The 49,213-nt window shown below is 47.3% G+C and carries 49 protein-coding genes and 1 pseudogene; 35 read left to right on the forward strand and 15 right to left on the reverse strand.

Features of this window, described 5'->3' with window-relative positions; genetic code table 11:
- Positions 1–165: 165 nt before the first annotated feature.
- The gene (locus AC5V8P_RS01885; protein WP_064796410.1) at positions 166–1,035 is read right to left on the reverse strand and encodes a YitT family protein; all 870 of its coding nucleotides are present in this window, start codon (positions 1,033–1,035) and stop codon (positions 166–168) included.
- A gap of 214 nt (positions 1,036–1,249) precedes the next feature.
- Between AC5V8P_RS01885 and AC5V8P_RS01890 the strand changes: the two genes are divergently transcribed.
- The 27 genes from AC5V8P_RS01890 (at position 1,250) to AC5V8P_RS02020 (ending at position 27,573) form a co-directional block, all read left to right on the forward strand.
- Positions 1,250–1,579, forward strand: coding sequence for a nucleotide pyrophosphohydrolase (locus AC5V8P_RS01890; RefSeq protein WP_064796411.1), 330 nt, complete (start codon positions 1,250–1,252; stop codon positions 1,577–1,579).
- Positions 1,580–1,629: 50 nt separating this feature from the next.
- Positions 1,630–2,148, forward strand: a complete 519-nt coding sequence (locus tag AC5V8P_RS01895) for a tetratricopeptide repeat protein (protein WP_064796412.1) — start codon at positions 1,630–1,632, stop codon at positions 2,146–2,148.
- A 31-nt stretch (positions 2,149–2,179) separates the two neighbouring features.
- Positions 2,180–2,983, forward strand: a complete 804-nt coding sequence (gene dapB / locus AC5V8P_RS01900; RefSeq protein ID WP_064796413.1) for a 4-hydroxy-tetrahydrodipicolinate reductase — start codon at positions 2,180–2,182, stop codon at positions 2,981–2,983.
- Positions 2,984–3,039: 56 nt separating this feature from the next.
- Positions 3,040–3,477, forward strand: a complete 438-nt coding sequence (gene mgsA, locus AC5V8P_RS01905) for a methylglyoxal synthase (protein ID WP_064796414.1) — start codon at positions 3,040–3,042, stop codon at positions 3,475–3,477.
- Positions 3,474–4,166 carry a bacillithiol biosynthesis deacetylase BshB1 gene (gene bshB1, locus AC5V8P_RS01910; RefSeq protein ID WP_064796415.1) on the forward strand — a complete coding sequence of 231 codons (693 nt, stop codon included), beginning with the start codon at positions 3,474–3,476 and terminating at the stop codon, positions 4,164–4,166. The genes mgsA and bshB1 overlap by 4 nt, the downstream gene beginning before the upstream one ends.
- An 84-nt stretch (positions 4,167–4,250) precedes the next feature.
- On the forward strand, positions 4,251–5,414 hold the full coding sequence (bshA, locus tag AC5V8P_RS01915; protein WP_064796416.1) for an N-acetyl-alpha-D-glucosaminyl L-malate synthase BshA: 1,164 nt from the start codon (positions 4,251–4,253) through the stop codon (positions 5,412–5,414).
- Between the two features lie 54 nt (positions 5,415–5,468).
- On the forward strand, positions 5,469–6,791 hold the full coding sequence (locus tag AC5V8P_RS01920) for a CCA tRNA nucleotidyltransferase (protein ID WP_064796417.1): 1,323 nt from the start codon (positions 5,469–5,471) through the stop codon (positions 6,789–6,791).
- Positions 6,784–7,758 carry a biotin--[acetyl-CoA-carboxylase] ligase gene (locus AC5V8P_RS01925; RefSeq protein ID WP_064796418.1) on the forward strand — a complete coding sequence of 325 codons (975 nt, stop codon included), beginning with the start codon at positions 6,784–6,786 and terminating at the stop codon, positions 7,756–7,758. Before AC5V8P_RS01920 ends, AC5V8P_RS01925 begins: the two co-directional genes overlap by 8 nt.
- A 346-nt stretch (positions 7,759–8,104) precedes the next feature.
- Positions 8,105–9,013, forward strand: coding sequence for a 3-methyl-2-oxobutanoate hydroxymethyltransferase (gene panB, locus AC5V8P_RS01930; RefSeq protein ID WP_064796419.1), 909 nt, complete (start codon positions 8,105–8,107; stop codon positions 9,011–9,013).
- A complete protein-coding gene (gene panC, locus AC5V8P_RS01935) occupies positions 9,010–9,948 on the forward strand; it encodes a pantoate--beta-alanine ligase (protein ID WP_064796420.1) in 939 nt (312 codons plus the stop codon). Before panB ends, panC begins: the two co-directional genes overlap by 4 nt.
- On the forward strand, positions 9,941–10,324 hold the full coding sequence (gene panD, locus AC5V8P_RS01940; protein WP_013371641.1) for an aspartate 1-decarboxylase: 384 nt from the start codon (positions 9,941–9,943) through the stop codon (positions 10,322–10,324). Before panC ends, panD begins: the two co-directional genes overlap by 8 nt.
- 82 nt (positions 10,325–10,406) lie before the next feature.
- Positions 10,407–11,039, forward strand: coding sequence for a tetratricopeptide repeat protein (locus AC5V8P_RS01945; protein ID WP_064796421.1), 633 nt, complete (start codon positions 10,407–10,409; stop codon positions 11,037–11,039).
- Positions 11,040–11,196: 157 nt separating this feature from the next.
- Positions 11,197–14,079 carry an ATP-dependent DNA helicase DinG gene (dinG, locus tag AC5V8P_RS01950; RefSeq protein WP_064796422.1) on the forward strand — a complete coding sequence of 961 codons (2,883 nt, stop codon included), beginning with the start codon at positions 11,197–11,199 and terminating at the stop codon, positions 14,077–14,079.
- 27 nt (positions 14,080–14,106) lie between these two features.
- A complete protein-coding gene (locus AC5V8P_RS01955) occupies positions 14,107–14,760 on the forward strand; it encodes a redox-sensing transcriptional repressor Rex (protein WP_063213455.1) in 654 nt (217 codons plus the stop codon).
- Entirely contained in the window at positions 14,747–16,048 is a 1,302-nt protein-coding gene (locus tag AC5V8P_RS01960; RefSeq protein WP_063213454.1) for an amidohydrolase, read from the forward strand. Before AC5V8P_RS01955 ends, AC5V8P_RS01960 begins: the two co-directional genes overlap by 14 nt.
- A gap of 37 nt (positions 16,049–16,085) precedes the next feature.
- Complete coding sequence (locus AC5V8P_RS01965) at positions 16,086–16,610, forward strand: cell wall elongation regulator TseB-like domain-containing protein (protein WP_064796423.1); 525 nt, start codon at positions 16,086–16,088, stop codon at positions 16,608–16,610.
- A gap of 455 nt (positions 16,611–17,065) precedes the next feature.
- Positions 17,066–17,599 (forward strand): hypothetical protein, encoded by a 534-nt coding sequence (locus AC5V8P_RS01970; RefSeq protein WP_063213452.1) that lies wholly within the window; start codon positions 17,066–17,068, stop codon positions 17,597–17,599.
- Positions 17,592–19,094, forward strand: a complete 1,503-nt coding sequence (locus tag AC5V8P_RS01975; protein ID WP_063213451.1) for an AAA family ATPase — start codon at positions 17,592–17,594, stop codon at positions 19,092–19,094. Before AC5V8P_RS01970 ends, AC5V8P_RS01975 begins: the two co-directional genes overlap by 8 nt.
- A 136-nt stretch (positions 19,095–19,230) precedes the next feature.
- Positions 19,231–20,103: a 3-hydroxyacyl-CoA dehydrogenase family protein gene (locus AC5V8P_RS01980; RefSeq protein WP_063213450.1), complete on the forward strand. Its 873-nt coding sequence runs from the start codon at positions 19,231–19,233 to the stop codon at positions 20,101–20,103.
- Positions 20,100–21,296 (forward strand): acetate/propionate family kinase, encoded by a 1,197-nt coding sequence (locus AC5V8P_RS01985; RefSeq protein WP_063213449.1) that lies wholly within the window; start codon positions 20,100–20,102, stop codon positions 21,294–21,296. Before AC5V8P_RS01980 ends, AC5V8P_RS01985 begins: the two co-directional genes overlap by 4 nt.
- A gap of 133 nt (positions 21,297–21,429) precedes the next feature.
- Complete coding sequence (gene asnS, locus AC5V8P_RS01990; RefSeq protein ID WP_064796425.1) at positions 21,430–22,725, forward strand: asparagine--tRNA ligase; 1,296 nt, start codon at positions 21,430–21,432, stop codon at positions 22,723–22,725.
- A gap of 3 nt (positions 22,726–22,728) precedes the next feature.
- On the forward strand, positions 22,729–23,457 hold the full coding sequence (locus AC5V8P_RS01995; protein ID WP_063213447.1) for a DnaD domain-containing protein: 729 nt from the start codon (positions 22,729–22,731) through the stop codon (positions 23,455–23,457).
- A 250-nt stretch (positions 23,458–23,707) separates the two neighbouring features.
- Entirely contained in the window at positions 23,708–24,196 is a 489-nt protein-coding gene (locus tag AC5V8P_RS02000) for an RNA polymerase sigma factor (RefSeq protein ID WP_064796426.1), read from the forward strand.
- On the forward strand, positions 24,193–24,660 hold the full coding sequence (locus tag AC5V8P_RS02005; protein ID WP_064796427.1) for a hypothetical protein: 468 nt from the start codon (positions 24,193–24,195) through the stop codon (positions 24,658–24,660). The genes AC5V8P_RS02000 and AC5V8P_RS02005 overlap by 4 nt, the downstream gene beginning before the upstream one ends.
- 87 nt (positions 24,661–24,747) lie before the next feature.
- Entirely contained in the window at positions 24,748–26,013 is a 1,266-nt protein-coding gene (locus AC5V8P_RS02010) for a hypothetical protein (RefSeq protein ID WP_064796428.1), read from the forward strand.
- 1 nt (position 26,014) lies between these two features.
- Positions 26,015–26,797: a hypothetical protein gene (locus tag AC5V8P_RS02015; RefSeq protein WP_064796429.1), complete on the forward strand. Its 783-nt coding sequence runs from the start codon at positions 26,015–26,017 to the stop codon at positions 26,795–26,797.
- A 164-nt stretch (positions 26,798–26,961) separates the two neighbouring features.
- Positions 26,962–27,573: a flavin reductase family protein gene (locus AC5V8P_RS02020; protein ID WP_064796430.1), complete on the forward strand. Its 612-nt coding sequence runs from the start codon at positions 26,962–26,964 to the stop codon at positions 27,571–27,573.
- A gap of 102 nt (positions 27,574–27,675) precedes the next feature.
- Here the strand turns inward: AC5V8P_RS02020 and AC5V8P_RS02025 are convergent, their stop codons facing one another.
- From AC5V8P_RS02025 to AC5V8P_RS02060, 8 genes are all read right to left on the reverse strand, one after another.
- Positions 27,676–28,026 carry a DUF4440 domain-containing protein gene (locus tag AC5V8P_RS02025; RefSeq protein ID WP_081276773.1) on the reverse strand — a complete coding sequence of 117 codons (351 nt, stop codon included), beginning with the start codon at positions 28,024–28,026 and terminating at the stop codon, positions 27,676–27,678.
- Positions 28,027–28,180: 154 nt separating this feature from the next.
- Positions 28,181–28,837: a methylthioribulose 1-phosphate dehydratase gene (locus tag AC5V8P_RS02030; protein WP_064796431.1), complete on the reverse strand. Its 657-nt coding sequence runs from the start codon at positions 28,835–28,837 to the stop codon at positions 28,181–28,183.
- Positions 28,837–29,514 (reverse strand): 2-hydroxy-3-keto-5-methylthiopentenyl-1-phosphate phosphatase, encoded by a 678-nt coding sequence (locus AC5V8P_RS02035; protein WP_064796432.1) that lies wholly within the window; start codon positions 29,512–29,514, stop codon positions 28,837–28,839. Before AC5V8P_RS02035 ends, AC5V8P_RS02030 begins: the two co-directional genes overlap by 1 nt.
- Positions 29,511–30,722, reverse strand: coding sequence for a 2,3-diketo-5-methylthiopentyl-1-phosphate enolase (locus tag AC5V8P_RS02040; RefSeq protein ID WP_064796433.1), 1,212 nt, complete (start codon positions 30,720–30,722; stop codon positions 29,511–29,513). Before AC5V8P_RS02040 ends, AC5V8P_RS02035 begins: the two co-directional genes overlap by 4 nt.
- Positions 30,719–31,585, reverse strand: coding sequence for a pyrroline-5-carboxylate reductase (proC, locus tag AC5V8P_RS02045; protein ID WP_064796434.1), 867 nt, complete (start codon positions 31,583–31,585; stop codon positions 30,719–30,721). The genes AC5V8P_RS02040 and proC overlap by 4 nt, the downstream gene beginning before the upstream one ends.
- A 39-nt stretch (positions 31,586–31,624) precedes the next feature.
- Entirely contained in the window at positions 31,625–32,917 is a 1,293-nt protein-coding gene (locus AC5V8P_RS02050) for a glutamate-5-semialdehyde dehydrogenase (RefSeq protein ID WP_064796435.1), read from the reverse strand.
- A 12-nt stretch (positions 32,918–32,929) separates the two neighbouring features.
- A complete protein-coding gene (proB, locus tag AC5V8P_RS02055) occupies positions 32,930–34,036 on the reverse strand; it encodes a glutamate 5-kinase (protein WP_064796436.1) in 1,107 nt (368 codons plus the stop codon).
- 340 nt (positions 34,037–34,376) lie between these two features.
- Positions 34,377–35,558 carry a pyridoxal phosphate-dependent aminotransferase gene (locus AC5V8P_RS02060; protein ID WP_064796437.1) on the reverse strand — a complete coding sequence of 394 codons (1,182 nt, stop codon included), beginning with the start codon at positions 35,556–35,558 and terminating at the stop codon, positions 34,377–34,379.
- A 176-nt stretch (positions 35,559–35,734) separates the two neighbouring features.
- Here AC5V8P_RS02060 and AC5V8P_RS02065 point away from each other — a divergent pair, with 176 nt between their 5' ends.
- The 5 genes from AC5V8P_RS02065 (at position 35,735) to AC5V8P_RS02085 (ending at position 39,603) form a co-directional block, all read left to right on the forward strand.
- A complete protein-coding gene (locus AC5V8P_RS02065) occupies positions 35,735–36,553 on the forward strand; it encodes a carbon-nitrogen family hydrolase (RefSeq protein WP_064796438.1) in 819 nt (272 codons plus the stop codon).
- 22 nt (positions 36,554–36,575) lie between these two features.
- Positions 36,576–37,856: a helix-turn-helix domain-containing protein gene (locus AC5V8P_RS02070; protein WP_064796439.1), complete on the forward strand. Its 1,281-nt coding sequence runs from the start codon at positions 36,576–36,578 to the stop codon at positions 37,854–37,856.
- A gap of 235 nt (positions 37,857–38,091) precedes the next feature.
- Entirely contained in the window at positions 38,092–38,511 is a 420-nt protein-coding gene (locus tag AC5V8P_RS02075) for a hypothetical protein (RefSeq protein WP_063213432.1), read from the forward strand.
- A 73-nt stretch (positions 38,512–38,584) separates the two neighbouring features.
- Positions 38,585–39,385: a DUF3592 domain-containing protein gene (locus AC5V8P_RS02080; protein WP_064796440.1), complete on the forward strand. Its 801-nt coding sequence runs from the start codon at positions 38,585–38,587 to the stop codon at positions 39,383–39,385.
- Positions 39,386–39,462: 77 nt separating this feature from the next.
- Positions 39,463–39,603 carry a hypothetical protein gene (locus AC5V8P_RS02085; protein ID WP_196771839.1) on the forward strand — a complete coding sequence of 47 codons (141 nt, stop codon included), beginning with the start codon at positions 39,463–39,465 and terminating at the stop codon, positions 39,601–39,603.
- 336 nt (positions 39,604–39,939) lie between these two features.
- Here AC5V8P_RS02085 and AC5V8P_RS02090 read toward each other — a convergent pair whose 3' ends face one another.
- A complete protein-coding gene (locus AC5V8P_RS02090) occupies positions 39,940–40,857 on the reverse strand; it encodes a LysR family transcriptional regulator (RefSeq protein ID WP_064796441.1) in 918 nt (305 codons plus the stop codon).
- 119 nt (positions 40,858–40,976) lie between these two features.
- On the opposite strand from AC5V8P_RS02090, the gene AC5V8P_RS02095 reads away from it, so the two are divergent.
- The 3 genes from AC5V8P_RS02095 to hydG all read left to right on the forward strand — a co-directional run bounded on the left by AC5V8P_RS02095 (position 40,977) and on the right by hydG (position 43,963).
- Complete coding sequence (locus AC5V8P_RS02095) at positions 40,977–41,195, forward strand: stalk domain-containing protein (RefSeq protein WP_231116809.1); 219 nt, start codon at positions 40,977–40,979, stop codon at positions 41,193–41,195.
- Positions 41,196–41,449: 254 nt separating this feature from the next.
- The gene (hydE, locus tag AC5V8P_RS02100; protein WP_269203222.1) at positions 41,450–42,502 is read left to right on the forward strand and encodes a [FeFe] hydrogenase H-cluster radical SAM maturase HydE; all 1,053 of its coding nucleotides are present in this window, start codon (positions 41,450–41,452) and stop codon (positions 42,500–42,502) included.
- 48 nt (positions 42,503–42,550) lie between these two features.
- A complete protein-coding gene (gene hydG / locus AC5V8P_RS02105) occupies positions 42,551–43,963 on the forward strand; it encodes a [FeFe] hydrogenase H-cluster radical SAM maturase HydG (RefSeq protein WP_064796443.1) in 1,413 nt (470 codons plus the stop codon).
- A 140-nt stretch (positions 43,964–44,103) separates the two neighbouring features.
- On the opposite strand, the gene hydF is transcribed toward hydG, so the two are convergent.
- The 5 genes and pseudogenes from hydF to AC5V8P_RS02130 all read right to left on the reverse strand — a co-directional run.
- Entirely contained in the window at positions 44,104–45,357 is a 1,254-nt protein-coding gene (gene hydF, locus AC5V8P_RS02110; RefSeq protein WP_064796444.1) for a [FeFe] hydrogenase H-cluster maturation GTPase HydF, read from the reverse strand.
- Positions 45,344–46,792 (reverse strand): aspartate ammonia-lyase, encoded by a 1,449-nt coding sequence (locus AC5V8P_RS02115; protein WP_081276775.1) that lies wholly within the window; start codon positions 46,790–46,792, stop codon positions 45,344–45,346. Before AC5V8P_RS02115 ends, hydF begins: the two co-directional genes overlap by 14 nt.
- Before the next feature lies 1 nt (position 46,793).
- On the reverse strand, positions 46,794–47,384 hold the full coding sequence (locus tag AC5V8P_RS02120; protein WP_064796445.1) for a 4Fe-4S dicluster domain-containing protein: 591 nt from the start codon (positions 47,382–47,384) through the stop codon (positions 46,794–46,796).
- 71 nt (positions 47,385–47,455) lie between these two features.
- Positions 47,456–48,925 (reverse strand): [FeFe] hydrogenase, group A, encoded by a 1,470-nt coding sequence (locus AC5V8P_RS02125; protein ID WP_081276783.1) that lies wholly within the window; start codon positions 48,923–48,925, stop codon positions 47,456–47,458.
- 68 nt (positions 48,926–48,993) lie between these two features.
- A pseudogene (locus tag AC5V8P_RS02130) lies at positions 48,994–49,213 on the reverse strand (4Fe-4S dicluster domain-containing protein); the annotation flags it as partial.

A 49,213-nucleotide genomic window follows, 5' to 3' on the forward strand; every position in this document is an offset into this window, starting at 1 on the left:
CGCCGGGCTGAAGTGGCCATCGGTATGATTGTACTGCTGGCGCTGGCCTATGCAGGTTATCGTAAATATCGGGCTGGTTTTACTGGGTAACGATGAAAGTTTGAACATTCGCAATTTTGTTGTGAGCCATCCACTATTTGTTAGCCCATTGCCCGGATTACCGGGCTATTCCTCTTTAAACCCTTCCCCATGTACATCATGCACATCCTGAATGATGATAAACGCCCGTGGATCAACCGCTTTAACAATTTGGTGCAGTCGCCGTATTTCCTGACGGGACACGACACAATAGGCAACATGCTTGGCCTGTTTGGAAAATGCACCTACAGCCGGAATAATCGTCACTCCGCGATCCATGTCCCTGGTAATAATATCTGCAATATCCATCGTGTGATCGCTGATAATCATAAAAGCTCTGGCGGAATAAGCCCCCTCTTGTATAAAATCAATAATCTTGGATGCGATGAACACAGCGACTAATGTATATAGAATTTTTTCTTTGGGTATGTAAAGTAGTGAAGCGCCGATAATGACAATATCAATGACCAGCATAATCCTCCCCATGCTCCACCCAAACTTCCGATTTAAAATACGAGCGATAATATCCGAGCCACCGGTAGTGCCGCCAAAGCGGAACACAATGCCTAGCCCGGCCCCAAGCGTAACTCCCGCATATAATGAAGAAAGTATAAAATCGTGTTCAGTCTGAAACGTCCCCATCCATCCGAGATGAATCATTTTTTCAAATAACCACAAAAAGAATGTGAGTGACCCAATACCGACCCCCGTATATATAATCGACTTGCCCCCAAGCATTTTCCATCCAATTAAAAATAATGGAATGTTCAGAAACAAGGTGGAGAGAGAAGGTGAAATCGAAAAAGCATAATTAAGCAGCAGGGTAATCCCTGTAATACCGCCTTCCATCAATTTACTGGGTATAATAAAATAAAGAAGACCGAATGCATAGATGGCTGTGCCAAATACGATCGGCAAAATCAATTTAAGCTGTTCCATGGACTTGGATATTTTCATATAATCCCTCACAGTAGCAGTTTAAGGATGAGCGATTCCATGCAATTTTTCGTAAATCGCAGATCCCTATGTTTAGTATACCTTTTTGCGGCAGCTTTAAAAGACAGATGACTGCAAGTTGATATCGTTAGTCCACAATTAAAAAAAATTTGTTTTAAAATGTGCTTTACGATAACATATGAATAAACCTGCACATGGGGGGATTGCGTGTTTCATGGAAAAATCGTTAGATGAAATTCAACGTGAGGTAGACCAGTATATCTCTCAATTTAAGGAAGGGTATTTCAGTCCTTTGGCTATGTTGGCCCGGATGTCCGAGGAAGTCGGTGAATTGGCGAGGGAGGTCAATCACTCCTTTGGTGAGAAGCCGAAAAAAGCGGATGAAGCCGACAATTCCATTGAGCTGGAGCTGGGGGACATTTTGTTCATCACAGTTTGCTTTGCGAACTCACTAGGTATAAATTTGACCGAGGCACATGATAAGGTTATGCATAAATTTAACACGCGTGACGCGAATCGCTGGACTAAAAAGGACACCGATTAGGCGTTTTGTACATATGCTGTACCAAACCGGTTACCCGGAGGTGCAGTGTCATGAAGGCGGAGGAATACGTTCAGAAAGCTTATCAGTGCATTTTGCAGAACGATTTTGAGCAGGCGGTGGAATGGTTTGAAAAAGCGATTTCAGCTCAGCCTGATCATGCGGAACATTATTTCCGATGCTCGGTTACCTATGCTCGTAGTGGACGCTTGGAGCAGGCTTTGGCATATGCAGAGCATGCGGTTCGCCTCGCTCCACAGCAGGAAGAATATGTTCTCCATCTGCATGCGCAGGAAGCCAGGCAGTATACAGAAAAGGCCAGAAAAATGCTGGAGGTCGACAGACCTACGCCGCAGATGCATCAAGATGCGATATTGCTGCTGGAACGGGCAATTTCCCTTGATCCGTTATGTGGTGACGCATTTTTGCTGCTCGCATTGATTTATGACGAATTGAATGAACATAAGCTGGCTGTGCAGGCTGCTCGTGAGGCTGCAGCGCTGTATCCTCACAATGTGCAGCTTGCCAACCTTATGAAGAAGTTATGCCAGCAGATGAATGAACAAATCTAGCACAAATGGATGCAGAAGGAGTTGTAGGGATATGTCAGAACCAATAAAAGTGGCTGTCGTTGGAGCAGCAGGGCGCATGGGCCGTGAGGTTGTCAAATTGGTTCTTCAGGATGAGGAACTACAGCTTGTAGCCGCAGTGAACAGAACACACGCCGGCAGTGATGCCGGCCTTCTCGTCGGACTACCAGAAGCTGGTATCGCTATTATGGAAGATGTAGAGCAGGCTTTACTGGAGAGCCGAGCCGATGTCATGGTTGACTTTACGGGGCCGCGTTTTGCATACGCACATACAGCGCTTGCTATTAAGTATGGAGTTCGTCCGGTTATCGGTACGACAGGGTTTACTCCCGAACAAATTGATGAACTGGACAAGCAGTGTCGTGAACAACAAATTGGGGGGCTGATTGCGCCTAACTTTTCGATCGGAGTTATTTTGATGATGCGGTTTGCGGCTCAGGCAGCAAAATATTTCCCACATCTGGAAATCATCGAATATCATGGCGACCAAAAATTGGACGCGCCCTCAGGCACAGCCATTAAGACTGCAGAACTGATCGCCGAGCAGCGTCAGGAGCTACGTCAAGGCAATCCGGAAGAGGAAGAAATGCTAGAAGGTTCACGTGGTGGTTACTATCAAGGATTCCGTATTCACAGTGTCCGTCTTCCTGGTGTGTTCGCACAGCAAGAAGTTATATTTGGAGGGTTTGGACAATCTCTGAAAATTCGTCAGGACTCCTATGAACGAGCTGGATATATGCCTGGTGTTAAAATCGGTATTCAGAAGGTGATGGAGCAACCGGGGCTTGTATATGGTTTTGAGCATTATATCGATTAAGAATATACGAATGAATTGATAAATGGCATTATAGAATGAGGCAGGAGGAATTTCGAATGTTAAAGATTGCATTTATAGCGCATGACCGCAAAAAGGATGAAATGGTTAATTTTATAACGGCGTATGAGCAAGTATTTACAGATCACCAATTGTATTCAACAGGTACAACAGGTCAGCGCATAATGGAGCAAACCAAGCTTCAAATTCACCGTTTCATGTCCGGTCCGCTCGGTGGAGATCAGCAAATCGGGGCTATGGTTGCGCAAAATGATATGGACTTGATTATATTTTTACGTGATCCTCTCATGGCGCAGCCGCATGAGCCGGACATTAGCGCCTTGCTACGTCTGTGTGATGTGCAGGGGATTCCTTTAGCAACCAACGTTGCAACTGCTGAAATACTGGTGAAAGCGCTGGATCGTGGCGACTTTGCTTGGCGTGAGCTGGTGCATAAATATAAACCGGGTCTTGACCAGCAGGGTGATGTGAAATGACGCTGGACATCCTGATTTTCGGAGCCCATGCCGACGATGCAGAAATCGGAATGGGTGGCACCATTGCCAAGCATACAGCCGCAGGTCTAAAGGTAGGGGTGTGCGATTTGACGCGGGCTGAAATGTCATCCAATGGTGATGTGGATACTCGTATGGCAGAAGCTGAACAGGCCTCGAAAGTGCTCGGGCTTGCTGTGCGGACGAATTTGGGCCTGCCTGATCGTGGGTTATATGTAACACCTGAACATGTAGCAGCAGTTACAGCAGAAATCAGGCGCCATGCTCCAAAAGTTGTATTTGCTCCTTATTGGGAGGATCGGCATCCAGATCATGTCATGTGCAGCAAGTTAGTAGAAGAAGCTGTATTTAACGCCAAGTTGAGACGTTTTATGCCGGAGAGTCCCGCGGTACAGGTCGAGCAATTATATTTTTATTTTATCAATGATATCGGCAGAACAGATTTGATTGTGGACATTACCGAGCATTATGATGCCAAGGAACAGTCGTTGTTGAGTTATGCTTCGCAGTTTCAGGCAGCACCTGGGAAGGACACGGTATCCACACCACTGAATCAGGGCTATGTGGAACGGGTAAAGGCTAGGGACTCGTTGCTGGGGCAACGCAAACTGATTTCATATGCAGAAGGGTTTGCGTCCAAAACGCCATATCTGGTTAAGCTATTCACATAAGGATTTATACCTACGCATGTTGTAGAATGCTGAAATAAATGGGCATACAAGTGATTATGGATGAACGGAAGGAGGCAGCTTAGCTTGAATGACAAACTAAAAATTGGGATTACCTGTTATCCGTCACTGGGTGGCTCGGGCGTTGTGGCTACTGAGCTGGGCAAGTTGCTGGCAGAAAAAGGGCATGAGGTCCATTTTATTGCTAATAGCATTCCGTTCAGATTAGGCGGGACGTTCCAGAAAAATATTTTTTATCATGAAGTCGAAGTTAACGATTATTATGTGTTCAGATATCCGCCATATGATTTGTCACTAGCGACAAAAATGGCCCAGGTGGCTCAAATGAAGAATTTGGATGTACTCCATGTTCATTATGCTGTTCCGCATGCGGTGTGCGCTTATTTGGCGAAGGAAATGGTGGGCGATCATTTGAAAGTGGTCACCACCCTGCACGGCACAGACATTACAGTGTTGGCACAGGATGAATCGTTAAAGGATCTGATTCGACTGGCTATTAACAAAAGCGATGCTGTGACAGCAGTTTCCAAGGATTTGATTCGGGAGACAATCGATGCGTTAGAAATAACACGACCTATAGATTTGACCTACAACTTTGTAGATAAACGAGTATATTATCCAAGAGATGCCGCTGCGCTTAGGAGAGATTTTGCTCAACCGCACGAAAAAATTATGATGCATATTTCCAATTTCCGTCCGGTTAAAAGGGTGGGAGATGTGCTGGATATCTTCGACAGAGTGCAGCAAAAGGTACCTGCGAAGCTGCTGTTTGTAGGAGAAGGACCGGATCTTCCAAAGATTCGTTGTAAAATCGAAAGTTTGGGCCTGCAGGACAAAGTCTTCTTTTTAGGTAAACAGGATCAAATCGCAGAAGTGATTTCTATGGCGGATGTGCTGCTGCTTCCTTCGGAGAAGGAAAGTTTTGGTCTAGTTGCACTGGAAGCAATGGCCTGTGGAGTGCCAACAATTGGTTCTCAGGCAGGAGGAGTACCTGAACTTGTCGTGCATGGAAGTACGGGGTATCTTGCTGAAATCGGTAATACCGAGGCGATGGCTGATTATGCAGTAGAACTGCTGTCTGATGAAGCGATGGCGGAACGTTTCCGTGAAGCGTGCCTGACACGAGCACGTACCGTATTCTGCGATGAGCTGATTACCCGTCAATATGAAGAAATCTATTACCGTGTGTTGGGACGCGAGGTGCCGGATCTTAAACCGATCAGCGTTTAAGGAGGCGGACTCGCGTCCGTTTTTTATTGAATAACTTGCAAAGGGGGAAACCCTATGAATACAAATACTTGGCAATATGCTGATCCAGAAATGGCTCTTCGCGGCAGAGAGGTCATACATACACTAACCACAGCAGGCCACGAAGCTTATTGGGTTGGTGGCTGTGTACGGGATGAGCTATTAGGACGAGCTATTCATGATATGGATCTGACCACTTCGGCTGAGCCTGAAGAGGTCTTAGCACTGTTCCCTCATGTGATTCCGACAGGAATCCAGCATGGGACGGTAACGGTCATGCAGGATGGTCATGCGTTCGAGGTGACCACTTTTCGTACGGAACGTGGATACACCGATCACCGCCGTCCAACAGAAGTATCCTTTGTGAAGGACATCCGTGAGGATCTGATGCGGCGGGACTTCACGATGAACGCGATAGCGATGGCTGAACACGGGGAACGAGTAGACCCGTTTGGTGGAGAAGCTGATTTGCGAGCCGCTCTCGTTCGTTGTGTGGGACGAGCCGAGGAACGCTTTGAGGAGGACGGGCTGCGAATGCTGCGTTGCATCCGTTTCGCCTCTGTATTCCGGTTCCGAGTGGCTTACAATACCTGGAAAGGTATGATTCGTCGCAGAGAGGGACTCCGATACATAGCCATGGAACGGGTACGAGTCGAATTAGAAAAGATGCTGGCGGGGCCTGACCCGTTACGTGGGTTGGAGATGCTGGGTCGTAGCGGATTGCTCGACTGTACGAAAGTGCCAGTTCCCTGGGAACAATGTGATGCACAGGCGCTCCAGGAGATCGTGAAGCTGCCAGCAGAGTTGCGATGGGGGTTGCTCCTTATGTCTTGTAGACTTAGCTTCGAGGCAGCAGACGAGCTGTTAAGAGCTTGGACCTTCTCTAACGCTGCACGTCTACGTTTGGTTCATTTGTTGGAATGGGAAACTGAGCTCATCAGCCATGCTGCTGCCATAGCTGGGAATTCTGTTTCAAGTGATTCTGACTGTATCAACGATGAGGCGCTGCGTCGCAGCTGGATTCAATTGTTAATTAAGCTGGGAAAGGACACAGCATCAGACTGGTTAGAGCTTTACAAGACACTGCCTTCTTCGTTCCGCGGATTACCACCATCGGTAGAAATGCATGTGCAGAAAATAGCTGAACTGGCAAACTCTTGGACACAGCAGGCAGTAGTCGTTCGGATTAAGGATTTAAATATTACTGGAAATGAGCTGGTTCAGGCAATGAATCGACCAGGTGGACCGTGGCTGGGACAGCTGATGGAACAGCTTTTACAAGCGGTCGCTTGCGGAGATATCCCGAATGAAACAGAAACATTGCTTCAGGAAGTGAAACGGGTGATGAGTAGTGAATAATCATGAGAGACTGTTAGGCATACTGGAGGAAGGTTCATCAGATTACGTATCTGGTGAGGAGATTAGCCGCCGCCTCTCCGTTAGTCGCACAGCAATATGGAAGCAAATCAACAAACTACGTGAGCTGGGTTATAATATCGATGCCTCTTCGCGCCGGGGCTATCGGTTGATATCTCGGCCTGACCGACTGGAAGTCTCCAGATTGTCAGATCTAGTAACTACACAATCGTTTGGCCAGCGTATCATAGTGCTGGATTCGACGGTATCCACTCAACAGGATGCTATGCGTTTGGCAGAAGAGGGTGCTCCAGAGGGAACGGTAGTGCTGGCAGAGGAACAGACAGCAGGCCGGGGACGTCAGGGACGGAAATGGTATTCCCCTCGCGGTAAAGGGATATGGATGAGCATTATATTGCGCCCCACCCAGCCCTTGGCTTTTACCCCTCAGCTAACGCTGCTTACAGGTGTGGCGGTATGTCGGGCTATTCGCCGACTGACGGGTGTGGAGGCAGGTATTAAATGGCCAAACGATCTGCTGATCCATGGTCGCAAGGTATCCGGTATTCTGCTGGAATCTGCAACAGAGGATCAACGGGTTCGCTATTGCATTGCAGGAATTGGCATCGACGTTAATTTGAATGTAGAAGATTACCCGGAAGAGCTATCCCATGTAGGGACATCTTTGAAAATAGAAGCAGGGCTTGAAATTGACCGTACTACACTGATTGCTGTAGTTCTGGAAGAAATGGAGCAGCTAAGCAAGCTATATGCCGAGCAGGGGTTTCAGCCTATAGCTATGCTGTGGGAGGCGTTATCCGTGACGATGAACCGCAGCGTTCGTGCACATACGGGACAAGGGGTAGCGGTAGAAGGTACAGCGGTCGGCTTGGACCCTTCAGGGGCACTCTTGATTGAAACGGATCTTGGAGAGCGAATTCAGGTCATTTCAGGAGACATACAATTGTAGAAGCGACCTTAGCTGTGAAAAACGCTCATAATCTTTCTGTTCCCTGTGTAAAACTTCACGTGAAAAAGTGGATGTTTTTTGTTATACTGTGCAGGAGGCGGCATCGGACGGTCCGAGCTGCACTCCAAGGGCACATGCTCTACTTTAGCAAGTTTGTAAGACCATCATAACTTCATTTGAAGGTTACGTTGGATTCTGCTCTGAGCCGAACAGGACCGAGACAGAAGGGACGATCTCAAAATGAGTGTCTTTTTTGGCTGTTCGGACCTTTTGATGACGCAGATGTACAAGCGTTCATAAAAGGTTATTTTTTGTGCCAAAAAAAGATGGAAGGGAGCCATTCGAAATGGCAGGAAAACAAGCGCTGAATATTGTGAAAATGAAAAAAATGAAGCAGGAGGGCATTCCGCTCAGTATGCTGACCGCCTATGATTATCCATCGGCTAGGATAGCCGAGGAAGCGGGAATTGACATCATTCTCGTCGGGGACTCGCTGGGTAACGTAGTTCTTGGTTATGATTCGACCATCCCTGTGACCTTGGATGATATGGTGTACCATTCCCGGACAGTGGCAAGAGGGGCTGAGCATACATTTATCGTAGCGGACATGCCTTTTATGACATATCACGGTAGTATATCCGAAAGTCTTCAAGGCATCCGTCGTCTGATGCAGGAAGGACATGCGCATGCGGTTAAATTAGAGGGCGGAGCAGAAATCGCCGATGTTGTAAAAGCGACTGTTCAGGCAGGTGTACCTGTGCTGGGACATATCGGGCTTACTCCGCAATCCGTTAATCAGATTGGCGGCTATCGCATTCAAGGTAAGGACGAAGCGGACGCACGCCGATTGATGGCAGATGCCAAGGCGTTAGAACAGGCAGGTGCCTTTGGTATTGTCTTGGAATTGGTGACTGAGGAAGTGGCAACGGCGATTTCTAAAGAACTTTCCATTCCGACGATTGGAATCGGTGCAGGACGTGGATGTGACGGTCAGGTACTCGTTTATCACGATCTGATTCAATATGCTTCGCCTTATTTCAGCAAACGTTTTGTGAAAACCTATGCCGATGTAGGCGGCTTGATCCGCAGCAGTATTGAGCAATATGTGAGCGATGTAAAAGGGCGGGCATTCCCTGCCCAAGAGCATGTGTTTAGCGCGGATGATCGCGTTGTGGAGTCCCTGGAGTCCTTGTACGGACAAGCAAAAGGACAAGCGCTGGAACAAGCTAAGGAAAAGGTGGAATCTCAGTCATGATCATCGTAAGAGAAGTAGCTCAGCTCCGCAAGGTTATTGCCGAACGTCGGCAGCTTGGAGTCAATGGAGAAAAAAAAGCACACGATTCTGCCTCATTACTGCAACATAAAGTTGGCTTTGTACCAACAATGGGATACCTGCATGAAGGGCACGCGAGCTTGATGCAAAAGGCGCGCGAAATGGCAGATACGGTGGTGCTTAGCATTTTCGTAAATCCAATTCAATTTGGACCTACCGAAGACCTGGACAGCTACCCTCGCGATGAAGCTCGTGATCTGGAGGTAGCTCGGCGCGAAGGCGTGGATATTGTATTTTTGCCGACGGTAGCAGAAATGTACCCGCAGCCAACCCAAACCAAAATTCACGTATCCGCTTTGACAGACCGCTTGTGCGGTGCTTCCCGTCCAGGTCATTTTGACGGTGTGACTACAGTGGTAGCCAAGCTGTTTAATATGGTAGGTCCTGATTTGGCCTTTTTTGGAATGAAGGATGCGCAGCAGGTTGCTGTGCTTCAACAAATGGTGACTGATCTCAATATGAGTGTGACCCTTATACCTTGTCCTATCGTGAGAGAGGCCGATGGTTTGGCTCTTAGCTCCCGTAATGTATATTTGAGTGCGGAACAGCGTAAGCAGGCGTTGGTCCTGTCCCAGTCCCTGCGTAAGGTGCAAGAAGTGAGCGAAGATATCGTACAGAACACCATTACGATGGAGCAGATACGTCAAATGGTGGAGTCTACCATTGCCTCTTCTCCTTTGGCGGATATTGACTATATTGAAATATTAACTTTTCCTGGTCTGGAGCCCCTTCGCCTTGAGCAGCGTCTATGTGATGTGCAGGACGACATCATTGTTGCGCTGGCTGTGAAATTTGGGAATACCCGACTGATTGACAATATAAGAATACAGAAAGTGGAGGTACTTTCCCATGTTTAGAACCATGATGAAATCTAAAATTCACCGCGCGACGGTTACCGAAGCCAACCTGAACTATGTGGGGAGTATTACCATAGATGAAGATTTAATGGAGACATCGGATCTGCTGGAGAATGAAAAGGTTCAAATTGTAAACAATAACAATGGAGCTCGACTGGAAACCTATGTGATCCCAGGACCGCGTGGAAGCGGCGTAATTTGTCTCAACGGTGCGGCAGCCCGTCTGGTTCAGCCTGGGGATACAGTCATCATTATTTCCTATGCTTCCATGTCAAATGAAGAGGCCAAAACATACAAGCCAACTGTGGTATTTGTGGATGAACATAATAAACCAGCCCAAACGATGAACAAGGAAGTACACGCGACGATCATGTAATGAATGGGAGTGCGGATGAAACCCCTCATTTAAGCGAAAAATGTGATTGTAATAATCCATCTTTCGTAAGGGCGGGATGCACATGTTCCAGCATGTATTCGCAGAAATGAACAGCATGTTAGATGATATCGTGAAGCATTACCCATCAGCCCAGGGCCCCCGCAGACAGGAGCTGCTGCAGAATTGGAGTCTGCTGCGGAGAATGAGTGATGGAATTATGGATGAGTGGCTGGCTTTTGAGGAAAAAATGGTTTGCTTGCGTGCGGCTGGCTTTTCCGCAGAGACCGACATGTCTGACGCTGAATTGCCAGAAAAGGAGCTGCCGGCTTTTAACCGGGGGCAGGGGTATTATCGATTACTTATGTACCCTGAGGCCATCCAGCAATTTAAGCAGGTGCTACAGCATTTTCCAAACAGCTGGCAGAGTTGCATGTATATGGGGATGGCTTATTTTCAACTGGATGATTCAGCAGAGGCTGTAGGCCATTTTCAGAAGGTGCTGCACCTAACTGAACAACCAGGACTAAAAGCCGTCATTTTTAATGCGTTAGGCTGTTTGATGGCAAAGCAGGCTGACGTAAAAGAGGCGCAAAAATATTTTGCTCTCGCACATCAGTTCGATCCAACACTACCCGAGCCACTGCACAATATGCAAGCCTGTTTGTCTGGTGCCGAAAAGCTTCGATGCAACAGCTCCATGTTAACCTGGATGTAGCTGTCAGACACCGAATAAGACGATGCATGCCCACCTCCTTGGGGGCCGTGTGCATCGTCTTTTTTGGCTGTCTTAATTTCCAAACAGGCAATCTTCTGCTATGCTATTATACGGAGTTATTATTTTTGTATGTGTCAAAAGAAAGGATTAAGCTCGAATGAAATTTGCGGTATTGGATTTTGAAACGACAGGCACCCAGTCCGCGGATGATATCATTCAAGTCGGACTTGCAATTATAGATCATGATAACAGCATTTCCCGTGTTTACGGCTCTTATGTAAACCCTGGCAGATCTATTCCACCTTTTATCACCGGCTTGACCGGGATTACAGACGATGACGTCAAAGACGCGCCTTCACTCGAAGAAATGATGATGGAACTCGTGCCTATGCTGGATGATGTCGTGCTGGTCGGTCATAATGTGGCGTTTGATTTCAATTTTTTGCAAAGCGCTTTGGATCGGTGCGGATACTTACCCTTCAGCGGTAGAATTTTGGATACGATGGATTTTCTAAAAATCTTGTTCCCGTCGCTATCTTCTTACCAATTGGGTTTTGTTTCCTCTGAGTTTCGGCTGGCACATGACCGCCCTCATCAGGCAGACAGTGACGCGTTGGCTACAGCTGAGGTGTTTTTAAAGTGTCTAGGTGAGCTTCAGGCATTGCCTTTGATAACGATACAGCGGCTTAGCGATTTGTTTGCAGAGGAAGACAGTGATCTTGGTTGGTTTCTTGACGGTATTCGGGAAGAGAAAGAGCTTGATCCTATTCAGGATTTGGAGAAACATCAATTTTTCCGTCAGCTTGCGCTTAAAGTGGAGGATTGGACCGAGCTGGCTACTCCGCGTAGAGAAGATGATCCGAATCCGCTGTCAGGTGTTTCCTTTGAGGAGTATATGGATGATGTGCGGGACAATTTGCGTTCATCCTTGAGCCAATATGAGGAGCGCGAGGCCCAGATCCAAATGATTGAGGGTGTAAACCAAGCCCTGAGTCAAGATAAGCATTTGTTGATTGAGGCGGGGACAGGAACAGGGAAGTCCCTAGGTTATTTGCTTCCGTCACTATATCATAGTGTAAAATATGGGCAGAGGGTCACCGTAAGTACGCATACTATTAATCTGCAGGAGCAATTGCGAGAACGTGATATTCCGATGCTGACAAAAGTGATTCCGTTCCCGTTCCGGGCTGCCATTTTTAAGGGTCGGGGACATTATTTGTGTCTGCGCAAGTTTGAACATAAAATAAACAGAAGAGACTTCGCGACACCAAAGGAAGACTTAATTACAGCGGCTCAAATGATCGTCTGGCTGACGCTGACAGAAACCGGCGATGATGAGGAACTAAACCTAAGCAACCGTGGAGGGGATTTTTGGGAAACGGTGGCCAGTGATTCCGAGTCCTGTCTTGGTCGTTCTTGCCCATGGTTCCGTAAATGCTACTATCATCGTGCACGTCATGAAGCAGGAACAGCGGATGTGGTTATCACGAATCACTCCAAGTTGTTCACCGACGTCAAAGCAAGTCACCAACTGCTGCCGAGCTATGAACATCTGGTCATTGATGAAGCTCATCATCTAGAAGAAGTAGCTGGCAAGCACCTGGGCATGCATATGAAATATTTCACACTTGTGCACACGCTGACTCGATTGTTCAAGGACAGTAAGAATGGACAATTGCCTTCGCTACGTCAGCAGTTGGCAAAATCGGGGCATGAGAAGTCAACAGAATGGGCCTCAACCATTGACCAGCTGTATCCACTCGTTTTAGAGGTTAAGGAAACTTGGGACCTGTTAAGCGATAAGCTGTTTGGCATGTTGCCGGAACGTACTGATGCAACGCCGGGAGAAACAGGGCAGTTTTCTTCACGTCTGAAACCGTCGGCGAAGCCCGCGAAGTGGGATCAGGCGGCAGCATTGGAAAATCAGCTATATGTAACGCTGAGCGAAATTTTGCGCAAGGGCGACAAGCTGATGCTGGATGTCAAGGAAGAACATGACGATTATGCGGCAGATAGTCTCATTACAGATATTACGGGTCTGTTTAAGGATTTGGCGGGAATTAAGGAAAATTTACGTTTCTTTATACGACTCGATGATGAAACAACCGTATACTGGCTCGAAGCGAGTGGGCAATTCCGTAGTAAGTCATTGCAATTTTATGCGGTGCCCGTCGATGTGAGCCGTCAGTTGAAAGAAATGTTTTTTGACAAAAAAAGAAGTATTATTCTGACATCTGCTACTTTATCGGTAGATAAGTCATTTCAGTACATGACCGAGCAACTCGGCTTGCAGGAGGCTGCGGATCAAGGACGATTAATGACTTCTCAGCTCCCATCCCCTTTTAATTACAGGGATCAGGTGTTGCTGGTCATTCCGCGGGATTTTCCGAGTGTGAAGGGTAGTGTAGGGGATGCACACTTTGTAGAGATGCTCGTTAGCTCTCTAGGGGCGACTGCTCAGGCAACGCGGGGGAGAATGCTTGTTCTGTTTACTTCCTATCGGATGCTCCGGCAAGTGTATGAGCCGCTCAAAGAAGCGCTGGCATCCAGTGATATTACCGTGTTAGGACAAGGTGTGGACAGTGGAAGCCGCAGCAAGCTAACCCGCCGGTTTCAGGAAGCCAAAGCTTCTGTACTGCTGGGAACCAGCAGCTTCTGGGAAGGCGTCGATATTCCAGGGAAGGCACTGACTTGCCTGGCCATCGTTCGCTTGCCGTTTCAACCGCCCAATCACCCGTTACTGGAGGCAAAAAGCGAGTTGCTCCAGCAGCAGAAGAAGAATCCATTCATGAAGCTGTCTGTACCACAGGCAGTGATCCGTTTCAAACAGGGATTTGGTCGGTTGGTACGTACAGCGAGCGACCACGGAGTCGTCATTGTCTACGATACACGTGTGATCGAATCCTATTACGGAAAGCACTTTTTGTACTCGTTGCCGGGACCCAAAATGGAGCATATGCCATCGGAGCAAATGGTGCCACGCATTGCGGAATGGCTCCAATCCGCCCCGGAGACAGAGGCACAACGGACGGACACCTAAGGTCCGTTACAATTAGGGGGAGCAAGTATGAAATCAGATAAAATTTCAGAGGCTGTCGTACGGAGGTTACCCGTATATTTACGCTATCTGAATGCACTGCACAAACGGGAAGTGGCTACGGTCTCTTCTCAAGAGCTGGGGCAGAGGCTGGATTTGAATCCGGCCCAAATCCGTAAAGACCTGGCCTATTTTGGCGATTTTGGCCGGAAGGGTATCGGTTATGATGTTTCTTATCTAATTGAGAAAATACGCCATATCCTGAAAATCGACCAGCAGATTAATGTAGTACTGGTCGGAGCGGGTAATCTGGGTCAAGCCCTCTCAAACTATAACGCATATTTAAAAGACAATATGAAGATTGTGGCAGTGTTTGATGCGTTTCCAGATAAGGTTGGGACCAGAATCAATACACTGGTCGTTCAGCCAATGGATGAACTGGAAGCGACTGTGAAGGAAAAAAATATTCGAATCGGGATTATTACAGTGCCTGAGTTTGAGGCACAGCACGTAGCTGACAGGCTCATTGAGAGTGGAGTTGGGGCGATTCTGAACTTTGCACCTATCATTCTCAAGGCACCGGCTAACGTTCGGATACATGCCACAGATTTTACAACTGATTTGCTTAGCCTCGCATATTATTTGGAGGATGGAAAGGAAGAAGCACAAGATGACAGTGAATAAATGGGTAATTAAAAACGGTTCTTTTGCCGTAAATGGAGCCGAAGCGGGAGTAATTCATGGTTTTATGATTGTGGAGGATAGCCGCATTACTTACATTGGCGAGACTTTGCCTGCTGGTGAGGAAGAGACGGAAGCAATCGACGGTAAGGGGCTATTGTTCTTACCTGGTCTGGTGAATACTCATGGTCATGCGGCGATGTCTCTGCTGCGAGGATATGGAGATGATCTGGCCCTTCAAGTGTGGCTGCAGGAAAAAATGTGGCCTATGGAGGCCAAGTTTACATCTACAGATGTGTACTGGGGAACATCTTTGTCAGTGTTAGAAATGCTAAAGGGTGGAACCACGACTTTCCTGGATATGTACGACCATATGGATGAGGTGGCTCGTGTAGCTGAAGAGTCTGGCATTCGTGCAAGTCTGATGCGTGGAGCAATTGGACTATGCTCAGAAGAAGAACAGCGGATCAAGCTGGCCGAGGCCGTAACTTTTGCGCGCAACTGGCATGGTAAAGCAGACGGCCGTATCACAACCATGATGTCACCGCATGCCCCGTACACATGTCCGCCTGCGTTTATCGAGAAATTCGTACAAGCTGCACATGATCTCGATTTACCATTGCATACGCACATGTCCGAGACGATCGCCGAAGTTGAGCAAAACGTACGTGATTACGGTTTGCGTCCAGTTGCACATTTAGATAAGCTTGGCTTTTTCTCTCGTCCTTCCCTGGTTGCCCACGGCGTTCACTTGAACGACGAAGAAATTGCCTTATTAGCAGAACGAGGTGTAGCGGTCTCCCATAATCCAGGCAGCAACTTGAAGCTGGCAAGCGGCGTAGCAAGAGTGCCTGAACTACTGCGTGCAGGAGTGACCGTTTCTCTTGGAACAGATGGTCCTGCCAGCAATAATAATCTGGATATGTTCGAGGAAATGCGTCTGGCGGCACTTATTCACAAGGGAGTGTCTGGTGACCCTACGGCAGTTCCTGCCAATGAAGCACTGCGTCTGGCAACAGAATATGGCGCAAAGTCAATCGGTTTAAAAGAGGTAGGAGCGCTGGCAGCAGGCAACAAGGCTGACTTTATCGCGTTAGATCTGAATCAGGCTCATTTCTTGCCGCGTACAGATCTTATTTCCCATGCCGTATACTCTGCAAGTGCCAAAGACGTGGCTCATGTATGGGTAGACGGCCGTCAGGTTGTGAAAAATGGCGAATGCCTGACGATGGACGAGGAACGTATCAAACATGAGGCACAAGCCGCCTTTGAAGGGCTGCTGTCGCGCTAATTCAGGTGTCACATCCCCTTAGAGAGGAAGCACAGGTTTGAAAAATAAGAAAAAATGGATAGCGGTCGCCATTTTGGCCGTAATACTGATCCTGGTCAGCATTTTCTGGTATTATTCCTACGTTACTCAAGACCAGGTGGCTGAGAAAAATGCCGCTATCATTAAGGCCAAGCAAGTGGGTGGTCTGGTTAGCACGACTCAGACATGGAAGTCTGTATGGGATCAGATATATTGGGTAGTTGAAGGAAAAAACGCACAGAATGAAAATATAATGGTGTGGGTTCCCTTTCAAAAAATGGAGGGACAACCTAATGTACCTGCTGCAGATCCAAAAGGTGTTCACACTGAGCTGATGAAAAACGGAGTCGACGAACAAAAAATGACGGCGATTATCCAGCAGCAACTTCCTAATGTGAAAATTGTGAGACTCCAACCGAGTGTGTTCAACGGCGAATATGTATGGCAACTGTTTTACGATGATGGAAGCCATCATAACTATATCTTCTATCGTTTCTCTGATGGGGGATCGACAGGAATAAAGTATACTTTGCCGAATTACTAGCATGATGTTAAGAATGGAGAATGGTGGTTTGGAAGTGCTGAGGTAGGAGGGAACAGACACCGCGCTGCGCGAAGATAACCTTTACACTCAGACTATATAGCTTGGAATGATTGAAATGAAGAAAAAAAAGGCGTAAATGCGATATAATTCGTATTTACGTCTTTTTCTTGCTGCGCTGCAAAGCTGGGCTTTAAGCTAGCGAAGCATCCATACCTAGCTAATTTTTCTGCTAAGACATCGGCTTCCACCCATAACCAATGATTTTGCCTTCTCACAACTCCTCCACACATTGCCTTCGATATTAGATTCACGTTATGATATACTATATTTTATAAGTGATAGACAAATATGATAGATAAATAAGTTGCTGATCGCTATAAGATCATGCAATTTGGTTGTTTGTTGACATTCGTCCCGTTTCTTCTGGGTTTTACATTTTGAGAGGAGGATGTTGTTTGAAGTTACGTGCAGTTCCTATTGTTGTGGCGGCCGTTTTGGCAGCCTTGTTGTTATTTGGGGGATGGTTCATTTATCGTCAGGTTACAATGCAAAGTCCTCTAGAAAAACTGGTATCTCAATATCCAGGCGTGAAAAGCGCTCAAATAGATATTAAACAGGATCAGGTCGTCTTGAAACTTGATCTCAAACCGCAGGCGGATGTGGCCGGGTTGGTCGATGTGGTTAAGCAAAAAGGGCAGTCCATCATTGGCAGCCGCTCGATTAACCTGGATATTGCAGATCATTCCAATTCATCACTGAATCAATGGTGGTCTGAAGCTATGTTTCCTGTAGCCGAAGCGATGGAAAATAAAAAATATACTCAAATTTCATCTACAGTTGAGCAGATGAAAAAGAAAAAAGCAGGGATCAAGGCTGATACCGATATGGATTCGAACAATGTCTATATCCGACTCAGTGAAGGCAACGCGACGAAGTTTATCGTTTTGCCACGTCAATCTCAGCAAATGGGGGTATGGCCTAATGCCTAGATGGATCAAGGAAATATTACTCGGTATTATACCGGTGACCATTATATTTCTCGTTTTTATAGGGGTAAATATTATCCCTCTGCTGGTTGCGGGCGTGATGCTCAGCGGCTTGTTAATGCTAATGCATGCGCGTGGCGGCTTGGCCGTAGGTGCCGGACAAGAGCGCAAACGTAAAAAAAATGGTCCGGACAAGCTGACTTTTGAGGAAATTGGTGGTCAAGAAAGCGCAAAACAGGAATTGCGTGAAGCCTTGGATTTTTTGAATCGCCATGATGAAATTTCCAAGTTTGGCATTCGTCCATTAAAAGGTGTTTTGCTCACAGGTCCTCCGGGAACAGGAAAAACGCTGATGGCGAAAGCAGCTGCACATTATACAAACTCTGTGTTTGTTGCAGCTTCAGGCAGTGAATTTGTTGAAATGTACGTGGGTGTCGGCGCAGGTCGTGTCCGTGAGTTGTTTCGGGAGGCTCGCACTCGTGCAGCCAAGGAAAAGAAAGAAAATGCAATTATTTTTATTGATGAGATTGATGTTATTGGCGGTAAGCGTGAGGGTGGACAGCAACGAGAATATGATCAGACTCTGAATCAATTGCTGACAGAAATGGATGGCATTTATTCGGCAGATACACCGCGAATATTGCTCATTGCGGCAACGAATCGTAAAGAAATGCTGGACAGCGCCTTAACGCGTCCAGGACGTTTTGACCGTCATATTCAAGTAGATTTGCCTGATAAGAAAGGCCGTCTTCATATCCTTAAAATTCATGCCAAAAACAAACCGATCCAGGAAGATACTAATTTGGACAAAATCGCAGAGGAGTCGTACGGTTTTTCCGGTGCGCAGCTTGAGAGCGTCATGAATGAAGCAGCAATCTATGCCATGAGACAGGATCAGCAAATGATTGCGCAGAGTCATCTGTCTATGGCGATTGACAAGGTGATGATGGGTGAAAAAACAGACCGAGAATCGACACTGGAAGAGAAAAAACGTGTAGCGATTCACGAGTTGGGACATGCTATAATGGCTGAAATCGTTCGCCCTGGCAGCGTAAGCCAAGTAGCGCTCAGTCCGCGTGGGAAAGCGCTCGGTTATGTGCGTCACAATCCACAGCAAGAGCATTATTTATATACCAAGCAGTACCTGGAGGAGCAGATTATGATTTCGCTCGCAGGGGCTACGGCTGAAGAAATGTACTACGGGGGCCGGAGTACTGGTTCAAGCAATGATTTTGAGCAGGCACTGAACATCGTTCATACGATGATGACTTCCGGATTGACTTCTCTTGGAATTATTAACATGGAAATGGTTACAAAAGAAGAACTTATGCGGGAAAATGGCGAGATTATGAATGATCTTCATAACCGGACTTTGGAGTTGTTGGAAAAGCACCGTCCTGTGTTCGACAATTCTCTTGATATCCTGATGAAGGAAGAAACTCTGTCTGGAGATCAATTTAGATGTCAATTTAGTGAAAATGCTTTATTGCCAGCATAATTTTTTATGCTGGTTATTTTTTTTTACTTTTAGTCCGTGCTAAGATATTATTATCTATTGGGACATAAACATGTATTTTTCGACAAAGAAGGATACAATATATGAGAGTGACCAGGAAAGGGTGGAGTTAAGAACCATGCAATTTAAAAAAATCGGCGTCATTGGCGGCGGCACCATGGGACAGGGTATTTCTGAAATGCTCGCGTCCAAAGGAATCGATGTGCTGCTAGTAGAGCAGACACCAGAGAAACTAGACTACGCTTATAATATGATTGAAACAAGTCTAGACAAGCAACTCGAAAAATGGGCAATTACTCAAGCAGAGAAAAAATTGATTTTATCTCGCATTGAAAAAGTATCCCATCTGGCGGAGCTTGCTAGCTGTGATATGGTGATTGAAACCATTACAGAGAATCTGGACGAGAAGAAAGCTGTTTTCCAAGAGCTGGATCATGTGTGTCCAAACAATATTATTCTTGCAAGTAATACATCCACGCTGAGCCTGACCGAGCTTGCTAGCTCGACCAAGTATCCAGAGCGTGTTATTGGTATGCACTTTATTTATCCAGTATCCCGTATTGATCTTGTGGAAATTATTCGTGGTTTGAAAACATCAGACGAAACATTTGAAAACACTAAAATGTTCGTGGAAGAAATTGTGGAGAAAAAAGGAGTCATGATTTATGAATCTCCTGGCTTTGTAACTAGCCGGATTATCTGCCTCCTGATTAACGAAGCGGCTCATGTACTTCAAGAGGGGGTAGCTTCCGCGGAAGATATCGATGATGCTATGCGCATCGGCTACAGCTTCCAAAACGGTCCTTTGGAAATGGCTGACCGCTTTGGTCTGGATTCCGTTCTGGCCGCTTTGGAGCGGATGTTCCGTGAATTTGGCGAGCTGAAATACCGTCCGTCCATCGTCCTGAAGAAAATGGTGCGTGCAGGTAATCTGGGCGTGAAATCGGGCGAAGGTTTCTTCAAGTATGACAAGGATGGTGACCGGATATGAAAATTCTCGTAATCAACGCAGGTAGTTCTTCGCTGAAATACCAATTATATGATATGACGGACGAGTCCGTTTTAGCAAAAGGTTTGGTAGAACGTATTGGTATGGATTCCTCTATTCTGACGCATAAACCAACCAATAAGGAAGAATACACTGAAGTTAGCGAAATTTTGGAGCACACTACAGCCATCCGCAAAGTGCTGAATGCACTCACAGATGCAGAGCATGGTGTCATCTCCAGTATTAGTGAAATTCAGGCTGTGGGTCATCGTGTGGTTCATGGTGGCGAAATCTTCAAACAGTCAGCACTCGTAACACCTGAAGCGAAGAGTGAAATCCGCCGTTTGTTCGACCTGGCTCCGCTGCATAATCCGGCATCCATGATGGGGATTAAAGCGGCTGAGACGAATATGCCAGAAGTACCGCAGGTTGTGGTATTTGATACTTCGTTCCATCAAACCATGCCTGAAAAAGCTTATATGTACGCCATCCCAAGAGTGTTGTACAATAAGTACAAGGTTCGTCGTTACGGTGCACACGGTACCTCCCATGACTTTGTAAGTAAGGAAGCTGCCAAATTTGTCGGCCGTCCTTTGGAAGACCTGAAGATTATCACTTGTCATATCGGTAATGGCGGTAGTGTAACAGCAGTTCAAGGCGGTTTGTCCGTAGATACTTCCATGGGTATGACTCCATTAGAAGGTCTTATGATGGGTACTCGTAGTGGTGATTTGGATCCAGCGATCGTGCCTTATGTCATGAACAAAGAAGAATTGACTGTCAATGAAGTCAATTCCATGCTGAACAAGCATAGTGGACTTCTAGCTATTTCTGGTATCAGCAGCGATATGCGTGAAGTCACAGAAGGTATGGAAAAAGGCGAGCCTAATACTACATTGGCATTTGAAATGTATGAATACCGTCTGCGTAAGTATATTGGTTCGTATGCTGCTGCAATGAACGGGGTAGACGTAATTGTATTTACGGCAGGCGTAGGCGAAAACTCCGTCGTTCTGCGTAAAAGAGTGTTGGAGCAACTGACATTCCTCGGTATCGAACTGGATGAATCGTTGAATGCTGTTCGTTCTGGCGAGATTCGTCGGATTACAACTGCAAACTCGAAGGTAGAAGTACTGATCATTCCAACGAACGAAGAACTGGTAATTGCCCGTGATACGTTCCGTCTGGTTCAGTAGTTCGGTTCCTAAATGTAAAATTTATACATGCGGAGCTATAGTTTAAGTTCTGCATGCACCAAACAGCGAGAGCAAACAGCCTGACCCAAGGGGAAGGGCTGTTTGATTTTCGGTTTAAGGAGAGAAGACGGTCATGACAAATAAAAGTACGATTGCCCAAGTGGGCCGCCATGTAGGGGAAACGGTTACAATCGGCGCTTGGGTAAACAATAAGCGGTCCAGTGGTAAAATTCAGTTCCTGCAACTGCGTGACGGCAGCGGGTATATTCAAGGGGTTATCGTGAAAAGCGAAGTGTCGGAGGATATTTGGAATGACGCCAAATCCTTGACTCAAGAGAGCTCCCTTTATGTAACTGGAATCGTGCGTGAGGAGCCACGTAGCCAATCGGGCTTTGAACTAACGGTTACAGGTATTGAAATCATTCATTTGACCGAAAACTACCCGATTACTCCCAAAGAGCACGGTGTAGACTTCCTGATGGACCATCGCCACTTGTGGCTGCGTTCCGCCAAGCAACGTGCTGTTCTGATTATCCGGGCGGAAATTATCCGTGCTGTACAGGAATTTTTCAACGGCAATGGTTTTACGAAAGTAGACCCGCCTATTTTAACTCCATCTTCTGCAGAAGGTACAACAGAGTTGTTCCATATCAAATATTTTGACGAAGATGCCTATTTGACACAAAGTGGACAATTGTACATGGAAGCTGCGGCAATGGCGCTGGGTAAAGTGTATTCCTTTGGTCCAACCTTCCGTGCGGAAAAGTCCAAAACACGCCGTCACCTGATTGAGTTCTGGATGATTGAGCCTGAGATGGCGTTTGTGGATCATGAAGAATCCTTGTGCATTCAGGAGCAGTTTGTAAGCCATATCGTGCAGTCTGTTCTGAAAAATTGTGCAAAGGAGCTTGAAGCTATCGGACGCGATGTTTCGAAGCTGGAGCAAATTCAAGGCGAATTCCCACGGATTACGTACGATGAGGCAATTGCCTTCCTTCAAGGTGAAGGATTCGATATCCCGTGGGGTGAAGACTTTGGTGCTCCTCATGAAACAGCTATTGCCGAAAGATATAACAAGCCCGTGTTCATTACGCATTGGCCGACTCACATTAAAGCATTCTATATGAAACCTGACCCAGCCCGCCCAGAGGTTGTTCTGTGCGCCGATATGATCGCACCTGAAGGGTATGGCGAAATTATCGGGGGTTCCCAACGGATTGACGATCCAGCATTGATGGAAGAACGTTTTAACGAGCATAACTTGCCACGTGAGGCTTACCAATGGTATATGGATCTGCGCACCTATGGTACCGTTCCGCATTCCGGCTTTGGATTGGGATTAGAGCGTACAGTGGCCTGGATTTGTGGACTCGATCATGTACGTGAAACAATTCCGTTCCCACGTATGCTGTATCGTTTGTATCCATAATCAATGACAGGATCATTCGACAAGACATCAGCGGCAGAATGGGCGGAGGGAGTAGCCTACGCTATGGAAACCGGAATGGTTCAAATTCCCTACGCCCTGCTCAAGCATTATCGGACGCTTCGGCTGACGGATGGTGAAATGCTGCTGCTGATGCAGTTACTTGCATTTAAACAAGCGGAACGTAATGATTTTCCGACATGGGAGCAATTGCAGGCTCGTATGGGTTGCACTGCAAACGAAATCGCACTTTATTTCAGCAAGCTCATGAAAGAAGGATTTTTGCGGATAGATTCCGTAGAAGACCGCAACTCATCTGTGCAATTTGAACGTTATAACTTGACGGGGCTGTATCGCAAGCTGGCTGAATGTATGATCGCCGAGCGTTCAGAGCAGCACGATGAAGATGACATTTTGTTTGCCGGGAAGTCGGATTTACTGAATGGAATATCGGAATCCCCGCTTACAGAAGAACGAAATTTGTTCACGATTTTTGAGAAAGAATTCGGCCGACCGTTATCACCGATGGAATACGAGACGATCAGTAGCTGGGTGGATCAGGATCGGTATCCGGAGGAACTGATTTTGCTGGCTCTGAAGGAAGCGGTGTTTGCCGGGAAAGTACATTTCCGGTATATAGATCGCATTTTGTTAGAGTGGAGCCGAAACCGGGTCCGTAATGCTCAGGATGCGAAAGAATATGCCCAGCGATTCCGTAGTGGTGGTCGTAGTTAAAATCATAGAACGACCTTTCAGGTAACCGATTTATGCATTATAACTTTCACAATGAAGTGTAAATAAGCTTTAATGATAGAGGACGCACCTTTCGAGTTGAAGGGTGTGTCCTTTTTAAATATTTTTTTTCGAAATATGCAGGGGGAGAAAATTCTCTGGCGTCTATAGTATTGGGAAGGGGGAGAGCGTCATTGATATAGAGAGAATCATTGAACGAATCCGGTCTGGTGACCGGCAGGCGTTCCGTGAGATCGTAGAGCTGTACAGCAAGCATGTATTTCATGTGGCCTATTCGGTATTACATGACAGTAAGGAAGCGGAAGATGCCGCGCAGGAGGCGTTCGTTCAGGTGTACAAGTCTCTCCCCCAGTACCGGAACGAAGGGTTTAAAACGTGGCTGAGCCGAATTGCGCTCCATAAAGCGCTGGATATCAAACGCAAACAAGACAGGCGGCCCGCAGAGCTTATAGACGTGGCACAATCCCTTGTGCAGCTTCCTTCCCCGGATGAGGATGTACTGGCCCGTCTCATCCGCGAAGAACAAACAGTAGAACTATCACAAAAAATCGCCCAGTTACCCGAGCAACATCGGGATATTATTCAAGCTTACTATATGCAGGGCAAAACCTACGATCAAATCGCACAAGAAACGCAGATAGCTTTAAAAACGGTAGAGTCCAGACTCTATCGGGCACGACTATGGATTCGAAATCACTGGAAGGAGGAGGAATGGCGATGACTGACCAACAGGATAGACCGTGGATGGAAGGGCAAACGAATGACTGGCATGCATACATTACAGGAACTTGTACGGTAGAGGAATCTACTCGGCTGGAAAAGCTCTTGTTACAAGATGAACAAGCGCTAATGTTATATCTTGTTGCACTGGAGCAATTAGAGCCGGCATTGGAAGAATACTCTGCCTGGATGGATACGGCACGCTTCACAGATCAGGTAATGGCCGTTCTCCCCGATATAGAAGTGCCGAATCAAGTTGTATTCAAAAAACGCCGCTGGTTTGAAAAACCTATATTTCATTATGTTATTGCGGCAAGCCTAACGTTGATCTTGCTATCTAGTGGAGCCTTTGACAAAATGATGCCGCATTCAGGCGGAAAGCAGATGCCTCCCAATGAACGCGTGTCTTACAGCGAAGAAGTCATGCAAGCTACAACAACCTGGCTCGATAAATTAAAGCCCTGAATAAATGAAAGGGTAAGATGAACAAGTTTAAACCAGCCTTCAGTTGGACATTTATCAAGTTCTCATAAATAGAAAGGAAGTGTAGCAATGCCTTATACGGAACGAAGCAAGCTCTTGGCATTTCTATTGAACATCATTCCAGGTGTAGGACATTATTACTGGACCAGAAAAGCCAATTCGTTTGTATATACTATTTTGTTTTTCGGATTTCTGGCTGGAGGATTATTTTTTTCAGTAGTGTCAAGGGATGGAACGCCTTTTCTGGGAAGTATATTTGTTGCTGCTCTTTTGTGGGGACTCAGCATGCTGCACATTGTGATTAGCTTGTTACGTTATGATCCTCGTGCAATTGCTGCTCCATATCCCCCTCATGTAGGACCCAATCCATATGGCTTTTACTCGCAAAGTGGACCTTATGGAGAGACTGGTTTAACAGGAGAGGTACCAGAGGGGGCAACGGACACAGGCACAAATGCCCCGGGAGCGGGTATGGGATCTGGCCCAGACCATAACCATTATCAACAAGGCTACTATGGTATGGCAGGATCACCTGCTTTTCAAAAAGGATCAGACAATGAGCGATTTTTTACGATTTTGCTGTCATTTATTCCTGGATTGGGACACCTTCATTTGGGGCTGATGCAGCGTGGCTTGTCTTTTTTACTATCCTTCTTTGGCTTTGGAGCGATTCTCGTCTTTATTACCAGCATTACGAACGAATCCGGATTTTTGGCGTTTGCGGGCGTGTTGCCGATTATTTGGCTGTATTGTATGTTTGATGCGGTGCAGCATGTACACCGCAAACAAGCCGGAGAAATTCTTCAGGATCGGACTTTGTTTGAGGAACTGGAGCATGGAAGAGTTGAGGGACGTCGTAGTAAAATGCTGGCTACCATTTTATCGGTATTTCCGGGTGCCGGGCATATGTATATTGGTTTGCAAAAACGTGGACTCCAGCTTATGCTACTATTTTTAGGATTTATCTATATACTGGACGTGCTACATCTCTCACTCTTTTTGTTCCTCATTCCGGTGGTCTGGTTTTACAGCTTTTTTGATGCATTGCAGCAGGTAAGCCGTTATGGACGGGAGCAGCTGATCGACAAGCCTGTGATCGGTATGTTTGCTCAATATCACCGCTGGGTAGGCTTAGGACTGCTTCTGCTGGGTGCATACTACATCCTGATTAACGTACTTGTTCCAACACTGGATCGCCTGTTCCCGGATGAACGAATTTACAACATAGTTGACATGTATTTAAGAACCATTATTGTCTCCCTCCTATTAATTGGCGGCGGTGTTTGGATGATGATCGGCAATTCCAAATCTAAGCGAGCAAAGGAGAAACGATAAAATGGATACTGAATTTTCAAAGAGTGAGGCTTCCTTTAAGGGAGCCCATCACTCTCAAAACGACATGACTGGTGCAACAGGCATATTGGGCACTTCATCTCATAAGAATGGTACCTCTAAGAACTCCAACGCGCCAACAGGTGTATGGAAAGTCGGAAGACTATCAATGGGGCTGTTCTTGGTGCTGCTGGGGGGCGTAACGTTTGCCTCCAAGTTTTGGGGAGCAGGCATACTGGATCAGGCGCTAACCTGGTGGCCTGTCGTATTTGTTTTGCTGGGACTGGAAATTTTAATGTATACTGCCTGGAAAGGGACACGTGAGCGCATTCGATATGATGTGTTCAGCATGTTTATTACGGCGGTATTGGTTTTTTGTTGTATTGGATTTGCGCTGGTCAGTTCATTAGGGATCACACCGCAAGTTAGAGAAATAATGAGTTCGGTACAGGAAACAAGGATTCTTCCAGATTGGCATGAAAAGCTGCCAGCCGGAGTAACCAAGGTGATTGTGCAGGGTGAAGACCCTTATGCAGTCAAAATTGACGCAACCACCTCACCGGAGGTGCATGTGTTCGGGAGTTATGTATATACAGGCAATGAGGAGGATTTCAAAGGAATGGAGCTGTATCAGACAAAGCAAGTTGGAGATACACTGTATGTACTTCTCAGCCAGGTTCCCACACGTTTTATGCAAACACATCATCAGCTGGACGTTACCATTGCTGTGCCTGAGGGAATAGCGGTTACTGTGCGTGACAGTCAGGGAAATGTGATTGAAAAATAGAGAGTGCTTCCAGCTTCAGCTTTACATTTTGTATTATACACGCGATACTTGTTAGGGAGCTTGGGTTTTCGCTATGTCACTAGTTCAAACATATAGTTGCTTAACCAGGCGTAATTTGATGATATGCATTCGAAGAGCGAATGTAACTGGAAAAGAGGGAAAAAATGATTTCATTGAATCCTGACACACTTACAGAGCGTGAAAATTATAAGCTGTTGACCGGAAGTATTATCCCAAGGCCAGTAGCGTTTGTTACGACTTTGAGCAGCGAAGGGGTGCTGAATGGTGCTCCGTTCAGTTATTTTTCTATCGTTGCCGCCGAGCCGCCACTGCTGTCTGTATCCGTACAGCGTGTTGATGGAGTTTCCAAAGATACAGCACGTAATGCGATAGAGCATAATGCTTTTGTCGTACATATTACAGACGAAGACAACGTGGGGGCGGTGAATGTGACGGCTTCCCGTCTGTCGCCGGAGGAGAGTGAGATTGCACTGGCAGGTCTTACTCCGATCCAGAGTACAAAAATCGCCGTTCCGGGTGTGACGGAAGCGAAGATTCGCATGGAATGTATTTTGGAGAAAGTGATCCCGCTGGGAGGCAAGGAGGACACACCTGCCTGTGATCTATTAATTGGTCGCGTAGTGCAGTATCATTTGTCGGAGGAAGCGTACCAAAATACATATGTGATTGCCAAGGAGTTGCGTCCGGTGAGTCGGTTGGCTGGGAATAACTATGCAAAGCTAGGAGAGCAATTCACGCTGGAGCGTCCCCAATAGGGGACGTTTTTTTACAACATGAAGCAAAAGGAACTTGCCAGGCAATGAAAATATTCAAAGATGTTTGCAGGATTTAGGAGATCGAAGGTTTAGAATGAGACTCTAGTGGGTTGGAGTGCCCTGATGAAAAACCAATTGCCATTGCCCTTCATTTAATTTCCAAATGGAACTTCTAAGTGACTTATTTCCAGCATCAATCGATTCCGTACAGTATGTTGCATGTACAATATTTGAAGATAACAGCCTTATGTTAAAGTCAGTAATCACAAATGGAATATAGTCTAATAGAGATTTACCAATTAAAAAGCTTAATTGCATTGACTTATCGTACTTTTTACCCGACGAACCATACTCAAGATAGTCATCAGCTAATAGTCTTTCAAAATCCTCTCTCTGAGCATGCATCAGCTGCTTTTCTAAATTTAGTATTATGTCTTCTAAAACTTTACTCACCGGACCACCTCAACTCATTTTTATCTTGCCAGTGGGCTAGAACCCTTTTGAATAAAAAAGAGAACGTACCGTGCTTTCGCTAGGCTCCGTTCCCGACATTTGATGACCAATTTTTATAGTTCACCGATATGCATCTTTAATATTTACAAGTTATTCATTTCAAAGCTTTTAGCAGTAGGGAGCGATAGGTCGTTTCAAACAGAAACTCAAAAGCCTCCAGATGCTTTTTAGCTTCAAACACATCACGCCCCCATGCATAAATACCGTGATTACGTAATAAAATCCCTGGAACCTGATCATTCAGCACGCCCGGCACCAGCTTGGCAATCGAGGCGATATCAGCATAATTGGGTAGCACGGGAATCTGAATGGCGGCATTTTCCTCCCAAATGTTAAAAGCTTTAATGAGCTCGATGCCTTGTACAGGTACAAAGCCCTGCTCGCCGTAATATTCAGAAATCAGGTTGTTAAACACGGTATGCACATGAAAAACCGCTCCACAGCCTGTCAGTCGGTAAATTTCGCAATGGATGAGCGTTTCTGCACTTGGTTTGAGGTTTGTGGCTTCTGCTGCTTTTCCGTATTGATCTACGAACAGAAAATCCTCAGGAGTGCGCTTGGTCTTATCCTTGCCGCTAGCGGTGACTGCAAAATAAAATTGTTCAGGATGAAAATCACCGATTCGGATCGACAAATTGCCGCTTGTGCCTGGGAACCAATTGCGCGAGGCGAATAGTTCCTTGACATCAGCAAGTTCTTCCAGAGCACGGCGTTTTTCCTCGAATGAAATGTCTGCCAGGTTAAAACTCATTACAGTACCCCCTGCTCCTGTTTTTGCTTTAGATCCTTGATAATATCGTCAAATGTCTCAAAGGGTACATGCGGTACACCAAGCTCTTGACACTTTAATGTCAAATGCGAGCGGGAGTACACCAAGTCGGCAATTTTGGCTCCTTCAAAATCGGTCAGGCTGTCGCCAATCAAAATCCATTCGTATTGCTCGGGAGGATATTGACGAATGACGGTTGTTTTGCACATGCCGCAGTCATTCTTACACGGCTCCTCACATTGATGCGGCCACGTGATCTGGATGTGATCTCCCGAAAAATCCGCTCCATTGCAATAAATGTGATCGTGTGGAATATTAAACGGTTTTAGCAATGGATCAATAAAAAAATCAATACCGCCGCTAGTAACGAAAAATTCAATCCGCTGCTCTTGAACAAAGTCTAAAAAGCGTGCAAAGCCCTCACGTATACCCGCTTGTCCAAGTGCATAGGAGATAATTTCGTCCTTTTGCTCTGAAGGCATGAGGGCAAACATCGCCCCTACACCTTCACGAATGGATATATGTCCGTTCACAATTTGATGCATGATAGGTTCATAGCCCGCAGGTTGAAAATGCTTCATAATAGCGACAATATTATCATTGTTTGTAATGGTCCCGTCAAAATCGCAGAAAATGACGGGCTTCTTTGTAGTGCTCATCGTTCGCCTCCCCACGTGTCAAGCGCAGATTGCAGCTCAGGATGAGTACGGGCGAATTGTGCCAGCGGAACATTGTGCTGGACCGCTTCAATCGCCTGCACAAAAGCACGGCCACCAGCTTCTGTACCCAGTGGATGTCCGTGAATGCCACCCCCAGCGTTAACCACCACATCGGTACCAAAGTCACGCACAATGAGCGGCACCAGCCCTGGGTGAATCCCTGCTGAAGGGACAGGCATGCTGGCCTTCAGCGGTGAATCAGGAGTGATCAGTTCGTCGCGGATCGCCATGTTCTCCTCACGTGGCATCGTCACGGAGCCGTAGGGAGAAGGGAAGAGAACAAGGTCAGCACCAGCCAGGCGCATAAGCTGACCGAGCAGGACGGACGCCGATATGCCATAATGAGGCGATGGGTAAGTAGCACCCGCTAACGAAGGATGCGCTGCAATCGGCACTGAGATGGCGGGATCGCTGCTAAGTTCATGCAGCACATCATAACCGTAGGCCAACACGTTAAACAGTAACGCGTTCGCGCCTGCGTCGATAGCCTTGAGGGCCTGCGCTTTGAGCTGCGAGGTTGGACCGGTTAGATTAGCAGCATACAGCAGCTTTTTACCAGTTTCACGCTCAGCCGCTTCAGCGGCCCGGATACAGGCTTCAACACGTTTTTCAATCGGCGTCAGCGCATTTTCAAACAAGATCTCGTCGTCCTTGATTAGATCAACGCCGCCGAGAGCCTGACGGGTAAACTGTTCACGCAGTTCGTCCAAGTTGAGCCCAATCACGGATTTGAAAATGCTCATAAGCAGAGGTCGATCATACACGCCAAGCTGATCGCGCAAGCCGCTGATACCAAATTTCGGTCCCGAAAAAGCAGAGAGGAAGGCTTCCGAGAAACCTAGCTTCGTCAGCTTAATTTGGCCGTCCATTGAAATTTTGCCGAAGACCGTAACCAGCAAAGCGGGGATATCTCGGCTGAAATTAACATCCGGGTAAGCGATGGTCAGGTCGGCGTACCGCTCACCAGGGCCTCCATCGTGAATATCTACAGATTGAACAGAGCCGAGGTGTTTTTGCATCGCAGCCCGCTTGGTCTGAGAGAGCTCAGTCCAGCTGCCCACCGTCATGCCGATGGCAATAGATTGGGCCTTTTTGTTAAAATCAGCTCTGTCATCGTATACTCGGTAGGTCGCCAGGCAATAGCTCATTCAATTCCCTCCTTAAGTACAGCTCCCATCTCGCGGGATCGTTCAGCACAGCGCTGCACCGCCGCAATCACCGTTTCGTAGAAGTCACCTTTGTCCAGTGTTTCCAATGCAGCTACCGTGGAGCCGTTAGGAGACATGATTTTGTGGCGAAGAGCAGAAGGCTCCTCTCCGGTTTGTTGTACCATGCGTGCTGCTCCAAGCGCAGTTTGTACCGTTAATTCGTGCGCTTGTTCAGGAGTCAAGCCACCGCGAATTCCCCCGGCGATCATGGCTTCCATTAAATAGTAGACATAGGCAGGACCGCTTCCGGAAATGCCAGTCAATATATCCATTTTCTCTTCTTCTATAACCGTTACCGTACCTACAGATTCGAACATCGTAAGCACGTTTTTGCGCTGACTTTTGCTGATCTCTTTGGAAAAGCTGATGCCTGTGGCACCGAGTCCAATCGAGCTGGACGTATTAGGCATCGTCCGCGCGATGGGCTGCTTGCGACCCAGCAATGTTTGCATGGTACGAATAGACAAACCGGCGATGACTGAAATGATCAGCTGTTCATCTGACAGGAGGGGACCAAGCTGTCCAAGGGCCTTGGCAGCATCTTTAGGTTTCATGGCAAGTACGATCACTGGAGAATGACGCAGCAGTTCTGTTTTGGCGGCATCTTCAGTTTGGAATAATACTCCGTATTGCTGCTGAAGTTCTTCAAGGCGAGCCTGATTACTGCGGTTGATGACGGTAATACCGCCACGTTTGACGACAGAACGATTCGTCATCCCACGAATAATAGCCTCAGCCATTGAACCTGCCCCGAAAAACGTAATTTGTTCGTTAATTAACACCTTTGTTTGTGATTCACACATGGATTCATAACCTCCAAAATTACGGATTGATTTATGATATTATTCCCTGATTTGTCCAGTACCGTACACGCGGTATTTGGTTGAAGTCAAGGCAGGCAATCCCATGGGGCCACGGGCATGTAATTTTTGTGTGCTGATTCCGATCTCGGCACCAAATCCAAACTCAAAGCCATCCGTGAAACGGGTGGATGCATTGTGGTACACGGCTGCCGCATCCACTTCTTGCAGAAAACGCTCAGCATGAGCTGTATCCTCGGTGACGATACACTCTGAATGCATCGTACCATAGCGGGCAATGTGCTCCAGTACTTCGTCTAAATGGTTTACGACTTTGACATTCAAAATGTAATCATTATACTCGGTGCCATAATCCTCTTCCGTAGCAGGAACAGCCCAAGGAACAAGTTCTTGTGTCCGCGCACAACCGCGCAGCTCAACCCCGGCATTACGGAAACGTTCCGCTAATTCTGTTAAATGTGCTTGTGCATAATCCGAGTGCACAAGCAATGTTTCCATCGAGTTGCATACAGACGGTCTTTGGACTTTGGCGTTGAGTGTAATGGCTTCGGCCATTTCTGCATTCGCTGTAGCGTCCAGGAATGTATGGCATACGCCAGCTCCCGTTTCGATGACAGGCACGGTAGCGTTTTGAACAACATTTTGAATGAGTGAACGCCCGCCGCGTGGAATAATCACATCCAGCAAGCCATTCAACGTAAGCATTTCGTTGACAGAGGCACGGTCTGAATCTTCAATAAGTTGAAGCGCCTCGCGCGGCACGGCTGTGGCGTCTAGCGCTTGCTGGAGCACTTCAATAATCTTGCGATTGGAGGAGAGAGCAGCCGAACCACCGCGCAGCACAACCGGATTGCCTGTTTTCAAGCACAGACCTGCAGCATCCACAGTCACATTTGGACGTGCTTCATATATAATGCCGATGACACCTAGCGGTACACGTATTTTTTCAATTCGCAGACCGTTGGGACGCTCAATTTGCTCAAGCGTGTCTCCGACTGGATCAGGTAGCGCAGCAATCTGGCGTAATCCTTCGGCAATAGCTCCGATTCGCTCCTCGGTCAGCTTGAGGCGGTCGAGCAGCGACTCCGACGTACCTAGTTCCTTTCCACGTTCCAGGTCCATATGATTCGCTGTAATGAGTTCCTCAGTATGGTTCACTAGAGCTTCGGCCATAGCAAGTAATGCTTCATTTTTTTGGGTTGTAGTCAGTCGGTTCATAATGATGGCACTTTTTTTCGCGAGACTTGCTTTGGTTCGTACTTCACTGAACTGGTTTTTTTCTGTTTTTGCTGTGTTTGTCGTTAAATCACTCATAATATGGCCTCCCTACATACATAATGTAATCCATTCGTCCCTGTGGATCACCTCAAGCCGGTGAATAGGGCCAATTTTGCCCACAACCTCGCCGCTGGGTAAACCTTGTACGATTCGAAGCTGTTCATCATCATAATTCACGATGCCGCGTCCTAACACCTTATTTTCCGGTCCCAGCACCTCAACGACATCTCCGGCATGAAAGCTGCCCTCTACACGGCGTACGCCAACCGGAAGCAGGCTATGTCCTCCGTGTACCAACGCCTCCTCGGCTCCTTGGTCTACATGCACTGAGCCAAGAGGCGTGGACATAAATCCAAGCCATTGTTTTTTCATCGGCAGTGAAGACAGGTGAGTATCAAAATAAGTGCCTGGTCCATGCCCTGCGACGGCTGCGTCCAAATCGCCATTCTCGCTTACGCGACCCACATATACAGGCACACCTCCGCGTGTAGCTACTTTGGCAGCCTCAATTTTGGATCGCATTCCGCCAGTTCCTACTGATGATCCTGAACCTCCGGCTAATGCATAAATCTCCTCTGTAATTTCCTCGATACGTTCAAAACGTACGGCATTCGGATGCTTGCGCGGGTCTGCCGTATATACGCCATCTGTATCCGTAATGATAATCAAATGCTGGGCCTTGACCAGATTAGCAACTAGCGCAGACAGCATATCGTTATCGCCGAATTTCAATTCGTCAATCGATACGGTGTCATTTTCGTTAAAAATCGGGATAACCTGCTGGCGCAGCAATTCTTCTACGGTCATTCCGGCATTGTTCATCCGTTTGCGGCTCAAGAAGTCACTACGGGTCAGCAGAACCTGCGCGATCACGAGGTCAAAATTTTTAAAAGCCTGCTCATAGGCTTGCATCAGAAGAGCTTGGCCTACGGCAGCGGCCGCTTGCTTTTCATGTAGCAGTTTGGGCCGGAAAGGATACCCAATTTCCCGGAACCCGGCGGCTACAGCGCCTGAAGTAACCAGTAGCACTTCATAGCCCTTTGCACGAAGCAAGCTGATTTCCCTGGCAAAATAAGCGATGGCTTCCCGATTCAGTCCACCTTCCACTCCAGTCAGGGAGCTGCTGCCGATTTTAATGACAATACGTGTTGACAAGATGTCCACTTCCTTAATTTTACTCTTTTTAATGCAAAAAAACTTTCATCCTTTGTATAAAAAGGACGAAAGTTTGTGCTTCCGCGGTACCACCTTCATTGATGATTCATGATCATCCCACTTGAACCCTGTTAACGGCAGGAACCGCCTGATTGCGCAGGGCGCTCGGGGATAGGAGTTGGGAGAGAGTCCAGGTAAATTCTTACAGCCTATCGGAATTTACTCTCTGAACAGGACTGAGCCTCTCTTAATAGTCCCTTCAACGCGCTAAATGATATTGGATACAGAATACCACGAAAAGACCAAGTTTGGCAAAGAAGTTGTAGCTGGAAAATACGGCTTAACCAAACAGGTTTAGCTTGCCGATTCGATCAGCCGCCTCGGCCAGTCGAGCCTCTGAGCTCAGAAGCCCTGCTCGTACATATCCTTCGCCGCCGCTACCGAACCCAATCCCTGGAGCGACAGCTACCTTGGCTTCACGCAGTAGCAGATCCGCAAAGGAAGCAGAAGTATAGCCCTGCGGCACAGGCAACCAGCTGAAGAAGGAGCCGCTTGGACGCGTCGCCTTCCAGCCTATTTGCCCAAGGGCATCATAAAAAGCGTTACGGCGTGATTCATAGCGAGCAACCAGCTCGGTTACGCATTCCTGTGAGGACGTCAGGGCTGTCGCCGCTGCTGCCTGAATGCCGCCAAACAGGCTGACATAAATATGGTCCTGTAGCAAATTAATCAGCGAAATGATTTTGGCATTACCGAGCGCGAAACCAACACGCCAGCCTGCCATATTGTATGTTTTGGACAAGGTATAGAACTCAATTCCCACATCCTTCGCCCCCTCGGCCTGAAGGAAGCTTACAGGCCGCTTGCCATCGAATCCAATAGCGCCATAGGCAAAATCACTGGCAACCACAATACCGTTACGTAGCGCAAATTCAACCGTTTCCTCGTAAAAGGAAAGTGGAGCAGTTGCCGAAGTCGGATTATTCGGATAGTTCAGGAACATTAATTTGGCGCGGCGGCGATCTTCTTCGGTAATGGCTTCATAATCGGGCAGGTAACGGTTCTCTTCCTTTAAGGGGAGGAAGGACATTTCCGCTTTAGCCAAGGCTACGCCAGACCAGTAATCGGGGTAGCCGGGATCAGGGACGAGGCACACATCGCTGGGATTGAGCAGAACTTGCGGTAGCTGAACCAAGCCTGTTTTTCCGCCAAACAGGATGGCGACCTCGCTTTCCGGGTCAAGCGTTACATCGTAATCCTCCTGATAGCGCTGGACAATGGCCTCTTTGAGAAAGCTGTAACCGCGAAAAGGTGAATACTTATGATACAGCGGGTTATCCGCTGATTCCTGCAAAGCTTTAACAATATGAGAAGGAGTGGGAGTATCCGGGTTTCCCTGCCCAAGATTAATGACATCATGCCCTGCTGCAATTTCACGGTTTACATTTTGTACAAGTGTGGCAAAAAATTGAGTGGGTAACTGCTTCATGACGTCAGCGGAGGGAATAGAAAAATGAGTCATCTATGTACACGACCTTTTGGAATAGTTTAAGAAACAATCTATCACGATTTTACCGAGTTGTATAGGGGGGATTAAGCTTGCATGGGTTGCGTAATCCAGACTAATCGGGCTATGATGGGAGAAAATACCGGACATGGGGCACGGAAAGTTCCGACTCACAGAGAGGATGAAGGATTTTGACGTATCAGAAAGCTCAACCATTCGGTGTGGCACTTATACAAGCGCATATAGAAATAGGAAATCCCTCGGAAAACAACAGTCATATTCGATTATTAATGGAACAAGCGGTAAAGGCCGAACAAAAGCCGGACCTGATTGTTCTGCCGGAAATGTGGAATACAGGCTATGCCTTGGATCGCATTCATCAGCTGGCGGACGAGGAAGGAACGGAGACTCGGGCATGGATAGCCAAATTTGCTGCGACTCACCAAGTGAATGTAGTAGCCGGATCGATCGCAGAGAAAAAGAGCGACGGTCATGTGTATAATACAATGCTCGTTTTTGACCGTACAGGCACAGAGGTGGCTTCGTACTCCAAAATTCATCTGTTCCGACTTATGGATGAAGAGAAATATTTACAGCCTGGTGAGGAAAAGGTGATATTTGCACTGGATGGCGGGATACAGGCTGGAGCGTCAATCTGTTACGACATCCGTTTTCCTGAATTGGCCCGCAGCTTGGCCCTGTCCGGTGCAAATTTGCTGATCGTACCCGCAGAATGGCCCCATCCACGGCTTCATCACTGGCGCACCCTGCTGACCGCACGGGCTATTGAAAATCAAATGTACGTCATTGCTTGTAACCGTGTAGGTCGTAGTGGAGAAACCGATTTCTTTGGGCATTCGCTCATCATCGATCCGTGGGGAGAAATCATGGCCGAGGGGGGAGAGCAGGAGGAGATTGTCACAGGGTTCATTGAGTCTGCATTGGTTCAGGATGTGCGTGGGCGTATTCCGGTGTTTGAAGATCGGCGACCCCTACTGTATGACCGATAATCAGTGTAGAAAGGATTAATACATGCTGAAGGAACGCATTGAATTTTTGTGTAAAAAGAAAAACCTGTCCCGTAAAGAGTTGGTAGACGGATTAGTTACACCTGCACATTTTGCAAATATACTGGCTGACCGTTACCCGATGGCCGAGGATCTGGCTGAGCAAATTGCTGAGCGTCTAGGTGTACAACCTTCCTATCTATTGCGTGCATCAGCAGAAGATGAGGAGACGCTGGCTGTAGCGGATAAGATTTTCACAGAGCTGTCCAAGCTGGCTAACACCACGACAGAAAGCTATGTGGATCACCTGGAGGATCGCAATGATTCGCTTGTCGTGGAAATGACGACTTATTTGATGAAGGCTGTTTATTTTCAGCAGATCAATGACCCAACGGCCTACGAATATTTACATCAAACCTATTTGAATTTTTACTTGGAGAAGTTTGGTCGCTCGGATGAGGTGGAGCTGCCTGCACCGCTAAAAAAAGCAATTTTATTTTATAAGATTCAGTATTTCCGCTCTAAAAACCATTATTATGATGTACTAAATAGCGTTACGCAGCTCATCCGCCTGGTGGAAGAGGGGACGGAAAACTGGCTCAATGCGCAAAACATTACGATGGAGGCCTGCATTCAGGTCAAGCAATTTGATCAGGCAAAGCAGGTGTTCGAGCAGACGATGCGCAGGGTATATGATGATCGGCTTTTTCACCGTTTGACAGGCCTGTATGTGGCCTACAGCGGTTATTGTTTTGCTATGGGGTCTGTACAGGAGGCACTGTTAACATTGTCTATGGCGGAAGCCAATTTGGTCTATTTGGAAAATGCAGCAGATATGCTCACGACGATCCTGAACAATCGGATTATTATGCTGACGTCGATTGGCGAGCTGGATAAGGCCTTGGAGGAAGTGGTGCGTTTTGAAGCACTGGTAAGCCGGGAGCGCGAGGAAATGCAACAAATGATGCTGCCCGTTACGCTGATATATCGCTGCGAGATTGCGTTTGCCCGGAAAAACTGGGGGCTGCTCTCACAGCATCTGGATTTTCTGCGCAAAACTAATCTGACAACAGATCAGCAAATGGGACTTGATTTTTATGAAAGCCAGCTTGCGCTTGCCCAGGGAAATCAGGATGCTTTTTGGGTGCATGCTCAGCAATGTTTGCCTTATTTTGAAGCCCTCCAGCATCCAACACGACTTGAGCAGCTATATGAAACGCTGGCTGTAGTGTCCGAGGATAGCCGTCGCTATAAAGAATCATCAGCGTATTATCGTAAACTGGTCTATCTTTTGCGTAAAAAATAGTATGCGTGCACTTGTTTTGCGCAAAACGATTGGACGATCATACGAAAGAATGCTCCGAATTGAGCAAAATTTTGTGCAAACCATGCCAAAGTTCAAAACTAAACCGATAAAATGCAGTTTAAAGCTGCTGTTTTTTCGGTTTTTTTGTATGTGCCAAAACGTATTGTGAAGCCGGATACCGTCTTCTATACTGAATTCATAAGGAACAACAATACAGTATACGAGGTGCAGCTACATGATGAACTTTTTCAGCAAGAAGAAAAAACAGCAGGATGCGATAGAACATGCCGATCAACTGATGAATAAGGGATTGTCTGGATTATTTATGAAAGGTCTAATCCCCCAGGAGCAGCGGGAACAGATCAACCAGAGTTTAAACTCGGCAAGGCAAGCCCAAACGGCGGCTAACGGTGGATTGGCGATGGCAGCGACTGCAGTTGTCATTTCGGTAACAGATACTGGGAAACTTGTGAATTTTGATCCGATTGTGGTGCTTGTACTAGATGTGACGGAAGTAAGCGGCAACCGATACCAAAAAACGCTGGAAACTCTCGTTTCCAAGCTGCAAATTCCGCGGCCTGGAGATACGGTGGGGCTGGGGAGTAACCCGGTAAATCCCTCAGAGCTGATTTATATGGGGCTCGTGACAGCGTAAATGAATAGAGTCGGTTCACCTTTCTTACGAGCATATTTTTTAAAATAGATGATTGAAAAAGGGGTTTTGGAAGATGAAAGGATTTTTGAGTCTGATCGGGGTACTTTTGGTGTTTGGCGTTGGGTTTTCACCTTTTCTGGCTGAATATTTATGGGATGATCCATTTTTGATTATGGAGGCGCCATGGTATCGGCCGTTAATTTACACAGGCTTTGCGCTTATATTTCTGCCTAGCATTTTAGGTCTATTTTTTGGAGGGGGTAAAATCAAGAAGGGTGTTCCTGGAGTGGGAATCATTACAAGTGTCCAACAAACAGGCACATATATAAACAACCAGCCGCAGGTAAAGCTCGGGTTGACCGTAACCAAGCAGGGAGAAGACAAATATGATACTGTTTTGACGACGATTATTCCATTGACCTCCATGGCTCAATTTCAGCCAGGCACAATCATTCCCTTGATCATATCAGAGAAAAACAAAATGAAGGTAGGTCTTGACCTGAAAGGTCAGGTGTCGCAAATGGATTTGCAAACGTTAATGAATGAGCAGATGGTCAAGCAGGGCGTATCGCCTGAGCTGATGGAAATTGCCAAAACCGGCGAGCAGGCCTATGCGAAGATACTGGATGTCACACCCATGGGGGAAGCGGGGCCCAATAAAATCAAACTTCAATTCACACTGACGGTAACAAAAAACAATGGCGAAACATTTAATGTAACCACGCAAAAGGATGTTTTTTCTTCCCAACTATCTAAACTGCAGCAGGGAAGTATTGTAGAGGTTATATATTCGCCTCAAGACCCTTCGAAACTGGTTATTAAGACACAAGTGAGTGAAGATGACGTGCAGCAAGCATTTGGTTCTTCCCGATAAAAAAATTGTCCCACCTGTTTCAGATACAGCCTATAGGTGTATTATAATAGTATCCCGACACCAGGAGGTTGATAACGATGGATAACCAAAGTAGATCCGAACTGGCGAATAGGGATGGCCTGTTACGGCCGAGAGGCTTAAATAGACAGGTTGTCGGAAACAACTATGAAATGGGCTATGATCAGGATAAAAGTCCACCCCATGTAGAGACACCCTGATCACAACAAGGCGAGGACAGGCACTTTGGGATCACACAGCACATTGGAACTGAGGTAGAACATTCTTGGGATACCAAGACTAGAGACCTTAAGGAAAGAAGTGATGCGGGATGGATAAAGTGGAGTTTCCGAGCAAGCGTAGAGTAATCAGGCGAGGCTGACATGAAATTTAAATGAAAACGAAATGTGGTTCATTGAAGACAGATGGAAGCAACACGCAAACAGTAAATCGAACCCGTGAACTAAATGCAGTGTTGAAAGTATAGGGGCGAAGCCCCAGGACCGTTTTCCTCTCTGGCTGGCTGGGGAGGAAGACGGTCCTTTCCATATTTGCTCCTACTTTTGAGAAAGTTGCTTGACTGTTTCTCGGAAGGTATCAATAAAGGCTTCAGCAGCTTTAGACAAATAACGTCCGTTGCGGTAAGCAATCGCCAGAGTACGGCTGGGGGTAGGTTCGGCTAGTGGCAGCAGTGCTGGAACAAACTCGCTACTGGCGGCACGGGCAATAAAACGGGGGACCAGTGTCACCCCCATGCCTGTCGCGACGAGCGATTGGAGCGTCTCCATATTAGTGCTTTCAAACACCACATGGGGTTCAAAGCCTGCTTGATGACATAGATCCATCGTCAGCTTGCGAAAGCCTTGTCCTTTTTTCAGGACAACAAAAGGCTCGTCTTTAAGTTCTTCCATATGCACGGGTTGCGGCTTAGTACCGTTCTTACGCAGGGCTAGGGGGTGACCCGGAGGAACAGCGAGATCAATCCATTCTTCACCGATGGGTACATAAGAAAGTGTAGGCTCTACTAAGGGGAGAGAGAGTAGGCTGAGGTCTGTATCACCACTGGCCGTTTTTTTCTCCAGATTCATGGATGAATCTTCGACTAACACGATTTCAATGTCTGGATGCGCCTTCTTAAATACAGGCAGAACATGTGGCAGCAGGTGGGAGCCCGTGATAGGCATACTGCCAACGACGACCTTCCCTTTTCTCAACTGAGAGATATCGTCCATTTCTTGTCGGAGCTGTTCCACCGCATCGACTATTTTTTTTGCCTTTTCCACAAAGCTTGCTCCAGCATGTGTTAATTCCACCGTGCTGGTGTTGCGTTGAAATAGCAGCACCCCAAGTTCTTTTTCCAGTTTGGACAATTGCTGGCTCAACGAGGGTTGAGCAATGTGCAGTTTTTCTGCTGCGCGTGAGAAGTTTTTTTCCGCTGCAATTTGCAAAGTGTACTGAAGCTGTCTGAATTCCATCGTATTTTACGCTCCTTGTCTTATAAGCATTTCCTATTACATCATAGACTGATTATACAATAATAAAATTAAATGCCCAGTCCTAACAAATTTCATGTGTCACACCAGTCAGCAAGCAGCTGTTTGTTCCTGCAAAAGCTGCATTTGAAGCTAAGGGAGCCAAGTTTTCTGCGGACACGAAAGTCATCACGGTAACTAAAGACAGTAACAAGCTGGAGCTTCCAGTATACAAAAGTATTGCTACATTGAATGGTAAACATTCCACGCTCAACGGTGTAATCGTATTTAACGGCGTTGATTATTTTGTACCCCAACAGGCGATTGATTTGATTCAGTAATAAAACAAAACCATCGATAAAAGCTGTTTCTTATTTAAAGGAGGAGGCAGCTTTTTTTGTGTATAGATGAATACAAAGTTTAAAAGTTGAGAATGAAATTGATTTTCAGAAAATGGGATTTTCTGTGAAACTAGTCACGTTATCTTCTCTCTAATGTTGTTAGAATAATACATGTACTACATAGGCCACTGATGATGTAAAGTCCGGATGGACGAGGGAAGAAGGGATGAGTCACGGACGAATTATTACTGCGTCTGGCTGATGGCAAGGAATGGACGCATACGGAAATGACGGAGCTGCTGACACGTCTGGATAGTGAGCCGACGCTACGAGCTCAACTGCGCCAACTGGCAGCTCGCACCAAATTGGAGCGTTATGGAAAAGGTGTTTTTTTACGAGGATTAATTGAATTCTCAAGTATATGTCGTCAGGATTGCATGTACTGTGGACTGCGCGCTTCGAATAAACAGGCAGACCGTTACCGGTTGAAGCCGGAAGAAATTCTGGCCTGTTGCGCGGAGGGGTACGAACTGGGCTATCGGACCTTTGTTTTGCAAAGTGGGGAGGACTACTGGTTTACGACTGCCCGGCTGACGAAACTAATTCGGGAAATTAAAAGCCGGTTTACGGATGTGGCGGTTACATTGTCCATCGGTGAACGGGATGACGAAACTTATGAGCGACTATACGAGGCGGGCGCGGACCGTTTTTTGCTTCGGCATGAGACAGCTTCTCCCAGTTTGTATGCCAAGCTCCACCCGACGATGACGATCGAAAGCAGGCGCAGCCGTCTGCGGGCATTGCAGCGTATCGGATTTCAGATCGGGGCTGGATGTATGGTGGGATTGCCGGGACAAACGAACAGCGAATTGGCAGACGATTTGGTCTATTTGCACAGTCTGTCACCAGATATGATCGGGATTGGCCCTTTCTTACCGCACAGCAATACGCCACTCCGTGATGCCAGTCAGGGAAGCATGGAAAAGGCGCTTGATATCATTTCATTATCCCGATTGGTCGTTCCAGATGCGCTTATCCCGGCATCCACGGCCATGGGGACGATTCATCCCCAAGGAAGGGAGAAGGCACTTCAGGCGGGAGCAAATGTGGTGATGCCTAATTTGTCGCCGCTGGCGGTGAGGCCTAAGTATGCCATTTATGAGAATAAAATATGTTTGGGCGATGAGTCTGCCCAATGTCGGCATTGCTTGGAACTGCGGATCCGTGGAGCTGGATTTGAAGTCGATATGGGACGTGGAGATAGTTTGAGAGTACAACGTCAGCTTTTGAGACAAGAGACTTTATGAGGTCGTAACGGAACATTGCAGTAACCATAAATAAGGAGATGGGTATACGTGAGTGGAGTACGAGAGAAAGTGTCGGCGGATTTTATTAATGAAGCGGAGATTATGGCCGCTGTGGAGCAAGGGAAACAAGAGGCAACAAATCGACAGCGCATTTTGGAAATTTTAGAAAAGGGTAGAGCCTGCCGCGGACTGAATGCGAGTGAAGCGGCGGCTCTTTTGCATGTAGATGATCCAGAATTATTGGAAGAGATGTTCAAAGCCTCGCGGGCAGTCAAAGAGCAGATTTACGGCAACCGGATTGTACTGTTCGCTCCTTTATATGTAAGCAACCACTGCGTTAATAACTGCGAATACTGTGGCTACAAGCATACCAATGACAGCTTTACACGTAGTCGCCTGACTCCGAAGGAATTGGTAGAGGAGGTTAGAGTGCTTCAAGAACTGGGACACAAGCGACTCGTACTGGAGGCGGGAGAAGACCCTGTTCATTGTCCTATCGACTATATTGTCGATTGTTTGCGCCAGATTTATGAGGTCAAGGTAGATAACGGCAGCATCCGGCGGATCAATGTAAATATTGCATCTACAACCGAGGAGGACTATCGGAAGCTGGCAGAGGTGGGTATTGGGACGTATATTTTATTTCAGGAAACATATCACCGGGAAAGCTACCGTAAATTTCACTTACAAGGACCAAAACGGGACTTTGATTGGCACACCACCGCAATGGACCGAGCCATGCGTGCGGGTATAGATGATGTGGGAATCGGTGTATTATACGGTTTGTATGATTTCCGCTATGAAACTGTAGCGATGCTGAAACATGCCGAGCACTTGGAAGAAACCTTTGGCTGTGGGCCTCATACAGTCTCGGTTCCAAGATTGCGCCCAGCTGAAAATGTGGACCTGAAACGATATCCATATCTGGTCAACGATGAGGATTTTATGAAAATTGTATCCGTTCTTCGACTGGCTGTTCCTTATGCTGGTATGATCCTGTCCACACGCGAGGAGCCAGAATATAGAGACCGTGTCATCGGCCTAGGCGTGTCACAGATTAGTGCAGGTTCAGCTACAGGCGTAGGGGCCTATGCAAAACAGGACACGGAAGACAAGCCCCAATTTGAGGTGGGAGACCATCGCTCACCATCAGAAATTATTAAAAGTTTGTGCCGTGGCGGATATATGCCGAGCTACTGTACAGCTTGCTATCGTGAGGGACGAACCGGAGATCGCTTCATGGAACTTGCTAAATCTGGACAAATTAACAATGTGTGCCAGCCTAATTCGCTGCTGACCTTCCAAGAATATCTACTGGATTATGGGGACGAGGAGGCACGTGAACTAGGAGCTGCTGCGCTGCGAGAGAATCTGGAGCGTATACCACGTGAATCGACGCGCCGTTTGACGCTTGACAGACTCGAACGATTGGAAGCTGGCGAGCGCGATTTGTATTTTTAGTAATTTATATTATGGGTAGTATTAATCACGTCATGAAATTCTCATTTTTTATTAATAGGAATTGAAAATAAAAAGCAGTCGCGTTGGAATCAGCGCGGCTGCTTTTGTATGTCAAGAGAAAAAGTATTAATGACGAGATTTTAAGAATAACTTTCGGCTTCAGCCGCTTGCTCCCATGCCAGCATGGCGGATGGAAAACATTCAATAGCACGGGGAAAGACACCCTGTACATAAGCGATGAAAACACCATAGTTCACAATCGGCACCCCGGCGGCTTTCGTTTCAGACATCCGGTGAAGCATTGTACGCCGATTGAGCATACAGGCACCGCAATGAATAACCAACGCATATTCACTCAAGTCGTCAGGGAAACTGGAGCCAGATGCATGCTCAATAATGAGGCGTTTGCCTATTGTTTGACGGAGCCAACGAGGGATTTTTACTCGACCAATATCGTCAGATTGGCATTGGTGAGTGCAGGCTTCGGCAATGAGCACACGGTCTCCATCCTTGAGGCGATCAATGGCTCTTGCTCCTCGCACTAGTTCGTCCAGATCGCCTTTGTGACGGGCGAACAGAATGGAGAAAGAGGTAAGAGGTACATCCTTGGGCGTATCGGCTGCGACTTTCATAAAGACCTGTGAATCGGTAATGACCAGACGAGGCTTGTTCCCCAGTCGCTCTAGCGTCAAGCGTAGTTCATGCTCTTTGGTCACTACAGCGATAGCATCGCTCTCTAGCGTATCACGGATCGTTTGCTGCTGCGGCAGAATCAATCGACCCTTTGGCGCAGCTTTATCGATGGGAACCACCAGCACGACCAGATCGCCAGGTGACAACAGGTCACCTACGATGCGGAAGCGATCTTCGTTTTGGGGGAGTGTATTCGTGATGGCTTTTTTCAGTTCTGTGTCCCCCCGGAGCAAAGAAACACTGAAAGGAATCAGTGTGAGATTCAATTCGGTCTCCAGTGTTGCAGCCATCGGATCTGATTCAGCAAGGGTGTCTATTTTATTAAGTACCCCAATGACAGGAATCTTTTTGGCGCGTAGCTTTTCAAGCAGTTCATGCTCGAATGGACCGACGCCAACAGTGGCGTCGATGACGAGCAGAGCCAAGTCTGTACTATTAACAATTTCTAGCGTCTTGTTGCGGCGCAGCTCCCCGATCTCACCCTCATCGTCCAGTCCGGCGGTATCCACCAGAACAATAGGACCCACAGGGAGTAGCTCCATCGGCTTGAAAACAGGGTCCGTAGTCGTTCCTCCTACAGGAGATACCACAGCGGCGGGCTGGCCGGTCAAAGTGTTCAGAATGCTGGATTTGCCTGCATTTCGGCGACCAAGCAGAACGATATGCGGTCGGTTGCTTCTCGGAGTATCATTCATTCCCATGGTGAGTTCCTTCTTCCTGCCCTGGAATTCCAGGCTTTGTAACGGTATAGGGATGGCACAATTGGTCAATCCGCGCACGGGTCAGTTGACCACGATCCTCTGCAATATCCTCAGGTGAGCGACCCTGTGCAATGGCTGCTGATGCAATGGAAGCAGCTTCATCATAGCCAAGCTCTGCGACCAGCGCGGAAGCCATCACAGCTGAGTTGCGCAGATTATCAGAGCAGCGTTCCTCATGTACGATCAGACCGCGAACACACCGTTCCTCGAATAGTTGAATAGCATTGCTGAGAATATGCAGTGATTCCAGCAACGACTCGGCAATCAACGGCAGGAACGCGTTCAGCTCCAGCTGTCCAGAGGCAGCAGCCATTGTTATAGCTGCATCATTGGCCATCACGCGCATTGCTGTCAATCCGGCCATTTCAGCCATCACCGGATTGACCTTGCCAGGCATAATAGAGGAACCAGCTTGAACCGGAGGTAACATATATTCACCGATACCACCGAAAGGACCAGAGGCCAGCAGACGAAAATCGCCAGATATTTTGAGCAAATTTACCGCAGCGGATTTGAGTAGACCCGATACCTCCACGAAGACATCCATATTTTGAATGGGGTCCATGGGGTGGTCGCTACGGCATAGCCCTAATCCAGTCTCATCTGCCAGCTTTTCGACCATTCGGTAGCTATAGGCGCGAGGCGCATTCATACCTGTGCCAATCGCTGTGCCTCCTATAGGGATTTCACGCAGCCTTTCTTCGGCTTTATAGAGGCGCCAACGGTCACGCGCTATAGCTTTTGCGTTGGCACCAAAGCCTTGCCCGGCCATCATAGGCAGGGCATCCATTAGCTGTGTGCGACCTAATTTGAGCAGGTCGGCATATTCTATTTCTTTTTGCTGGAAAGCAGCTTGTAACGAAGACATCGTGTCACATAAAGGGCGCAGCAGGCGTATTGCTGCAATTCGTAGCGCCGTAGGATAGACATCATTCGTAGATTGGCAGCAGTTGACATCATCCAGCGGATGTACAAGCTCATATTGTCCCGGCTGTCCCCCTAGATGTGCGACGGCCAAATTAGCAACGACCTCATTCACATTCATATGGGTACTGGTGCCTGCGCCGCCTTGTATGGCATCCACGGTAAACATATCTTGATGCCGTCCGGCGAGTAATTCGTCGCAAGCATTTACAATGGCAGATACCCGGCGGGCAGGTATTCGTTTTTGCTCACCATTGACTTGAGCAGCCATTTTTTTCACCAATATAAGAGCCTGGATCAGGTTTCTGTTCACAGGTCTGCCGCTGACTGCAAAATTGTTCATCGCGCGCGCGGTGTGAATACCATACAAGGCATCCACAGGAATGTCCATGTCTCCGAGTGCATCCCGTTCAGTACGCATAACTTTGACCAGCGGAGAAAACGGGTTCATGTCATAGACCTGTCGCCGGAATGCGTGTCATATGCAGCAGTTGACGTGCACTTGCAGCTCGTTTTTCCTCAACCCGGGCATGAACCAGATCTGGCTCGACCAGCTTGAGGGCTTGAGTTGGACATTTTCCAATACAGGCTGGTCCGCCGTCCACACCTTCGCACAAATCACATTTGCTGGCGATCATGCGTTCTTTGGGTTGCAAACGACCTGACACATTAGTGTACAGACCATCTTGCACGACAGGCTGACCGTCTTTATATTGAGGCACCATAGTAATCGCCCCATAAGGGCAGGCGATCATACAGGTTTTACAGCCAATGCAGCTTTCGCTGTTAATAAGAATGCAGCCGTCTGCGTTCGTAATGGAGCCGTTCGGGCAAGCATTAGCACATGGAGCATCCTCACAGTGACGACACTGGACAGGCGCGGTGACTCCAAAGGATTTGATCACCTTGAGGCGAGGGTGAAAATGAAACTCGTCATCTGGCGAGATAAAAGGGTTCTCCGGTGAATGTGCGATAACACAGGCGATTTCACAGGTGCGACAGCCGATACACTGATCGGGATCAGCTAAAACAAAGCGATTCATACTAACTCGACTCCTCTCTAACTAACGACAAATTATAACTTCTAATGATTTATCTCTATGTGTTGAACGTACTAATGAACGGGATAATCGTTATGTCCTTTGACGGACATATCACTGCTGCTGTGGCTCTGCCTGCCGGGTCCACGCTTTTGAAAGGTCGTGTGCAGGAGATGGTGTGATACATGACCTAGTGGCTCGCCTAGAAATTCATCGTACAGCTTGATAATAAAAGGATTCTCATGCGATTTGCGCACTTGAGATGCAGCATCATGTCCATAGATGGACGATTTGCGTGCACGATAAGCCTCGACTTTTTGTTTTTCCAACATGAGCTTGGGTTGCCCTCCTCCGCTGATACATCCAGCTGGACAGCCCATCACCTCAATAAAATGATAATCACATTCGCCAGCCTGCACACGATCCAGGAGCTGATAGGCATGTTGGAGTCCAGCGACGACCGCTACCTTGAGCTGCAAATCGCCGACCTGTACCTCTGCTACTCGAATGCCTTCCTCGCCACGGACAAAATCCAGCTGGAGCTTTGGCAGCTTTTCATTCGTCAGCAGCTCATAGCCTGTACGGATGGCAGCTTCCATAACTCCTCCAGTTACACCAAAAATAGTGCCAGCTCCTGAATATTGTCCTAACGGGGCATCGAATTCTTCATCAGGCAGGTTCATAAAATCAATGCCTTGTTGTTTGATCCAGTATGCAAGTTCACGTGTGGTCAGCACCTCATCTACATCACGATAACCGTCGGATTCCATTTCAGGACGATCGCACTCAAATTGTTTACAGGTACAAGGCATAATCGCAACGCTGTAAATATTCGCTGGTTCGACCTCATCCAGTTGTGCACCATAGGTCTTGACCAGTGCTCCCACCATTTGCATCGGTGATTTGCAACTAGATAGATGGTCTAGCAAATCGGGATATTCGATCTCGGCAAAACGGACCCAAGCTGGACAACAGGATGTAAACATCGGTAATGGTCCACCCTGGGTTACGCGGCGAATCAGCTCGGTGCCTTCTTCCATGATGGTTACGTCAGCTCCGAAATTCGTATCATATACTCGATCAAAGCCGAGGCGACGAAGGGCAGCGGCCATTTTGCCGGGCGTTAGTGTACCAAATGGCATGCCAAATTCCTCCGCGAGAGACACGCGAATGGCTGGGGCGCACTGAACGATCCGAAGCTGTCCTGGTTTCTTCATCATGTCTGCTACCTTATTTAGGCTATAGCTATAATAGGCAGCAAATAGTGGCTCGCCGATGTCGGCAGGCATATCGCGTTCACGTATACGTTCCTGACGTTGGGCGGCAGCTGCCTGCGGAGATGAATCTGCCCAATCTGAGGCGTATACGCTGCAGATTTGCACACATTGACCGCAAATAACACAGCGGTCTGCGTTCACAGTTTGAGGTTCTCCAGGCAGCCCCTCTATGGCATCTACCGGACAAACACCCGCACAGCGTCGGCATCCAGTGCAGAGCGTTGGGTCAATATGAATGACAGGGTCTGTAGAATCAGACGTCCTCATACAAGGAGGCGAAGAGATCTTGTCTGTTGTTGACATGGTTTTCTACCTTTCTGCGGCTGATTTTGACCTTACAGGCGTGGGAAAAAGACTTCCCGCCGAGGCTCTGGAGGCGAGTCGGATATGCCTTTGGCCAGCCGTAGCACATGATTTGGACAGGCCTCTACACAAGCAGGCTGTCCGTTCTCTGTTTCCGCGCACAGATCGCATTTGCTTGCCGCAGTGCGGGGAAGCGCGGTTCGATTTGCACGGTTAGTCAGACCGGACTGCGTGACAGCGCGCCCGGCTCGA

The organism is Paenibacillus sp. N119s (assembly GCF_059447605.1).

Coding starts and splice junctions, on each gene's coding strand:
- AC5V8P_RS01885 (WP_064796410.1), bottom strand. CDS start 1,035: ATGAAAATATCCAAGTCCATGGAACAGCTTAAATTGATTTTGCCGATC.
- AC5V8P_RS01890 (WP_064796411.1), top strand. CDS start 1,250: ATGGAAAAATCGTTAGATGAAATTCAACGTGAGGTAGACCAGTATATC.
- AC5V8P_RS01895 (WP_064796412.1), top strand. CDS start 1,630: ATGAAGGCGGAGGAATACGTTCAGAAAGCTTATCAGTGCATTTTGCAG.
- dapB (WP_064796413.1), top strand. CDS start 2,180: ATGTCAGAACCAATAAAAGTGGCTGTCGTTGGAGCAGCAGGGCGCATG.
- mgsA (WP_064796414.1), top strand. CDS start 3,040: ATGTTAAAGATTGCATTTATAGCGCATGACCGCAAAAAGGATGAAATG.
- bshB1 (WP_064796415.1), top strand. CDS start 3,474: ATGACGCTGGACATCCTGATTTTCGGAGCCCATGCCGACGATGCAGAA.
- AC5V8P_RS01920 (WP_064796417.1), top strand. CDS start 5,469: ATGAATACAAATACTTGGCAATATGCTGATCCAGAAATGGCTCTTCGC.
- panB (WP_064796419.1), top strand. CDS start 8,105: ATGGCAGGAAAACAAGCGCTGAATATTGTGAAAATGAAAAAAATGAAG.
- panC (WP_064796420.1), top strand. CDS start 9,010: ATGATCATCGTAAGAGAAGTAGCTCAGCTCCGCAAGGTTATTGCCGAA.
- panD (WP_013371641.1), top strand. CDS start 9,941: ATGTTTAGAACCATGATGAAATCTAAAATTCACCGCGCGACGGTTACC.
- AC5V8P_RS01945 (WP_064796421.1), top strand. CDS start 10,407: ATGTTCCAGCATGTATTCGCAGAAATGAACAGCATGTTAGATGATATC.
- dinG (WP_064796422.1), top strand. CDS start 11,197: ATGAAATTTGCGGTATTGGATTTTGAAACGACAGGCACCCAGTCCGCG.
- AC5V8P_RS01955 (WP_063213455.1), top strand. CDS start 14,107: ATGAAATCAGATAAAATTTCAGAGGCTGTCGTACGGAGGTTACCCGTA.
- AC5V8P_RS01960 (WP_063213454.1), top strand. CDS start 14,747: ATGACAGTGAATAAATGGGTAATTAAAAACGGTTCTTTTGCCGTAAAT.
- AC5V8P_RS01975 (WP_063213451.1), top strand. CDS start 17,592: ATGCCTAGATGGATCAAGGAAATATTACTCGGTATTATACCGGTGACC.
- AC5V8P_RS01980 (WP_063213450.1), top strand. CDS start 19,231: ATGCAATTTAAAAAAATCGGCGTCATTGGCGGCGGCACCATGGGACAG.
- AC5V8P_RS01985 (WP_063213449.1), top strand. CDS start 20,100: ATGAAAATTCTCGTAATCAACGCAGGTAGTTCTTCGCTGAAATACCAA.
- asnS (WP_064796425.1), top strand. CDS start 21,430: ATGACAAATAAAAGTACGATTGCCCAAGTGGGCCGCCATGTAGGGGAA.
- AC5V8P_RS01995 (WP_063213447.1), top strand. CDS start 22,729: ATGACAGGATCATTCGACAAGACATCAGCGGCAGAATGGGCGGAGGGA.
- AC5V8P_RS02005 (WP_064796427.1), top strand. CDS start 24,193: ATGACTGACCAACAGGATAGACCGTGGATGGAAGGGCAAACGAATGAC.
- AC5V8P_RS02010 (WP_064796428.1), top strand. CDS start 24,748: ATGCCTTATACGGAACGAAGCAAGCTCTTGGCATTTCTATTGAACATC.
- AC5V8P_RS02015 (WP_064796429.1), top strand. CDS start 26,015: ATGGATACTGAATTTTCAAAGAGTGAGGCTTCCTTTAAGGGAGCCCAT.
- AC5V8P_RS02020 (WP_064796430.1), top strand. CDS start 26,962: ATGATTTCATTGAATCCTGACACACTTACAGAGCGTGAAAATTATAAG.
- AC5V8P_RS02030 (WP_064796431.1), bottom strand. CDS start 28,837: ATGAGTTTTAACCTGGCAGACATTTCATTCGAGGAAAAACGCCGTGCT.
- AC5V8P_RS02035 (WP_064796432.1), bottom strand. CDS start 29,514: ATGAGCACTACAAAGAAGCCCGTCATTTTCTGCGATTTTGACGGGACC.
- AC5V8P_RS02040 (WP_064796433.1), bottom strand. CDS start 30,722: ATGAGCTATTGCCTGGCGACCTACCGAGTATACGATGACAGAGCTGAT.
- proC (WP_064796434.1), bottom strand. CDS start 31,585: ATGTGTGAATCACAAACAAAGGTGTTAATTAACGAACAAATTACGTTT.
- AC5V8P_RS02050 (WP_064796435.1), bottom strand. CDS start 32,917: ATGAGTGATTTAACGACAAACACAGCAAAAACAGAAAAAAACCAGTTC.
- AC5V8P_RS02060 (WP_064796437.1), bottom strand. CDS start 35,558: ATGACTCATTTTTCTATTCCCTCCGCTGACGTCATGAAGCAGTTACCC.
- AC5V8P_RS02070 (WP_064796439.1), top strand. CDS start 36,576: ATGCTGAAGGAACGCATTGAATTTTTGTGTAAAAAGAAAAACCTGTCC.
- AC5V8P_RS02075 (WP_063213432.1), top strand. CDS start 38,092: ATGATGAACTTTTTCAGCAAGAAGAAAAAACAGCAGGATGCGATAGAA.
- AC5V8P_RS02080 (WP_064796440.1), top strand. CDS start 38,585: ATGAAAGGATTTTTGAGTCTGATCGGGGTACTTTTGGTGTTTGGCGTT.
- AC5V8P_RS02085 (WP_196771839.1), top strand. CDS start 39,463: ATGGATAACCAAAGTAGATCCGAACTGGCGAATAGGGATGGCCTGTTA.
- AC5V8P_RS02090 (WP_064796441.1), bottom strand. CDS start 40,857: ATGGAATTCAGACAGCTTCAGTACACTTTGCAAATTGCAGCGGAAAAA.
- hydF (WP_064796444.1), bottom strand. CDS start 45,357: ATGGGAATGAATGATACTCCGAGAAGCAACCGACCGCATATCGTTCTG.
- AC5V8P_RS02115 (WP_081276775.1), bottom strand. CDS start 46,792: ATGAACCCGTTTTCTCCGCTGGTCAAAGTTATGCGTACTGAACGGGAT.
- AC5V8P_RS02120 (WP_064796445.1), bottom strand. CDS start 47,384: ATGAATCGCTTTGTTTTAGCTGATCCCGATCAGTGTATCGGCTGTCGC.
- AC5V8P_RS02125 (WP_081276783.1), bottom strand. CDS start 48,925: ATGAGGACGTCTGATTCTACAGACCCTGTCATTCATATTGACCCAACG.